We start from the raw sequence: 45,403 nt of genomic DNA on the forward strand, positions 1-45,403 counted from the left end.
GTAATAAAATATATAAATTTATCAAAAAATAAGCATGCTTTTCTATTTTTTCCACTTCTTTTTTTATAAATATAAACTCATAAAGAATATTCGACAAAAATCAACCGTATTTGTTGACATTTGTTCAAGTGTTTATGTATATTTTTCCAAGATGAGAGAAATAGATGTTTTTATATACCATCAAAATCATATAAAATATATAATAAGCGATAATTGCTCTCGTCTTTGGACGAGGGTTTTTGCATATCGAGGAGGGTATAAAATGGAGAAGAAAACCTTTTATCTGACGACACCGATTTACTATCCAAGCGGCAAGTTACATATTGGCCATGCTTATACGACGGTGGCTGGAGATGCGATGGCTCGATATAAGCGGCTTCGCGGATACGATGTGATGTATTTGACAGGAACGGACGAACACGGACAAAAAATTCAGCGAAAAGCGGAAGAAAAAGGAGTTACACCTCAAGCATATGTAGATGAAATCGTTGCTGGGATTCAAGAGCTATGGAAAAAGCTCGATATTTCTTATGATGATTTCATTCGTACGACAGAGGATCGCCACAAAGAGGTGGTTGAAAAGATTTTTGCCCGCCTAGTAGAACAAGGAGATATTTATTTAGATCAATATGAAGGCTGGTATTGTACACCTTGTGAATCATTTTATACCGAAAGACAGTTGGTAGATGGTAATTGTCCAGATTGCGGGCGTCCGGTTGAAAAGGTAAAAGAAGAATCGTATTTCTTTAATATGAGCAAATATGTCGATCGTCTTCTTCAATATTACGAAGAAAATCCGGAATTTATCCAGCCAGAATCTCGCAAAAATGAAATGATTAACAACTTTATTAAGCCTGGCTTGGAAGATTTAGCTGTGTCGCGAACAACCTTTGACTGGGGCATTAAAGTGCCGGGAGATCCGAAGCATGTGATTTATGTATGGATTGATGCGTTATCTAATTATATTACAGCATTGGGCTATGGTACGGAAAATGATGGGAAGTTTTTGAAATATTGGCCGGCAGATGTTCATCTGGTAGGGAAAGAAATTGTTCGCTTCCATACGATTTACTGGCCGATTATGCTAATGGCACTGGATTTACCGTTGCCGAAGAAGGTATTTGCCCATGGCTGGCTGCTAATGAAAGATGGGAAAATGTCGAAATCTAAAGGAAATGTTGTCGATCCTGTGACATTAATTGACCGTTATGGTTTAGATGCGCTTCGCTATTATTTACTCCGCGAAGTTCCATTTGGTTCAGATGGGGTATTTACTCCGGAAGGGTTTGTCGAACGAATTAATTATGATTTGGCCAATGATTTAGGAAATTTACTAAATCGTACGATTGCGATGATTCAAAAGTATTTTGATGGTGTGATTCCGGTTTATGATGGACCGAAAACCGCGTTCGATAATCAGCTTGTTGAAGCGTCAAAGGAAACGGTAAAGCATTATGAAGAGGCAATGGAAAAAATGGAGTTTTCTGTTGCTCTGACAGCGTTATGGCAATTCATCAGCCGAGCTAATAAATATATTGACGAGACACAACCGTGGATATTAGCGAAAGAGGAAGCAAATAAGGAAAAATTGGCGTCCGTCATGACGCACTTGGCAGAATCGCTCCGTCACATGGCGATTTTGCTTCAGCCATTTTTAACTCGCACTCCAGACAAAATCTTTCAGCAGCTCGGCATCAAACAACAAGAATTAAAAGAATGGGAAAGCTTATATCAATTTGGCCTTTTAAAAGAAGGAACAAAGGTTGAAAAAGGAGAGCCTTTATTTCCGAGATTGGAGATGGAAACGGAAGTGGCGTATATTAAATCGCACATGCAAGGAGATCAAGCGGCACAAAATCCTTCAGCAAACGATCCATCCAAAGAAACGGCGGCGGAAATTACAATTGATGATTTTATGAAAGTGGATTTGCGAGTGGCGCAAATTCTCCATGCTGAACCGGTAAAAAAAGCCAACAAGCTTCTTAAACTACAGCTCGACCTTGGCTATGAAAAGCGTCAAGTCGTGTCAGGAATTGCTGAATTTTATCAACCTGAACAATTAATTGGCAAAAAAGTGATTTGTGTAACGAATTTGAAGCCAGTTAAGTTGCGAGGAGAACTATCTCAAGGAATGATTTTGGCTGGCGAGACAAATGGAATGCTTTCTTTGGCAACTGTTGATGAGAATCTGCCGAACGGAACCAAAATTAAGTAGCATCAATCAGAGAGGTGGACGTGAATGAAACACACGACACCTCTTTGTTGTCATTTTGTAATATAAATGTTAAGGATATGTGATATATGTAATCGCTTTGTATGCTACACTTAACAACAGGTTAGAAAAGGGGTCATTGCTTATGTTATTTGATACGCATGCACATCTAAATGCGATGCAATATAGCGAGGATGTGACAGAGGTCATTCAGCGAGCCCGGGATGAAGGAGTATCTCATATTGTAGTCGTGGGATTTGATCGTCCGACGATTGCCGGTGCGATGGAACTGGCAGAGCAATATGAGTTTATTTATGCTGCGGTTGGCTGGCATCCTGTCGATGCGATTGATATGACGGACAAAGATTTGCAAATGATTGAAGAACTAGCATCGCATCCTAAAGTAGTGGCATTAGGAGAGATGGGACTAGATTATTACTGGGATAAATCACCGAAGGAAATACAAAAAGAAGTATTTCGGCAGCAAATTGAACTGGCGAAAAAGGTGAAGCTGCCGATTATTATACATAATCGCGAGGCGACAGCGGATATTTTGGAAGTTTTACAATCGGAAAACGCACAAGAAGTCGGCGGGGTCATGCATTGTTTTACCGGCAGTGTTGAGGTGGCAAAGCAGTGCATCCATATGAATTTTTACCTTTCGTTTGGCGGACCTGTGACATTCAAAAATGCGAAGAAGCCTAAAGAAGTTGCGAAAGAAATCCCTCTTGAACATTTGCTTATAGAAACGGACTGTCCTTATTTAACCCCGCATCCTTTTCGAGGCAAGCGCAATGAACCGAGCTATGTGAAGTATGTTGCCGAAGCGATTGCTGAGCTGAAAGGGGTTTCTTTTGAGGAAGTAGCGATGAAAACAACTGAAAATGCGAAAAAATTATTCGGCATTAATCGCTAACAAAATGTGTCGTTTTTTGAGAAGGCTTGTCTAATCATCGAGAAATAAAAAAGAGTTCTACAAATTTAGAACGATGCATAGTATAGACATGTCGACAAGTCTTCCTTCCCTTTTACCTTTATTTTTTGCATAATAGAGTGTGCTTATGCGTAAAGGTTAGGGAAAGGGGAAATATAGGCAAATGAAGGAGGCGGTTTAGACCGTGTTGACTAGCATGAGGAGTCTGCTTTCTGATTCATTAAGGAAAAACTTTACAGTAACAGCTAGTAGTTTAATAGCTTTTTCAGCGACGACTGGATTTGCAGGATATGAAGCAACAAAGGATCATGTGGTTCTTACTAAAAATGGAGAGAGGCAAGAGATTCGCACACACGCTAACACAGTGAAAGAAGTGTTAAAGGAGCAGCATATTGACCTTCGTCCAGAGGATCATGTGTACCCTTCTCTTGATACGGTTGTTACAGACGATTTGAATATTGTCTGGGAAGCGAGCAAACAAGTTACCGTCAAAATAGATGGAAAGCAAAAGGAACTATGGACGACTGCTGAAAGTGTAAGAGAGTTATTAGCGAGCCAGCATATTACCGTCGGACCATATGATCGAGTATCTCCATCACTGGATGCACCGATCCAAAAAGGGATGAGCATTTCGCTGCAAAAAGCGTTTCCTGTTCAGTTGAATGTCGGCGGTAAGCAACAGCAAGTTTGGGCAACTTCGACTACTGTCGCTGACTTTTTAAAGCAGCACCATATCACGTTAAATGAACTCGACCGTGTAGAGCCAGCATTACAAGATCAAATAAAAGCGAATATGGTTGTGAAGGTTACGAAAGTTCAAAAAGTCACCGATGTAGTGGAAGAACCGGTAAATTTCGCAGTCGTTACTCAGAAGGATGCTAGCTTGCCTAAAGGTGAGCAACGAGTCATTAATCCAGGTCAAAAAGGGCTTTTATCAAAGCATTATGAGGTTGTGCTAGAAAACGGAAAGGAAATATCTAGGAAGCTATTAAAAACTGAAACCGTGAAGCAAAGCCAAAATCGAGTGATCGCTGTGGGTACGAAAGAAAGGCCAGCGATGACATCGCGCGGCTCGTCAGCATCATCTAGAGAACTTTATGTTAATGCGACAGCGTATACAGCCTATTGCGGCGGCTGTTCGGGAAGAACGAGTACAGGAATCAACCTGCGGGCGAATCCGCATATGAAAGTCATTGCTGTGGATCCTCGCGTTATTCCTCTCGGCTCTAAAGTATACGTAGAAGGCTATGGCTATGCAATTGCTGCTGATACAGGAGGCAGCATTAATGGGTATAAAATTGATGTTTTCTTTCCAAATAAGTCCGCTGCATTTCGTTGGGGAACGAAACGCGTAAAGGTAAGAATTATACAATAGGCAAAACGCAAGAGAGGGGTTTTTCTCCCCTCTTTTTTTTCGTTATAATGGGAAGTGATTTTCTACATTATTAGACGAAGAAATGGGCAAAAAGTTTCGCGTTTTTTATGTAGTAATGATAAAAAATATTAAACAAAGTCTGGGACACAATTGTTCATTCGGTTTTATAGGATCATCATGGAACATTTTTTGTGAAAGAAAGGGGGAAGCGCGGAACCATATTTCTGCGCAGAAGGATTGAAAATTAAAGAAATTATTGTTGTTGAAGGACGAGATGATACAGTAGCCATTCAGCGCGCGGTTACAGCAGATACGATTGAAACGAATGGTTCGGCCATTACAGAAGAAACGATTGAACGGATCAAGCTGGCAAATGAAAAGCGTGGCGTTATTATTTTTACTGATCCAGACTTCCCTGGTGAAAAGATTCGAAAAACAATTGCTGAACGCGTACCTGGTTGTAAACATGCTTTTTTACCAAAGCAGGAGGCGCTTTCTAAAAAAGGAAGGGGAGTTGGCGTTGAATATGCTTCTGTTGAAGCGATTCAGCAAGCACTAAGGCACGTATATGAGGAAGCGGCAGAATGGCGAGAAGATATTACGCTGGATGACCTCATAGCTGCTGGATTGATTGGCGGAGCATTAGCCAAAGCTCGGCGGCAGCGTTTAGGGCAAATATTAAAAATTGGCTATACAAATGGAAAGCAGCTCTATAAACGGCTGCTCATGTTTCAAATTTCTAAAGAAGCGTTTTATCATGCGCTTGAGCAAGTGCTTCAGGAGGAAAAAAACAATGAATAAGGATATTGCTACACCGGCACGTACACGTGAAATTTTAAATAAATATGGTTTTTCATTTAAGAAAAGTTTAGGACAAAATTTTCTCATTGACACGAACATTTTGCGTCGCATTGTCGATTTTGCAGAATTGTCTAACGAAACAGGCGTAATTGAAATTGGCCCAGGGATTGGGGCCCTTACTGAGCAGCTGGCGCGCCAGGCCAAAAAAGTGATTTCCTTTGAAATCGATCAGCGCCTTTTGCCTATTTTAGCGGATACCCTCTCCTTATATTCCAATATTCGTATTATTCATCAAGATGTACTTAAGGCTAATATTCAGCACATTATTGATGAAGAATTGGCAGAAATTCATGATATTATGGTTGTGGCCAATTTGCCTTATTATGTAACGACACCTATTATTATGAAGCTGCTTACAGATCGTTTGCCGATCCGTGGCATTGTGGTCATGTTGCAAAAAGAAGTGGCAGACCGCATTTCTGCTTCTCCTGGTACTAAAGATTATGGCTCTTTATCCATTGCTATCCAATACTATACAAAAGCTGAAACCGTGATGAATGTGCCTAGAACGGTTTTTATGCCTCAGCCAAATGTTGATTCTGCTGTGATTCGTTTAACAAAAAGAGAAAAGCCGGCGGTTGAAGTCGTTGATGAATCATTTTTCTTTCAGGTGGTTCGGGCTAGCTTCGGACAAAGGCGCAAAACGATTTTAAATAATCTAATAAGCCATCTGCCCAACGGAAAACAGCAAAAAGAAAATATTGAGCGCGGGTTAGCGGATAGTGGCATTGATTCAAAAAGAAGAGGTGAGACGCTGACCATTCAAGAATTTGCTGCTCTTAGTAATCGCTTAGTGGATATTTTTGGAAAAAAGGTCTAGCTCTAGACCTTTTTTTCTTTTCGCTTCACCTCTTGAAAATCTATGCATATTGTACTTAATAAATCGTATATTTTTGGAGTGAAGAGGCAATGGATATCAAAATCGGCGATATTGTCGCTAGGAAGTCATATGAATGCGATTTGCTATTCCGAGTCATTGACATTAAGGTGAGGAATGACGGAGAAAAAGAAGTCATTTTGCATGGAGAAGATGTGCGATTAATAGCTGATGCTCCATTCGATGATTTAATCATTATTGATGAGCAAGAGCAGCAAATGAGACAGAAAAAAGAAAGTGAATTAATCGAGCAGTCGTATAAATTGTTAAGGCAAGATTATCACTTATTAAAGCAAAAATCAGAGTACCGAGCAACAGGAGGATATCAAACAGAGGAAGATTTTTTTCAAATCCCGGGGCGCGTTCTGCACATGGACGGTGACCCTGTGTATTTACGAAAATGCTTAAGCATGTATGAGCGAATTGGCGTCCCGGTACATGGAATATATTGCGAAGAAAAGGAAATGCCAGAAAGGGTTGGGGAGCTTATCGACCGAATTCGTCCTGATATTTTAGTGATCACAGGACATGACTCTTATTCGAAATCGAAAGGAAAAGCGACGGATTTAAAGGCATATCGTCACTCGCGATATTTTGTGCAGACTGTGAAAGAAGCGCGCAAAAGAATACCTCATCTCGACCAGCTCGTCATTTTCGCAGGAGCTTGTCAATCGTATTTTGAATCGCTTATTCGCGCAGGCGCCAACTTCGCTAGTTCTCCAGCTCGGGTCAATATTCATGCCCTTGACCCTGTCTATATTGTTTCTAGGATTAGCTTTACTCCTTTTATTGAAACGGTTCATGTTTGGGATGTATTACGAAATACATTGACTGGTGAAAAAGGGCTCGGAGGCATAGAAACGAAAGGAGTCCTGCGCACAGGAATGCCATTTCGTCTAATTGAAAAAGAAAATCAGGAAGGTCGCTACGACGGGAGATAGTCGGGCGATCTTTTCTATGTTTGATACATAATTTTTCATAAACAGTATATAATATGCACAGAAATGAGAAAAATGTAGAAAAATACACATTGACATAAATAAAAAATGGTTGGTATAATTTTTATTTTTGATTTTTGAGTAATAATTTGTTATAATTAAATCAGTGAGGTGGAGGGCGAATGATGGCAAAAACTTTATCCGATATTAAGAAGGCGTTAGACTCTAACATCGGTAAACGCCTAACATTAAAAGCGAACGGTGGGCGAAGAAAAACCATTGAACGCTGCGGGATTCTTGCAGAAACGTATCCATCTGTCTTTGTCATTGAGCTTGATCAAGCGGAAAACGCATTCGAGCGTGTATCTTATAGCTATGCTGACGTGTTAACAGAAACAGTAAAATTAACCTTTTTAGATGACGATCATATGGTAATGGGCGGGCAGTAGACATTTGTTTGCTGCTTTTTGTTTTGTACTTTTCTTTATAAAGGAAACATAAAGATGCGTCTGTTTTTAAATAATAAAATTGTCGCGGTTTTTGAAAGGAGCTGCTTGCAATTGAGCAGACGTCGAGGAATGATGTCACAGCAGTTTAAGGAAGAGCTGGCCAAAGAGTTGGGATTTTACGATGTCGTTCAAAAAGAAGGCTGGGGAGCTATTCGCGCGAAAGATGCGGGAAATATGGTGAAATTAGCGATACAAATGGCGGAACGTCATTTGGCTGAGAGGACAAAGTAATCAAAATCACTAAAAATTATAACCGCGGCAGCCGAAGCTTAATGGCTTCGGTTTTTCTTTGACAAGGCTCTTGAAAGATTGCATAATGGAGTTCGTTGGTTTGTGGTAAAATGTTCGTATAAGTTTGAAGTGGATAAAGTAGGTGGAAAGTTTGAGACTATTGGTAAAAGCTCCGGCTAAAATCAATTTATCGTTAGATGTGCTACATAAACGGCCAGACGGATATCACGAAGTCAAAATGGTGATGACGACGATTGATCTTGCTGACCGAATCGAACTAGTCCCATTAGCCAGCGATACAATTAAAATTGTCTCACATAATCGATTTGTTCCTGACGATCATCGGAATTTAGCTTACCAAGCAGCAAAATTGCTGAAAGAAACGTTTGGAATTCGCAAGGGGGTCGCTATTTCAATTGCGAAAGCGATTCCGGTCGCTGCTGGTTTGGCTGGAGGAAGCAGTGATGCAGCAGCTACACTGCGAGGACTAAATAAACTTTGGAGACTGGGACTTACTCTCGATGAATTAGCCGAGCTTGGTGCAAAAATAGGTTCTGACGTATCGTTTTGCGTCTATGGCGGAACAGCCATTGCCACCGGACGAGGAGAAAAAATTGAACATATTCCTGCTCCTCCACCGTGCTGGGTCATTCTAGCAAAACCAGCCATCGGGGTTTCAACAGCCGAAGTGTATCGAAGTTTAAATGTCAACACGATTGAGCACCCTGATGTCGATGGAATGGTACAAGCCATTAAACACCAAGATTACGAAGGAATTTGTTCTCTTGTTGGAAATGTATTGGAAGATGTGACGTTAAAAAAATATCCAGAGGTAGCCCATATTAAAGAGCAAATGAAGCGTTTCGGGGCTGATGCGGTATTAATGAGCGGAAGCGGCCCGACGGTTTTTGGACTCGTCCAGTATGATTCACGATTGCAGCGCATTTATAACGGTTTAAGAGGTTTTTGTGACCAAGTCTTTACAGTGAGGTTATTAGGAGAGCGGAATACGCTTGATTAAATACGTACATTAATGTTATATTTACCATATAACATTCGGTTTTTTAGGGGGGTCGTTTATGAAATTAAGGCGCAGCAGCCGCTTAGTCGATATGACGCACTATCTCCTAGAACATCCCCATCAGCTGGTCCCGCTCACTTTTTTTGCTGAACGCTATCAGTCGGCCAAATCTTCCATTAGTGAGGATTTAGCGATTATTAAGCAAACATTTGAACAGCAAGGGATCGGAACATTGAAAACACTTTCAGGCGCGGCAGGCGGAGTTCAATATATTCCTAAAATCTCTGTTGATGAAGCCAAAGAGACGGTTCATTACTTATGTGAGCAGCTGGCAAATCCGGATCGATTGCTGCCCGGTGGGTATCTTTATATGACGGATATTCTTGGAGATCCGCGAATTGTCAATAAAATCGGCCAATTATATGCGTCTCTTTTTGCCGAACGGACCATTGATGTCGTTATGACCATTGCGACAAAGGGAATTCCGTTAGCTTATGCTGTAGCCCATTTTTTGAATGTGCCTGTGGTGATCGTGCGTCATGATAATAAAGTGACAGAAGGATCGATGGTTAGCATTAATTACGTATCTGGCTCGTCTAAACGCATTCAAACAATGGTATTGGCAAAACGCAGTTTAGCAGAGGGAACGAACGTATTAATTATCGATGATTTTATGAAAGCGGGCGGCACGATACATGGTATGACCAGTTTATTAAATGAGTTTAACGCTCGTTTGGCTGGAATCGGAGTGCTTGTCGAGTCAGAAGATATAAGTGAACGGCTTGTGGATGAATACGTTTCCTTAGTGAAGCTTTCTTCTGTTAATATAAAAGAGAAGCACATTGCTGTAAAAGAAGGAAACTATTTAAATTTTCTTGAATAAAAGAAAGGAGTCATACAAAGATGGAAAAAGTACAAACATCGAAAGCGCCTCAGGCGATTGGCCCATACTCCCAAGGAATCATTGTTAATAATATGTTCTACAGCTCAGGTCAAATTGCCTTGACACCAGAAGGAGAAATGGTGCAGGGAGATGTCAAAGAGCAAACTCATCAAGTGTTCAAAAATTTGAAGGCCGTTCTGGAAGCAGCAGGAGCATCACTTGAAACAGTTGTAAAAACAACCGTTTTCTTAAAAAGCATGGACGATTTTGCAGCTGTGAATGAAGTATATGGCCAGTATTTTAATGAGCATAAACCAGCGCGTTCTTGCGTAGCAGTGGCTCAGCTGCCAAAAGACGCACTTGTTGAAATTGAAGTGATTGCTTTAGTGAAATAAGTTTAGCGATATCCCAACTATAAGATACTTGTTGGTGGGTGCCCGGTCACGCCAAAGCGTGACCGGGCACCCACTTGCCTTCCGTTCGAGGCTTTTTACAGATATAGATACGGTCCGTTCATCATTTATGAGGCGCAAGAATAACAAGCAAATCCATTTTATCAGGCCCCACGAGTGAATAATAGCTTTTCTATTCCCCTTTTTCCTTATTAGATTTTCCCGCATATCTTCATTCGACAGCATCGGCTAGAATAAATACTTATTTTGACAAAAACAGGTCATTTTATCTATTTTTTATGAAATTTTTTAAATTAAAAGAAGGAAATGCGAGATGAATGTGGAATAAATTAACCAAGTTCTTATATAGGGAAAAGGTGGTGAGCAGAATGGAAGTAACCGACGTTAGATTACGCCGCGTGAATACCGAAGGACGTATGAGAGCGATTGCTTCTATTACGCTGGATAACGAATTTGTGGTGCATGATATTCGCGTAATTGATGGCAATAACGGCTTGTTTGTGGCTATGCCAAGCAAGCGTACTCCTGACGGGGAGTTTCGCGACATCGCACATCCAATTAATTCCACAACTCGTGGAAAAATTCAAGAAGCAGTATTAGCTGAGTATCACCGTTTAGGGGAACTTGAAGAAGAGTTAGAAGAAGCCGGTGCTTCTTAAATAAAAAAAGCCTGTTCTGTGCAACAGGCTTTTTTTATTTTCTGGTAAAATGGAATGTTTCCTTGAAATACATAGCTAATTAGGATATATTCAATTATGGATAAAAAGGTAATTGGAGGCCCTGTTTATGGTAAAACGATACGCGATAATATTGGCGGCGGGACAGGGAACAAGAATGAAATCAAACCTATATAAAGTCTTACATCCTGTCTGCGGCAAGCCAATGGTTCAGCATGTAGTCGATCAAGTATCGCGGCTTGATCTTGAGAAGTTAATTACCGTAGTTGGATTTGGTGCGGAACAAGTAAAAAAACAAATCAGTGATAAAAGCGAATTTGCTCTCCAAGAAAAGCAGCTAGGGACTGCTCATGCTGTTATGCAAGCTTCTCCTTACTTGAAAGGACTGGAAGGTGTAACACTTGTTGTGTGCGGTGATACCCCACTCATCACGGCTGAAACGATGAAAGCGCTATTAGAGCATCATCTTTCAACCAAGGCTAAAGCGACGATTTTAACGGCAATTGCAGAAAATCCTAGCGGATATGGCCGGATTGTCCGAAATGATGAAGGAAGCGTAGAAAAAATTGTAGAGCATAAAGATGCTACAGAAGAGGAACGGTCTATTCAAGAGATTAATACAGGAACGTATTGTTTCGATAACAAAGCATTGTTTGAAGCGCTTACAAATGTATCGAATCAGAATGTTCAAGGCGAGTATTATTTAACTGATGTGATTGAAATTTTAAGAAAAAAAGGCGAAATCATTTCTGCTTATCAGTCCCCTTCGTTTGAGGAAACAATAGGGATCAACGACCGCATTGCCCTTTCTCAAGCTGAGGCGATTATGCGCAAACGGATTAACTATGCGCATATGACCAATGGCGTGACAATTATTGATCCAGAGCATACCTATATATCACCAGAAGCGGAAATTGGACGTGACACCATCATTTATCCTGGTACGATCATTGAAGGAAAAACAACGATTGGAAAAGAGTGTATCATTGGCCCTCATTCTGAAATTAAAGATTGTTCGATTGGCGATGGCACGACGGTTCGTCACTCTGTTGCCCATGACAGTGAAATTGGACATCAAGTAACGATTGGTCCCTTTGCTCATATTCGTCCATCGTCTCAAATCGGCGATGATGTTCGGATTGGCAATTTTGTTGAAATTAAAAAATCCACCTTTGGCAAAGGCAGCAAAGCTTCGCATTTAAGCTACATTGGCGACGCTGAGGTCGGGGAAGATGTCAATTTAGGCTGCGGTTCTATCACAGTGAACTATGATGGAAAGCATAAATATTTAACCAAAATTGAAGATGGCGCATTTATCGGCTGTAATGCTAACTTGATTGCTCCAGTGACCATTGGCAAAGGCGCTTATGTAGCTGCTGGCTCTACCATTACAGATGATGTCCCGGGAAATGCTTTATCGATTGCTCGCGCCCGCCAGGTTAATAAAGAAAATTATGTGGATCGCCTTAACTTCAAGAAAAATTCCTGATGGAGGTTTATCATGTCTCAATATCTTGATTCCAGTCTAAAATTATTTTCGTTAAATTCGAATATGAAGCTGGCAGAGGAAATTGCTCAAGTGATTGGGGTACAATTGGGAAAATGCTCTGTATCCCGATTCAGTGATGGAGAAATTCAAATCAACATTGAGGAGAGCATTCGCGGCGGAGATGTATTTGTTATCCAATCGACCAGCGCCCCTGTCAATGAACATTTAATGGAGCTTTTAATTATGATTGATGCACTGAAGCGGGCGTCAGCCAAAACGATTAATATCGTTATGCCTTACTATGGATATGCTAGACAAGATCGTAAAGCGCGTTCTCGCGAGCCGATTACAGCTAAGCTGGTTGCGAATCTGCTAGAAACGGCGGGGGCTTCTCGCGTGATTACGCTTGATCTCCATGCTCCACAAATTCAAGGATTTTTCGATGTTCCAATCGACCATTTAATGGGTGTGCCAATTTTAGCGGACTATTTTAAAAACAAAAATCTTCAAGACATCGTGATCGTATCCCCAGACCATGGAGGAGTAACACGGGCCCGTCGGTTAGCTGATCGGTTAAAAGCTCCGATTGCGATTATTGATAAACGCCGCCCTAAACCAAACGTTGCTGAAGTTATGAATATCGTCGGACAAGTGGAAGGCAAAACGGCCATTCTCATTGACGATATTATTGATACCGCTGGAACGATAACATTGGCGGCCAATGCACTTGTAGAAAATGGAGCTAGTGAAGTATATGCGTGTTGTACGCATCCGGTACTTTCAGGTCCAGCGATTGAGAGAATTCAAAATTCAAAAATTAAAGAGCTTGTTGTGACAAATTCGATTGTTCTTCCAGAAGAAAAGAAAATTGATAAAATTGTAGAACTATCAGTAGCCCCGTTGATTGCCGAAGCGATTATTCGTATTTATGAAATGCAATCGATTAGTGCCTTGTTTGATTGAGAAAACTAGATGTTTAAATCTTCCTGTTTTAGGACAAAGTAATTCGTAGAGTCTTTAAACAGGAGGAGGATGACGCATGGCTGTGCTCGAAGCGAAAGAGCGTACAGAAGGGCAAGGCTTTGGATTGCGCAAAATCCGATTACAAGGAAATATTCCTGGAGTACTTTACGGAAAAAATGTGAAAAATCGTGTCGTTTATATGAATGCGGCAGATTTTTTGAAAACCGTTCGCGAAGCAGGACGAAATGGCTTAATCACGTTAAAGGTAAATGGTGAAAGTCATTCTGCGTTGTTACGTGATATTCAAAAAGATCCGATTCGCAATGAGATTATTCACGTCGATTTTCAAGTCGTTGATATGTCAACAGAGGTTGATGTGGCTGTTAATGTACATTTAGTTGGTAATGCAGCTGGCGTGAAAGATGGCGGTGTATTACAGCAGTCTTTACATCAGCTGTCGATTCGGGCGTTGCCAGCCAACATCCCTTCCTCAATTGATATTGACATTTCCTCATTACAGGTTGGTGAAACCATTACAGTGGGCGATGTGCAAACAGGTGGGATGTACGAAATCAATCATGAGTCGGAAGAAGTGATTGCCTCGATTTTACCGCCTAAGCAGGAAGAGGAAATTCATAGCGGCGAACAACAGGAACCAGGTCACCCGGAAGCTGAAGAGGGAAGAGAAACTACGCCTGAATCATGATGACAGACGTAACCGTATTTCGGTTACGTCTTTTGTGATAATATTTGACGTAGGGTTGTGTGTCTGTTTTGCGGCCGAATGTTGATCTGCACTTTTGGCTGTTGGTTTTCCTGTTATGATATCCGCAGCAAAAAGTGAAAATTTTACGTTCGCCATCCCGATGACAGCCGTCACGGGCTTTGTGTTCGTGTGTCCAGATGCTGGGGTAGCGTTGACACATTCCATGAGAACGATATCGTGACAAGGGATTACACCAAGAAAATGAAAAGATCGAAAGAACGTGTCATATAGAGAGGAGATAAAGGCATTGAAGTTACTGGTCGGTCTAGGAAATCCGGGGAGAGAATATGAACAGACAAGACATAATGTCGGATTTATGGTCATCGATGAGCTTGCGAAAAGATGGAATCTTTCATACAATCAAACTAAATTTAATGGGCTGTTTTCATCACACATGGTAGGAACAGAAAAAGTCATATTATGTAAGCCGCTAACATATATGAATTTATCAGGTGAGTGTGTTCGCCCGTTGATGGATTATTTTAAAATGGATATAGATGATTTATTGGTTATCTATGATGATTTAGATCTGCCAGTAGGAAAAATTCGTTTACGGGTAAAAGGAAGCGCCGGAGGTCATAACGGGATTAAATCGTTAATCCATCATTTAGGCACAGATCAATTTAAACGGATCCGCATTGGTATTGGCCGTCCACAAAACGGTCAAAAAGTAACCGATTACGTATTAGGACGGTTTATAAGCGAGGAACAACCGGATATTCAGCATGCTATCATGCGTGCGGCTGACGCTTGCGAAAAATTTATGACCGAACCTTTTTTGCAAGTGATGAATGAATTTAATGCATGAATAAAATCCTCCTAAATGGTAAAAAATGAATGTGAGCAAGAGACCGTTAGGAGGTTATCCATATGGCATTACACTATTATTGTCGGCATTGTGGAGTAAAAATAGGAACGATCAGTCAAGTGCCGATATATAGTGAACAACTGGGCTTTCACCATTTAACAGAAGAAGAGCGATTAGATATGATCTCCTATCTTCCAAACGGGGAAATTCATGTAAAAACGATTTGTGAAGATTGCTATGAGGCGCTTGAGAGAAATCCGGAACTGCATCAATGCGAAAAATTTATTCAGTAGATCGCTTTGGGTGACCAAAGCATTTTTGCATTTATTGCTTTGCGAGAGGAGGGAGAGCAAGGTGCGTTCGTTGCATCATTATTTTATCGAAAACCAAGATATTCAATCGATCATGAAAGGAATTGAGGCGGGGTTAAAAGAGCAGCTTATAACAGGATTATCTGGCTCTGCTCGATCCGTATTTTTATCTGCTCTTTATAAAGAAACAGCAAGACCGCTTCTTATTGTTGCTCATAACCTATTTCAAGCGCAAAAAATATATGATGATCTTGTTCAAATTTTAGGATCAGAGGAAGTGTTTCTGTATCCAGTTAATGAAATGATTGCCGCAGAAATGGCCATTGCTAGCCCGGAACTAAAGGCTCAGCGTTTAGAGGTCATGAATTATTGGTCAGAGCAAAAAAGAGGAATTGTGATTGCTCCTGTTGCTGGGGTGCGGCGTTTATTGCCGCCAAAGTCGTTATGGAAAGAAAATTTACTGAAAATTACTGTGGAGCAAGAATTCGATATTGAAGCTTATAAACATCGTTTTGTTCAAATGGGATATAAGCGTGTATCCGTTGTATCAACCCCGGGAGAATTTAGCATCCGCGGTGGTATTATTGATATTTATCCGTTAACAGCTGAATTGCCATACCGAATGGAATTATTTGATACAGAGGTAGAATCGATTCGAACATTTACGGTTGACGATCAACGCTCTCATGAGGAAGTGCAGCAAGTTTTAATCGGACCTGTAAATGAGACACTTGTATATGGGGATGCACTGCAGCAAGGAATCAAGCGCATTGAGATGGGATTAAAAGAAAGTATTCAAAAGGTCAAAGATGAAAAAACGAAGCAGCTGCTATTGGAGCATATTTCATATGAGCTCGAGCGTTTGAAGCAAGGGCAAGAAATTGAGCAGCCATATAAATATTCGGCACTTTTTTATGAGCAGCCTGCTAGTTTGCTAGATTATCTGCCAGAAAACGGTTTGTTGTTGCTTGATGAGGTGAGCCGGCTGCAAGAAACGTCAGAAAATTTAGATGAAGAGGAAGCAGAGTGGCAGACAAGTTTACTTGCAGAGGGTAAAACGATTCATACTGCTTTTGTTTCTCACTCATTTTCTGATCTATTGCAGAAAAACAAAAGGCCGATTTTATATTTATCGCTCTTTTTACGGCATGTTCCGCACACCCATCCGCAAAATATCGTCAATATTTCCTGCAAGCAAATGCAAAATTTTCATGGACAAATGCCGTTGCTAAAGGCGGAGCTAGAAAGATGGAAAAAGGCGAAATACGCCATCGTTTTTTTAGCTGCGAATGCAGAACGAATGCGAAAATTACAATCTGTTTTGGAAGATTATGAGATGGATGCTTCTCCTTTGCCTGGAGGAGCGTTGCCGATGCATGGCAAGATCCAGATTATTCAAGGAGACTTGGGCACTGGTTTTGAGTTGCCGATGCAAAAACTGGCGGTCATTACTGAAGAAGAACTATTTAAAAAGCGGGTAAAAAAACCAGCTCGCCGACAGAAATTATCAAATGCAGAGCGAATTAAAAGCTATTCAGAGCTGCAAGTAGGAGATTATGTAGTCCATGTCAATCATGGGATTGGTAAATACTTAGGCATCGAGACGTTAGAAATCAATGGGATTCATAAAGACTATATTCATATTCAATATCAAGGGAGCGATACGCTCTATGTTCCTGTTGATCAAATCGATCAGGTGCAAAAATATGTAGGCTCAGAGGGAAAAGAACCGAAAATTTATAAATTGGGCGGTTCGGAATGGAAAAAGGTAAAGAAAAAGGTTGAGTCGTCTGTTCAAGATATTGCGGAAGACTTAATTAAACTTTATGCAGAGCGGGAAGCAAGCAAGGGATACGCGTTTTCTCCAGATACGGAAATGCAGCGCGAATTTGAAGCAGCCTTTCCTTATCAAGAAACAGATGATCAGCTGCGTTCTATTGAGGAAATTAAACGGGATATGGAAAGCGAAAAGCCGATGGATCGTTTATTATGCGGCGATGTCGGCTACGGAAAAACAGAAGTGGCCCTTCGCGCAGCCTTTAAAGCGATTATGGATGGAAAGCAAGTAGCTTTTTTAGTTCCAACCACTATTTTGGCCCAGCAGCATTATGAAACGATTCGAGAGCGGTTTCAAGGATATCCGATTGAAATTGGCCTGCTTAATCGTTTTCGGACAAGGAAGCAGCAATCAGAGACGATCCAAGGATTGAAAAATGGCACAGTTGACATTGTGATTGGCACCCATCGATTATTATCGAGGGATGTAGCCTTTAAAGACTTAGGGCTGCTCATTATTGATGAAGAGCAGCGGTTTGGTGTAAGCCATAAAGAGAAAATTAAACAGCTAAAAGCGAATATTGATGTGCTAACATTGACTGCAACGCCGATTCCTAGAACATTGCATATGTCCATGATTGGCGTGCGTGATTTATCCATTATTGAGACTCCGCCGGAAAATCGTTTTCCTGTACAGACGTATGTGATGGAACATACGCCAGAGCTAATTCGCGAGGCCATTGAGCGAGAGCTTGCCAGAGATGGGCAAGTATTTGTCTTGTACAACCGCATTGAAGATATTGATATAAGAGCGGAAGAGATCTCGATGCTTGTACCCGACGCTCGTGTCACATATGCGCACGGGAGAATGAGCGAGAACGAACTGGAATCTGTGCTTCTTGCATTTTTAGAGGGACAATACGATGTGCTAGTGACGACGACAATTATTGAAACAGGCGTTGATATACCAAGCGTTAATACATTGATTGTATATGAGGCAGATAAAATGGGGCTATCCCAGCTTTATCAGTTAAGAGGACGCGTTGGCCGTTCAAATCGGGTAGCGTATGCCTATTTTACGTATCGAAAGGATAAAGTATTAAATGAGGTTGCTGAGAAACGGCTGCAGGCAATTAAAGAATTTACAGAGCTCGGATCGGGATTTAAAATTGCCATGCGTGATTTATCCATTCGTGGAGCCGGAAATATACTGGGAGCTGAGCAGCATGGATTTATTGACTCGGTTGGTTTTGACTTGTATTCACAAATGCTGAAAGAAGCGATTGAAAAACGAAGAGGAGTGGAGCAAGAAGAAAAGCCAGCTGATGTGGAAATCGATATCGAAATTGATGCTTATATTCCTGATACGTATATTTCTGATGGCTTGCAAAAAATTGATATGTATAAACGCTTTAAAGCGATCAGCACCCTAGAAGAGTTGGAGGAGCTTCGCGAAGAAATGTTGGATCGTTTTGGAGAATATCCAGATGAGGTAGATTATTTATTCCAAATTGCTGAAATGAAGGTATATGCAAAACAAAATGGAGTCGAGTCCATTAAACAGCATAAGCAACAAATTGATTTACTATTTAATGATCAGGCTTCTAAGGATGTACAAATCCAACGTTTATCGAAAATAGGAAACAGATATGGACGAATATTTGGATTTGGCATGGAAGGTCCAAAGCTAAAAATTGTGCTGTATGTAAAGGGGCTAAAGCCTCAGGAATGGCTTGTCATCTTATATGAAACCTTAAAAGAGTTAGTATATGAGAAAGACGGAAAATCGGTGACAGCTTAAGCATCCCATGTTTACCCGTGGTGTCAGATACAATTGGTTTATTTGTTGTCCTTGTGCTGTATAAATATCAACGAACGTTATCTACAAAAATCCGAAGCCGGAAGAAAAGTCACCGACCTGTCTCGGGGACGCCAAAACCAACCAACAAGCCGCTTCCAGATAAATTCATTTATCTGGAAGCGGTTTTATTGGGTTGTCCGATCATTCCAATCGGATCATCCCTTGTTCGCATGGGACAAATGTTGATGTATCAAGATGTATCTATAATAGTAGTTGAGCATAATGCTTACCTAGCATCATGGGGATCTCATGTTTATTTTTTAGGAATGTTGTCGATCATGGAGGTTGGGGAATTTTATCTAAAATTGAAAAAATCACTTTCATCGTGTATAGAAGTTGGGTTGTGAAGGATACTAATCACAACAATGGTGAATTCTTCAACGAAGGATTCATCGATGTAATTTTTAAATTTAGATGAAAGTGAGGCATCAATAGATGAAAGCAACTGGTATTGTTCGTCGAATTGATGATTTAGGACGCGTTGTCATTCCAAAAGAAATTCGCAGAACGTTGCGTATTCGAGAAGGAGATCCGCTCGAAATATTCGTTGATCGTGATGGTGAGGTTATATTAAAAAAATATTCGCCTATTAGCGAGCTTGGTGATTTTGCGAAAGAATATGCAGAGGCATTGTTTGACAGCTTAGGTCATCCGGTTTTAATTTGTGACCGAGATACCTTTATCGCCGTAGCTGGTGTGTCGAAAAAAGAATTTCTCAATAAAGGTGTAAGCTCTCTTATTGAGAAAGCAATGGAGGAGCGCCAGTCTGTGATCCATACAGAAGAGAGTGAAGTGGAGCTTGTCGATGGCCATGAGGAACGATTGAAATCATATACAATCGGACCGATTGTGGCGAACGGGGATCCAATTGGAGCTGTTGTCATTTTATCAAAAGACAAAACGATTGGCGAAGTAGAGCACAAATCAGCGGAAACTGCTGCAAGCTTTTTAGCGCGGCAAATGGAGCAATAATGAAATAAAGTGGATTACTTAACAAACGATATCGCTATATTTTGAGCGGTAACACGTGAATGGCCTCCGCTCGCATGTCTAAAGCAGGCAAATGTTATAACGGCTATCAATGTCGACCTGCTTGCTATTGGGTTATCGTTTACGGGGTATGCTAAAAAGAGCGCCTGAGATTTTAAAACAGAATGGACGCCTAATAAAATGTTATCCCCTTAAGGAATGTTTGTACTTTATGCAACGAGCTTTGAGGCGAGCGGGCTGTTTTGAATAAACAGCATTCTATTCCTTCAGAAAGGCAGCTGCTATGCTGTCTTTTTCTTTTTGCGTTATAATGGCAAGGGCTAGCTTTTAGAGTGTTGGAAGGTGAAGCGAAATGGCTATAAATGGTGAATCGCGAAATGCAAGCATATGGCGCGGAGCTACTGTTTTGGCTATTGCAGCCGTTGTAACGAAAATATTGAGCGCTTTTTACCGTATCCCTTATCAAAATATTGTAGGCGATATCGGTTTCTACATTTATCAGCAGGTTTATCCGATTTATGCAATGGTTATAGCTTTAGCTACATACGGCTATCCCGTTGTCATCTCTAAACTTGTAGCGGAGCAAGCAGAAGAAAAAAATGAAGCGGGAATTCGCTATGTTTTGCAAGTCTCATTCTGGTTTTTAGCTGTTATGGGCCTGCTTTGCTTCGGTGTGTTGTACGTAGGGGGAGGGTGGATTGCGCAATGGATGGGAGATGAAAAGTTGACACCGCTGATTCGTACCATTTCTTTCTCATTTTTACTCCTGCCCTTTCTTTCCGTATTACGCGGTTATTTCCAAGGAAAAAATGAGATGATGCCAACGGCTCTGTCACAAGTAGCAGAGCAATCCGTGCGAGTAGCCACGATTATCATCTGTTCATATCTTTTAGTGAAAACGGGACATACCATGTATGAAGCTGGAACAGGTGCTATTTTTGGATCGTTGACGGGAGGGTTTGCAGCGCTTTTGCTTTTAAGTGCGTATTGGCTGCGCAGCGCACGTTCACTGTATTTCTACGAAGCTTCGAGGCTGTCTGCTCAAAGTGTTATTCGGTATTTATTTGTACAAGGATTGACGATCTGTATAGCCAATATGGCACTAACGCTTACTCAACTTGCTGATGCGATGTCGTTATTATCATTGTTAATGGAAAAAGGAATAGAGGAGCAGGCTGCGAAAGCATTTAAAGGAGTATATGATCGCGGTCAGCCGCTTGTGCAGCTAGGAACCGTTGTTGCGACATCGTTCTCATTAACGCTTGTGCCGCTCATTGCAGGAGCGAAAAAACGCGGGGACGAGACATTTATTTTAGAAAAAATAGACGTCACCTTGCGGGTTGCTCTTGTTGTCGGTATCGGTGCGGCTTTTGGCTTGGCTGCGTTAATCCGCCCGGTCAACATCATGCTGTTCAAAAATGATGCCGGCTCTTGGCCATTAGCTATTTTATCGCTATCTATTTTTTTTACCACGATGTCTCTTACAGCTTCCGCCCTTTTACAAGGGATTGGATATGAGCAATTTGCCGTCATTGGCGTACTCATTGCGTTTATTAGTAAGTGGTTGGGCAATCTTTGGTTTGTCCCTATGTTTGGAATTGCCGGAGCGTCATGGGCTACCTGGCTTTCATACATCGTGATGTTTTTGTTTCTGTATCAAGTATTACGAAAGAAGATAGGTGTTTGGTTTATTAAGAAGAAAGATGTATATGCTGTAATGAAAGCGGCGCTTATAATGGTGGTATCATTAAAACTATATATGTGGGGAACGCAGCTGTGGGGAGGAAGCCGGCTGGAAGCGACAGGTCAAGCATTGCTTGGCGTGCTGCTTGGAGGAAGCGTTTATATTATAATGATTTTAAGAGGAAAGCTTTTCTCTCCAAAAGAGATTGCTTTATTTCCTTTTGGAGAAAAATTACGCATATTTCTTGGCAAAATAGGTGATGAAAAGTGAATACGATTTTTATTTTTGGCTTGGGTGCGGGAGATATAGATCAATTGCCGCTTGGCATTTACCGTCAATTAAAAACGGCTTCTCCACTTTTTTTGCGCACAAAAGAGCATCCGGTTGTACAAGCACTTATTGATGAAGGGGTCTCGGCCACCTCTTTTGATGAGTTATATCAAACATATGAAACGTTTGAAGAAGTATATGAAGCGATTGTTCGTGTACTGTTGGACAAAGCGCAAACGAGCGATGTATATTATGCGGTACCTGGACACCCTCTCGTAGCAGAAAAAACGGTACAGCTTTTATTAGAGGCTGAACAAAAGCAGCAATGCCGGGTGGTGGTTTCAGGGGGCCAAAGCTTTTTGGATCCGCTGTTTGCCGCTGTGAAAATCGATCCAATTGAAGGCTTTCAGCTTCTGGATGCAACATCGTTTCAGCAAGAGGAGTGGCAGTTAACGAATCACGTTGTTTTTTGTCAAGTATATGATTCATTCATTGCTTCTGAAGTGAAACTCACATTAATGGAACAACTGCCAGATGATTATCCTGTTTATGTGGTGACAGCGGCAGGGACGGCAGCAGAAAAAGTGATTCAAATTCCTTTATATGAGCTGGATCGTGTTACGGAGCTGAACAATTTAACGAGCGTCTACGTTCCGCCTGTGAGGGAAGAAAAGTGGCTGTATCATCGTTTTGAGAAATTGCGTCATGTCATTGCTACACTCCGCGGACCAAATGGCTGTCCATGGGATCGTAAGCAGACGCACGAATCATTAAAAAAATATTTGCTAGAAGAAGCATATGAACTGTTTGATGCTATTGATATGCAGGACGATGACGGCATCATTGAAGAATTGGGAGATGTTTTATTGCAAGTGATGCTGCATGCGCAAATTGGTGAGGATGAGGGTCTTTTTTCCATATTTGATGTCATCAAAGGAATTACGGAGAAAATGATTCGCCGCCATCCTCATGTATTTGGAGACATAGAGGTACAAAATGCAGAGGAAGTTTTGCAAAATTGGCAGCTGATTAAGGAAAAAGAAAAACAAGACCGTTCTGTATCGTTGCTTGACCAAGTGCCGAAAAGTTTATCAAGCCTTCTAAAGGCTTATGAATTTCAAGCAAAAGCAGCAAAAGTCGGCTTTGATTGGGATGACGTAAAACCGATGTGGGAGAAAGTAGAAGAAGAAATGCAAGAATTTAAACAGGAGCTTTTGCAAGGACACCAAGATGTGAAAAAGCAAATGAATGAGTTCGGAGATCTATTGTTTGCTCTTGTCAACATCGCTCGTTATTATAAGATCAATCCGGAAGAGGCGTTACAGGCAACAAATATGAAATTTTACCGTCGTTTTTCTTATATTGAAGAGCAGGTGAAGACGCGCGGCTTGCGCATGGAGGCACTATCTCTACAAGAGCTTGATCAATGGTGGGAGGAAGCAAAGGAGAAAGGTCTATAAAAGGAGGAAGGCTAATGCGGCTTGATAAGTTTTTGAAGGTATCACGCCTTATTAAAAGGCGGACATTAGCGAAAGAAGTGGCAGAGCAAGGGCGTATCGCGATCAACGATACCATTGCAAAGGCTAGCTCAACAGTGAAAATAGGGGATGAAGTGACGATTCAATTTGGACAGAAAAAATTGACTGTTAAAATTACTGATTTAAAAGAAACGACAAAAAAAGAAGAAGCGTCGCAGCTTTATGAAATTATAAAGGAAGAGCGTATCGAAGAGGAACTCCCACAAAATGAATGATGACAGCTTGTTCTAAAATGTCCCTCGCATTCATACATATGGTACAAATGTGAGATGATTGCGGGGGATGAATATGAGCCAACATTACGAAGGAATGAACAATAAAGGAGCTGTGCAAGAGCATGATGTGGTGATGCGGGGGCGCCGGCTTTTAGATATTACGGGTGTCAAGCAGGTAGAAAGCTTTGACAGCGAAGAGTTTTTGTTGGAAACAGTGATGGGATTTTTGTCTATTCGGGGACAAAACTTGCAAATGAAAAACTTAGATGTTGATAAAGGAATTGTTTCCATCAAGGGGAAAATTTTCGATTTGATTTATTTAGATGAACATCATCAGGAGAAAGCTAAAGGATTCTTTAGCAAGTTGTTCAAATGAGTGTAACCACTCAACTCGAAACGATGCTTGCTATGATTGGAATGGGCGGCTGGCTCGGCCTGTCGATCGACACATATAGCCGCTTTTTACAACGCCGGAAGCGGGCTCGTTTCATCGTTTTTATTAATGATGTTTTATTCTGGCTCCTCCAGGGTCTCATTATTTTTTATGTATTGCTGCTTGTCAATGAAGGGGAACTGCGAGTTTATATTTTTTTAGCTATTTTATGTGGTTATGCCGCTTATCAAAGCTTGTTGCGCAGCCTATATTTGCGGCTATTAGAAATGTTAATTCGCTTTTTTACAGCATTGTTCCGCTTTTTTGTCAGGACATGCTATTATATAGTGGTTCGCCCTATACAAGGGCTTCTGCATCTATTACTGCTGCTTTTGCTTGTGATATGGAAATTGATTCTTTCGACATGTAAACTGCTCTATCGTTGTGTTATTTTTTTGCTAATGCCTGTTTTTTGGCTGATAAAATGGCTTTGGATGATGGTTCCGCTTAAACAAAGAGAGACAATAGCTAAATTTTTTGATTGGGCGGCAGGAGTTGTGCAAAGAGTCAAGAATATCATCATAAAAAGGAGCTCTAAATTCCGAAAATAGGAGTGGAGGTATAAAATGTGAGTGCTTTACATAAAAACAATGTGACAAAGCTTCATTCTTCATATGCTCTAGCACACGAAGAAAAAGAAAGGAAAACGGCAAAAAGACGGCGTATGGTTGTTATTCGTTTTGCTTTTTTATGTGCGGTGCTCATGGCGCTGTCCACTGTATTTTTATATTCTCTCCACTCTCAGTCCGCCGATATTGAGGCGAAGGTAAAAGAGCAGCAGAAGCTCGAGAAACAATTAAAAGCGTTGGAGAAGCAGCAAAAGCAATTGGAGGACGAAATTAAAAAGCTGCATGACGATGACTATATTGCGGAACTGGCCAGAAAAAAGTATTATTTATCAAAAGAAGGGGAAATCATATTTGCTGTTCCGAAAAAATAATCAGCGAATCCCTCAAGACATGGGCATTGAGCTTATTGACACCTGTTTTTCGCATTCGTTATAATAAAGAAAATAATTTTTACTTTTTTAATGATTAAGGAGGAGCACTTTTTTTATGTCAATTGAAGTAGGCAGCAAGTTACAAGGCAAAGTAACGGGAATTACAAAATTCGGAGCGTTTGTGGAGCTGCCAGACGGCGTAACAGGCTTGGTGCATATTAGCGAAGTAGCCGATAATTATGTAAAAGATATTAATGATCATCTTAAAGTCGGCGATGTGGTAGATGTCAGAGTCATTAATGTTGAAAAAGACGGAAAAATCGGCTTGTCGATTAAAAAGGCAAAAGAATCGCAGTCTTCACAGCGCCCGCGTACGAAAGTGAATGATCGTGCCACAAAAGAGAGTTTCGAACAAAAAATCAGCCGCTTTTTAAAAGAAAGCGAAGATCGTTTAGCCTCTCTAAAACGTCATACTGAATCAAAACGAGGAGGTCGTGGCGCGAGACGCGGTTGACTTGCTGCTGAATTACCATAATAATCGGGCAGATAAGTAAATGGTGAACGTATAGAAGCATCCAGCTGATGGATGCTTTTTCTATGTCGCATCTGATGATGGTCATACAAACTCAAGCGGCTGACGTGTGTAAATGTCGCTCGTTTTGTCAAAGAATACAGGGATCGTCATGCGATAGACAGCGATGCTTGTTATGTAAGTACAGGCAAGGCAGAACGGTGGCCATATTCCTTTTTACATTCAAAAATAGATAAAAAAATGTTGACAAAAGAAAAATAGAAAATTAAAATTATAATTGTCGTTATATGGCGGCGTAGCTCAGCTGGCTAGAGCGTACGGTTCATACCCGTGAGGTCGGGGGTTCGATTCCCTCCGCCGCTATCATAAAAATAAGGCCCGTTGGTCAAGTGGTTAAGACACCGCCCTTTCACGGCGGTAACACGGGTTCGAATCCCGTACGGGTCACTACAGGAGGATGCTTCCTAGCAATAGGAAGCATCCTTTTTTATTTTTTTCAAACAAGGCAGAGCCTGTATCATTATGGCAAGTGAGCATGAAATTCGTCGAACAGTTTTTTATACAGCGTTCCTTTTTTGACAAATTTTTGATAATTCAGGAGATATAATAGGGCTAATAGAAAAAACAAAGGAGTGGTTCGGAAGTGGAAAGAATTGAAAGTCGTTTAATCAACCAAATTTCAGAGGTGCCGCTTAACAACACACCAGCTATTTTCTCACGTTGGACGAAGCATTTGAAATTAAGGTTAGGGCATTTGTTTATTCATAAAGGATTTCTATTATTAGTCATTGGTTTTTTGCTTGGGCGCGCGCTCATTTTATCAAAGCTGATTCCATTTGCTTTGCCATTTTTTGTGTCTGTTTATATGATGCGCCGTGAAAAAGCAGGGTTAGCATTTATTGCTTTAGTAGCAGGATCACTAACGGTATCGTTTGAAACGGCGCTGTTTGTTTTGGGAGGGATGGTTAGCTTTTTGCTGCTCTATCCATTCATTAAGAAATTTTTTGATGAATCACTGAAAACGCTCCCTGTTGTTGTATTTTGTCTCTCTTTTTCTACAAAATTGGCGGTTATTTACCTTTTATCGGGTACACCGACAATGTACGAAAATATCATGGCTTTGATTGAAGCTGGTCTTGGGTTTGTCCTTACTCTGATTTTTCTGCAAAGCATTCCTCTGTTAACAATGCAAAAATATAAGCAATCATTAAGGTCTGAGGAAATTATTTCTCTCGTTATTTTACTTGCTTCGATGCTAACAGGTACGATTGGCTGGCAGCTATCTGATTTATCTGCTGAGTATATTTTATCCCGTTATCTCGTATTACTATTTGCTTTTGTGGCAGGTACAACAGTTGGTTCGACAGTAGGAGTAGTAACAGGACTGATTTTAAGCTTAGCGAATGTGGACAATTTATATGAAATGGGATTGCTTGCATTTGCTGGGCTTTTAGGCGGCTTATTGAAAGAAGGCAAGAAAATTGGTGCGGCTTTTGGAATGCTTGTTGCTACTTTATTGATCGGATTGTATGGAAACGGAAAAATGGATGTCGTTCCAACCATATTGGAATCTTGCGTTGCGACATTGTTGTTTCTGCTTACTCCTAGCTCGTTAATAGAAAAGGTAGCCAAGTATGTACCTGGCACTGTCGAGTATATGAATGAACAACAGCAATATGTACGGAAAGTGCGCGATGTGACTGCTCAGAGAGTTTCGCAATTTTCCCGTGTGTTTCAGGCATTGGCTAACAGCTTTTCTAGCGATCGGCTTCTTTCAGATCATGAATATAGCGAAAAAGAGGTTGACTATTTCCTTAGCAATATTGCTGAGAAAACATGCCAAACATGCTTTAGGAAAGAACAATGCTGGTCTCAACAGTTTGATACAACATATGATTATATGAAACAGATTATGACAGAGGCTGAGACAGGAAATCTCATGCAAAACCATAAACTTTTGCGTGAATGGGATCGCTACTGCATGAAGGCCAAAAAAATGGTTGAAGTGATGGAAAAGGATGTTGCGATTTATCAAGCTAATCAAAAACTGCGAAAGCAAATTCAAGAGAGCCGCAAGCTTGTGGCTGAACAACTTATGGGAGTTTCGCAAGTTATGGAAGATTTCGCTAAAGAGATTCAACGGGAGCGCGAAAATCATTATTTACAGGAGGAACAAATTTTCCACGCGTTGCAGGAGTTTGGCATCGAGGTGGGGCATGTTGATATTTATAGTTTGGAAAAAGGAAATATTGATATTGAGATGAGCATTCCATATTGCGAGGGGCGAGGGGAATGTGAAAAATTAATCGCGCCGATGCTTTCTGATATTTTAGATGAAACCATTGTTGTCAAAAGAGAGGAGTGTGCCGCCTATCCAAATGGATATTGCCGTGTTGCATTCGGATCAACGAAAGCTTTTGTTGTCGAAACAGGGGTAGCGTTTGCAGCAAAAGGAGGGGGATTTGTTTCTGGTGATAGTTATTCCATGATTGAGCTTGGCGCAGGAAAATATGCGATTGCAATCAGCGATGGGATGGGGAATGGAGAAAGAGCGCATAATGAAAGCAATGAAACGCTTCGGTTATTGCAAAAAATTTTACAAACAGGTATTGATGAAACAGTAGCCATTAAGTCGATTAATTCGATTCTTTCACTGAGAACGACGGATGAAATTTTTTCAACACTTGATTTAGCGATTATTGATCTGCAAAATGCGGCCACGAAATTTTTGAAAATCGGCTCTATTCCTAGTTTTGTTAAAAGAGGAAATAAAGTGATGAAAATTGAATCAAGCAATTTACCAATAGGAATTATTAAAGAATTCGAATTTGAAATGGTTAGCGAGCAATTAAAAGCGGGCGATCTATTAATTATGATGAGCGATGGAGTATTTGAAGGGCCTTCCCATGTCGAGAATCATGAGCTATGGATGAAACGAAAAATTACCGAATTGCAAACCAATGATCCACAAGAAGTAGCGGATTTAATCATGGAAGAGGTGATTCGAACTCGTTCTGGAAAAATCGAGGATGATATGACCGTAATCGTAGCTAAGATTAAGCATAATACGCCAAAATGGGCAACGATTCCGGCTTATATGTATGCGAAAAAAGCTCAATAAGTATAAAATTCTTTCATTCCGTCGATGATGGTAATACATCATTTGAGGAGGGGAATGAAAGGTGCGAAAAGGAACATTACGGCAAATTTTATTAATTACGGATGGTTGCTCCAACCACGGAGAAGATCCGATCGCAATGGCTTCTCTAGCTAAGGAGCAGGGAATTACAGTCAATGTCATTGGTGTGCTTGATCAAGATACGATTGATGAAAACGGCTTGCGTGAAATAGAAGGAATTGCAATGGCGGGAGGTGGAGTTAGTCAGGTTGTTTATGCTAAACAGCTATCACAAACCGTGCAAATGGTCACACGAAAAGCGATGACACAAACATTGCAAGGAGTGGTTAATAAAGAGCTAAAGCAGATTTTAGGTTCCGATACATCGTTAGAGGATCTGCCTCCAGAAAAGCGCGGAGAAGTCATGGAAGTTGTCGATGAACTCGGCGAAACGATTGAATTGGAAGTTTTAATATTAATAGACACAAGCGGAAGCATGAAAACCAAGCTGCCAACAGTCAAAGAAGCATTATTTGATTTATCGTTGAGCTTAAATGCCCGTACCGGAGATAACCAATTCTCTGTTTTCGTATTTCCTGGGAAACAAGGAAATGTAGAAAAAGTGATGGACTGGACACCTAATCTGGAGGCACTATCGTCCGTATTTCCGAAATTAACGTCTGGAGGACTTACACCGACAGGTCCTGCATTACGTGAAGCGGTTTCCTACTACTTCAATAAAAAACGTTCCTTAAGGAGTTTGATCTCTGGTGATGAATCATACTTTGAAGAATCATCTATGTAAGCTGCCGACTGGAACGATTATTACGGGAAAATGGCATCGCAAAGCATACAAAATGATTAAGCTGCTCGGCAACGGAGCAAATGGGGTTGTTTATTTGGCGGAAAGCCAAAAGGGGCTTGTGGCGATTAAATTAAGTGATAATAACACCACCATTTTATCTGAAGTAAATGTATTAAAACGTTTTTCCAAGGTCCAAGGAGCCGCCCTTGGGCCTTCTTTGCTAGACGTGGATGACTGGCTTGATCCCTCTACCAATCGCCTGACTCCTTTTTATGTAATGGAATATATTAAAGGAGAGGAGTTCTTTTCCTTTATTAAAAAAAGAGGAAAAGAATGGATGATCATTTTAATTTTGCAATTGCTATCTGCATTAGATAAGCTGCATAAAGAAGGCTGGGTATTTGGAGATTTAAAACCAGAGAATTTGCTAGTGGCAGGAATGCCACCAACTATTCGGCTACTTGATGTTGGCGGTACGACTTTGCAAGGAAGAGCAATTAAAGAATTTACTGAATTTTATGATCGGGGATATTGGGGATTTGGTTCACGAAAAGCAGACCCTGCTTATGATCTATTCGCAGTCGCAATGATGATGATTCATGTTTGCTATCCTACACAATTTACCAAAAAGGAAAATGCGCGTCAGCAGTTACTATCTATGATTGAAGCGGATGCGACATTGCGAAAATATCGCAAAGCCCTTATGAAAGCGATTGATGGAACCTATAAGCAAGCGATTGAAATGAAACGAGATCTGGTAGCAGCTATTCATCATTCTGATCTCCCGCCAAAAGAAAAGCATGTTCCTCCCCAAACAATTCCTTCATCAAGAAGCAGGAAAAAACGGCGGAAAGCAAAAAAGCGGCGAGGAGGAGTGATTGAAACGGCATTTATTGCTGCCATTTTATTATTCGTATACGTACTATACTTATATGGACAAGTTCTTTAAATTGACAAACCTTCTTTTTTGAGAAAATATTTCATTAATGATACGATAAATAATGAAGAAAATTGATAGAAGAGGGTTTTTGCTATATGCTTTCGACCGTCCGTTCCTTTATTCAGACGCATCAGCTGCTTGAGCCGAATTCGACTGTTGTAGTTGGTGTATCAGGTGGACCTGATTCTCTTGCTTTGCTACATTTTTTTTATACTATTCGACATGAATGGAAAATCAAGCTTGTTGCTGCTCATGTAGATCATATGTTTCGCGGTCTACAATCAGAAGAAGATATGAATTTTGTGAAACATTTTTGCGCTCAGTTCGGTATTATATGTGAGGCAACACAAATTGACGTTCCTTCTTTCCAACGTCAGACCAAGATAGGTGTACAGGAGGCAGCTCGCATATGCCGTTACCGTTTTTTTCAGGAAATCATGGAGAAGCATTCTGCTTCTTATGTAGCGTTGGCGCATCATGGTGACGACCAAATTGAAACAATTTTAATGAGGCTTGTTCGTGGAAGTAGCCAGAAGGGATATGCCGGGATTCCGGTTAAGCGGCCATTTCACGATGGTTATATCATCCGTCCATTTTTATGCATCAGTCGGGATGATATTGAAGCATACTGTTATGATCATGGCCTTCAGCCTCGCTACGATGAAAGCAATACGAAAGATAGCTATACAAGAAACCGATTTCGCCACGTGCTCCTTCCTTTTTTGAAAAAAGAAAATCCGCGTGTCCATGAACGGTTTCAATATTATAGTGAAACGATGATGGAGGATGAAGCCTTTTTAGAGGAATTAACGGAGCAAGCGATGAATAAGGTAATGGAAAAGCAATCTGACGAAATTACTTTGCGGATTCAGCCGTTTCAAGCGATGCCTAAGCCTTTACAAAGAAGAGGGATTCAACTAATATTGAACTGTCTTTATGATGGAAAGCCTTCCTCTTTGTCCTCGTTACATATAAAAAATGTGTTAGCCATTTTAAACAATAACCATCCTTCAGGCAGGCTGGATTTTCCAAATGGTCTAAAAATCATTCGTTCTTATGATAGCTGTACCTTCACGTTCCAAGAAAAGAAAACAGGGGCTTATATGGTCGAATTTGATGCAGCCATACCAACAACGTTGTATTTGCCAAATGGATGTGCAATCATAAGCGAATTTTGGGAACACTATCCGAGGGAGCGAAAAGGAAATGCCATACTGGTTCTAGATCCAGAAACGCTTGAACTTCCTCTGCGTGTGCGAACAAGGCGCAAGGGTGATCGCATGACATTAAAAGGGATGAAGGGAACAAAAAAAATCAAGGATATTTTTATTGAAAAAAAAATCCCTTTGCATGAACGAGATAGCTGGCCTGTACTTGAAGATGGACAAGGGAGAATTTTGTGGCTTCCAAAGCTAAAAAAATCCGCTTTTGAAGCAACTGATGTTACAAAAATGCGATATCTTGTATTACACTATAAAGAGCAATGAACATCTAGGAGGAAAAAAGAAAATGGGGATGAATCAAGATATTCAAAAAGTTTTAGTGACACAGGAACAAATACAGGAAAAGGTAAAGGAGCTAGGTAAACTGCTTACAGAGGAATATGACGGACGGTTTCCGCTGGCTGTGGGCGTGTTAAAGGGGGCAATGCCTTTCATGTCGGATTTGCTAAAGCATATTGATACATACTTAGAAATGGATTTTATGGATGTGTCTAGCTATGGAAATGCGACGGTGTCATCTGGAGAAGTCAAAATCTTAAAAGATTTGAATACGTCTGTTGAAGGACGTGACATCTTAATTATCGAGGACATTATTGACAGCGGTCTGACCCTGAGTTACTTGGTAGAGCTGTTCCGCTACCGCAAAGCAAAATCGATCAAGATTGTGACGCTTTTAGATAAACCAGCTGGACGAAAAGCAGATATTGAAGCAGATTATGTTGGCTTTGTCGTTCCGGATGAGTTTGTGGTGGGGTATGGGCTAGACTATTGTGAAAAATATCGCAACCTTCCTTATATCGGTGTGTTAAAGCCTGAAGTATACAGCAAATAAAGCGGCAGTCCATACGGTGAATTGGTTGTGTTGGAATGATTTTCTATGGTACTATTGAATATAGCGTGTTTCATATGGGAGGAGGCAAGAAATGAATCGGATCTTCCGTAATACGATATTTTATTTACTAATTTTTCTCGTGGTCATTGGCGTTGTCAGCTTCTTTAATGGGAGCAACCAGCGGACTGAACCGATGACATACGATGCTTTTATTACCCATCTAGAAAACGGTGATGTCAAAACGTTTTCCATGAAGCCGGAACGTGGCGTATACGAGATTAGAGGTCAGTTAAAAGACTATCGTGAAGGCCAGTATTTTTCTACGTATGTAATGAACAGTGATCCTGTTTTAAACCGTATTGACGCGGCGGCTAAACGGACGAGAGTAGAAGTGATGCCGGCGGATGAAACAAGCGGTTGGGTGACGTTCTTTACGTCGATTATTCCGTTTGTTATCATTTTCATTTTATTTTTCTTCTTGCTGAATCAAGCGCAAGGCGGCGGCAGCCGAGTAATGAATTTCGGAAAAAGCCGCGCAAGACTTTATAACGAAGAAAAGAAAAAAGTGCGCTTCCGCGATGTGGCTGGCGCAGATGAAGAGAAGCAGGAACTTGTAGAGATTGTGGAATTTTTAAAAGACCCGAGAAAATTTGCCGAGTTGGGTGCTCGCATTCCAAAGGGAGTGCTGCTTGTTGGACCTCCTGGTACAGGGAAGACGTTGTTAGCTCGTGCGGTAGCTGGAGAAGCAGGAGTTCCGTTTTTCTCCATCAGCGGTTCGGACTTTGTAGAAATGTTTGTAGGTGTCGGTGCATCACGCGTGCGTGATTTGTTTGAAACTGCGAAAAAGAATGCGCCTTGTATTATTTTTATTGATGAAATCGATGCGGTCGGTCGTCAGCGTGGTGCGGGGCTTGGCGGTGGACATGATGAACGCGAGCAAACGCTGAACCAATTGCTTGTGGAAATGGATGGATTTAGCGGCAATGAAGGCATTATTATTATTGCGGCAACGAACCGTCCAGACATTCTTGATCCAGCATTGCTGCGCCCGGGCCGCTTTGACCGTCAAATCACGGTAGATCGCCCGGATGTGAAAGGGCGTGAAGCGGTGTTGCGAGTCCATGCCCGCAACAAACCATTGGATGAATCTGTTGATTTAAAAGCCATTGCTATGCGCACTCCAGGATTTTCTGGCGCTGATTTAGAGAATTTGCTCAATGAAGCAGCTCTCGTAGCTGCGCGGCAAAACAAAAAGAAAATTGATATGAGCGATATTGACGAAGCTACCGATCGCGTCATCGCCGGACCGGCGAAAAAGAGCCGCGTGATTTCTGAGAAAGAGCGTCGCATTGTTGCTTACCATGAAGCGGGACATACGGTTATCGGCATGGTATTAGCTGATGCGGAAATGGTTCATAAAGTCACCATTGTGCCACGCGGGCAAGCAGGTGGCTATGCGGTAATGTTGCCAAAAGAAGATCGTTACTTTATGACCAAGCCAGAGTTGTTAGATAAAATTACTGGCTTGCTGGGCGGCCGTGTCGCTGAAGAAATCGTCTTTGATGAAGTGAGCACAGGAGCCCATAACGATTTTCAGCGTGCGACAAACATTGCTCGTCGGATGGTAACAGAGTTCGGAATGAGCGATAAGCTTGGCCCAATGCAGTTCGGCCAGTCTCATAGCCAAGTGTTTTTAGGCCGCGATTTGCATAGTGAGCAAAACTATAGCGATCAAATCGCATATGAAATTGACTTAGAAATCCAGCGAATTATTAAGGAATGCTATGATAAAGCCAAAAATATCTTAACAGAGCAACGGGATAAACTAGAGCTTATTGCCCAAACATTACTCCAAGTGGAAACGTTAGATGCAGAGCAAATTAAACATCTTTTTGAGCATGGAACGCTTCCGAATCGTACGGGAAATGGAGAGCAACAAGAAGACGTAAAAGTAAATATTCATACAAAGAAAGAAGAAGAATAAGATGTCTCTTTTTACAGAGGCATCTTTTTTCATCATATCAGAAATTACCGCTCGTTCTTTTTTTAGAAGTAAGGCGCTGTCTAGCTTCAAGCGCCATCGATGGACACTTTGCGTGCTTCTTACCTTGCAGGCAATTTTTCTATTCTTATGGTATGATGAAAAGGCAAGAATGTGTGAAAAGTGGGGATGAAGCGATGATTTTTGTGTTAGATGTCGGAAATACTAATACTGTATTAGGGGTATATGATGGAGATGAGCTAAAGCATCATTGGCGTATTGAAACAAGCAGGGGAAAAACAGAAGATGAATATGGAATGACGATTCAAGCACTCCTTAATCATGTCGATCTTAATTTTTCTGATATTGATGGAATTATTATTTCTTCTGTTGTGCCGCCGATCATGTTTGCGCTTGAACGAATGTGTCACAAATATTTTCATATTAAACCACTCATTGTTGGACCAGGAATTAAGACAGGACTCAATATTAAATATGATAATCCGAAAGAAGTAGGGGCAGACCGCATTGTCAATGCTGTTGCGGGTATCCACCTTTATGGGAGCCCGTTAATTATCGTTGACTTTGGAACTGCCACAACATATTGCTATATCAATGAACATAAACAATATATGGGAGGAGCGATTGCTCCGGGAATCACGATTTCAACAGAAGCTTTGTATTCTCGTGCAGCTAAATTGCCAAGGATTGAAATTGCGCGTCCAGATGATATTATTGGGAAAAATACCGTCAGTGCGATGCAGGCTGGTATACTATATGGTTATGTTGGACAGGTCGAAGGCATTGTATCACGGATGAAAGAAAAAAGTGCCATTCCTCCGAAGGTGATTGCAACTGGAGGGTTGGCTTCTTTGATTGCCAACGAATCGAACGTAATTGATATCGTTGATCCATTTTTAACATTAAAAGGACTGCAACTCCTTTATATAAAAAATGCAGATAAAAAATAAGAAAAGGTGAATGAAATGTCAGACTACTTAGTAAAAGCTTTGGCTTATGATGGACAAGTAAGGGCGTATGCAGTACGAACCACAACGACCGTTGGAGAGGCACAGCGACGTCATCAGACATGGCCAACGGCTTCTGCCGCTCTTGGCCGCGCTATGACAGCCGGTGTTATGATGGGAGCGATGCTAAAAGGAAATAGCAAGCTCACCATTAAAATCGAGGGAGGGGGCCCGCTTGGCGCCATTATGGTTGACAGCAATGCCCAGGGAGAAGTCAGAGGGTATGTGACCAATCCGCAAGTCCATTTTGACTTAAATCAGTACGGCAAATTAGATGTAGCCAGAGCAGTAGGGACAAACGGAACGTTGACGATTGTGAAAGATTTAGGGCTGCGTGATTTTTTCACAGGTCAAGTTCCTCTTGTGTCTGGAGAGCTTGGAGAGGATTTCACATACTATTTTGTTTCGTCTGAGCAGGTGCCTTCCTCTGTTGGAGTTGGGGTGCTTGTAAACCCTGATCATACAATCCTAGCAGCCGGCGGATTTATTATTCAGCTGATGCCTAATACAGAAGAACAAACGATTCATGAAATTGAACGAAGGCTTCAAGCCATTCCTCCGGTTTCAAAAATGATTGAAAAAGGAGCGACTCCTGAAGAGATTTTAGAAGAATTGTTAGGCAAAGGAAATGTAAAAATTCTTGAAACTCTTCCTGTTGCTTTTGTATGCAGCTGTTCACGAGAAAGAATTGCAAATGTCCTTATCAGCTTAGGCCCCGAAGAAATTCAAGCGATTATTGATGAAGAAGGGCAGGCTGAGGCAATGTGCCATTTTTGCAATGAGGCGTATCATTTTACAACACAGGAGCTATATGAATTAAAGAAAATGGCTGAATCGTCGACCGAGTAAAAAATTAAATAATTGACAATTGAGAAAATAGTTGATAAATTTTAAACAAATTCTATAAAATTACTCGGGATTAGGGGTGGATAAAAAATGGCACGTGCAGTAAACTCTATTACAGAATTAATCGGAGACACACCAGCAGTAAAATTAAATCGCATCGTGGACGAAGACAGCGCAGATGTATACGTAAAGCTGGAATTTATGAATCCAGGCAGCAGCGTGAAAGACCGTATTGCTTTAGCAATGATTGAAGCCGCTGAAAAAGAAGGAAAGCTAAAGCCAGGAGATACACTTATTGAGCCGACAAGCGGCAATACTGGAATTGGCTTAGCGATGGTAGCGGCTGCGAAAGGATATAAAGCCATTCTGGTCATGCCTGATACAATGAGCTTGGAACGCCGTAATCTATTGCGGGCATATGGTGCGGAGCTTATATTGACACCAGGCAGTGAAGGAATGCGAGGAGCGATCAACAAAGCGGAAGAGTTGGCTAAAGAACACGGCTATTTTATGCCACAGCAATTTAAAAACGAAGCGAACCCGGAAATCCATCGAATTACGACAGGAAAAGAAATTGTAGAACAAATGGGCGATCAGCTGGATGCGTTTATTGCTGGAATCGGTACTGGTGGAACGATTACAGGAGCTGGCGAGGTACTGCGTGAAGCCTACCCAAATATTAAAATTTATGCAGTAGAGCCTGCAGATTCTCCTGTGTTATCAGGAGGAAAACCGGGACCGCATAAAATCCAAGGCATTGGCGCTGGATTTGTCCCAGATATTTTAAATACAGATATTTACGACGAAGTCATTGCTGTAAAGACAGAGGAAGCATTTGAGACTGCTCGCCGCGCTGCCCGCGAAGAAGGAATTTTAGGAGGCATTTCATCAGGGGCAGCTATCCATGCAGCTCTAAAGGTAGCCAAGCAGCTCGGAAAAGGAAAAAAAGTATTGGCAATTGTTCCAAGTAATGGAGAGCGTTACTTAAGTACAGCGCTATATCAATTCGAAGAATAAGGAAAAGTCGCATATCTCGGCAGGGAATACTCCCTGTCGAAATTTTTTTATAGTACAATAAGTATGGTGCAACAAAGGAAGGGAGGTATGGACCTTTTATGAGACTGAGGCGAATACTCAAAAAAAAGATTGCTTATCAGCATAAGGAGTGGTTCAAACAATATCAATGGCTCGCACAAGATGAGCCTTATCATATTTTGCTAGAAAGTGGACGTTCAGGGCGTTACAGCATTATCGGCTTGCGCCCAGCCGGAATGGTACAAGGAAGCGGACAGGAGCTTTTGCTTCGCTATCGAGGAGAAGAACTGAAGCTACAAGGAAATCCGTTACATTTGCTAAAGCGATGGTTTTCGCAATGGAAGACGGATTTTGATGATGATGGTCCCGATTTTCAAGGGGGATTGATGGGCTATTTTAGCTATGATTGTGTCCGCTATATCGAACGCCTTCCTTCCCAAGCAGAGGATGATCTTAAAGTTCCAGATCTTTATTTTTTAATTTTTGACGATATTGTTGTTTATGATCATGAGGAACAAGCTCTGCATCTCATTGTTCATTATGTAGAGGAAGAACACGAAGATGCACAAAAGCGTCTTTCGCTTTATGAATTCTTATGGTTACAGGAGAGCAAGCAGCCGAATGGGTGGTTTTTTACTCCAAAGGCGCAAAGCGAATCTGTTTCCATGACAGAAACGGAGTTTATGGAGGCGGTTGAAAAAGTTCGGCAATATATCGGGCAAGGAGATGTGTTTCAAGTCAACCTGTCAGTGCGGCAATCCAAGCCTTTGTTCACACATCCATTTCACATTTATGAAAAGCTGCGTCTGTTAAATCCTTCTCCATATATGGGGTATCTTCATTTTCCGGAATTTCAGGTGGTGAGCGGCTCACCAGAATTGCTCATAAAAAAGCAAAAATCTCGTCTGAGTACAAGACCGATTGCGGGGACACGTTCGCGAGGCAGTACAGCGGAGGAGGATCAACAAATCGCTAATAAGTTGTTAGAAAACGAGAAAGAGCGAGCAGAGCATCTCATGCTTGTTGATTTAGAGCGCAATGATTTAGGCAGAGTATGCAAATATGGTACAGTAAAAGTAGATGAATGGATGACCATTGAAGCATATTCTCATGTCATGCATATTGTATCGCATGTATCAGGAGAAATGAAAAAGGAAAAAGATGTTTTTGATGTGATAAAGGCCGTATTTCCAGGCGGGACGATTACCGGGGCTCCAAAAGTGCGCACGATGGAAATCATTGAGGAATTAGAGCCAGTGCGACGCGGAATCTATACCGGATCAATTGGTTGGATCGGCTTTAATGGAGATATGGAGTTTAATATTGCGATTCGAACCATGATCGCCAAAGACGGGATGGCGCACGTACAAGCTGGCGCCGGGATTGTTATTGATTCTCGTCCACCGCATGAATACAAAGAATGTTTGAAAAAAGCAAGAGCCCTGTGGCAAGCAAAAGAGATGAGCGAAGCAGAGCGATTATTTATGACGAGGTGAGAAAAGATGATTTTAATGATCGATAACTATGATTCATTTACGTACAATTTAGTTCAATATTTAGGAGAATTAGGTGAGGAGTTAATTGTCAAACGAAATGATGAGATCGATGTGCAGGGCATACAACAATTGAATCCTGATTTTTTAATGATCTCGCCTGGGCCGTGCAGTCCGAATGAAGCGGGGGTCAGCTTGGCAGCCATTGAGCACTTCGCTGGCAAAATTCCTATTTTCGGAGTGTGCCTCGGCCATCAATCCATTGCACAAGTATTTGGCGGGGAAGTGGTTCGCGCGGAAAAGCTGATGCATGGAAAAACATCACAAATCTTACATGATGGAAAAACGATTTTTTCGGAGGTTCCAAATCCATTTACAGCTACCCGCTACCATTCATTAATTGTAAAAAAAGAAACATTGCCTGAATGCTTTGACATTTCAGCGTGGACAGAAGACGACGAGATTATGGCAATCCGTCATAAAACGCTGCCTATAGAGGGGGTTCAGTTTCATCCAGAGTCGATCATGACTGTATATGGGATGGAGCTTTTGAACAATTTTATTCAAACATATAAAAGGAATCGATAATCCATGTATGTATATATAAATGGTAAAGTTATTCCGAATGAACAGGCCCGTATTTCGCCATTTGATCACGGCTTTATGTATGGATTGGGAGTCTTTGAAACCTTTCGTACTTATAATCGTCATCCGTTTTTACTGGATGACCATCTTGCACGCCTTCATAAAAGTTTAGTGGATATGCAAATCCGTTTTTCAGTTAGCCGGGAAGAGACAATCGCAATCATTCAGCAGCTATTAGCAGTTAATCGCTTAGAAGATGCTTATATTCGCTTAAATATCTCAGCGGGAATTGGCGATATTGGTTTGCAAATCGATGCATATACTGAGCCGACTGTTATTGTATATATGAAATCATTGCCGGAAATAGCTGTAAAAGAAAAAATGTGTACCATTTTAAAAACAAGGAGAAATAGTCCTGAGGGAGAAACGCGTCTTAAATCGCATCATTATTTTAATAATGTGCTTGGTAAGCGCGAGATGAGAAGCCATCCTCACATGGAAGGGATTTTTCTGAATCATTATGGCTTTCTTGCTGAAGGAATTGTCTCCAATCTGTTTTGGGTGAAAGACGGAATTGTATATACTCCAGCGCTAGAAACAGGAATTTTAAATGGAGTTACACGACAGTTTGTCATGGCTATGCTCGGCGTTTCAGGAATTCGCTGTGAAGAAGGACTTTACACCTTAAAGGATTTAGAACAAGCAGAAGAGGTATTTTTAACGAACTCAATTCAAGAAATTGTTCCCGTTTCGCGAATCGATCATTTCGTTTATCCGGGTGAACGCGGCGTCTTTGTTCAATCTTTGAAGGCCCATTATGCTTGCTTCACACATTCTTTATGGACAAGATATCAATTAACAGAAAGGATCAGTATGGAACAATGAATGTGATTCAGTGTGGACCGTATACACTTGATATAAAGCAAAAAACAATCATCATGGGAATTTTAAATGTAACACCTGATTCATTTTCGGATGGAGGAAAATTTAATGCAATCGATCGCGCTGTTGAGCATGCCAAGCAATTGGTAGATGCTGGAGCAGATATTATTGATATTGGAGGGGAATCGACGCGCCCGGGAGCTGAGAAAGTAGCGCTAGAAGAAGAATTAAAACGAGTGATACCTGTAGTAAAAGCGTTAGCCAATGAAATAAAGGTTCCTATTTCTGTAGACACTTACAAGGCAGAAGTAGCGAAACAAGCTATTGAGGCGGGAGCGCATATAATTAACGATATATGGGGGGCTAAAGCCGATACGAAAATGGCAGAAGTAGCTGCCCATTATCAAGTGCCGATTATTTTAATGCATAATCGCTATCAAGTAGATTATAAAGACTTCATTAACGATATGATTTCTGATCTGTTGGAAAGTGTGGAGTTAGCCAAAAAAGCTGGGGTGAAGGACGAAAATATTATCTTAGACCCGGGCATCGGATTTGCAAAAACAGCTGAGCATAATCTGCAAGTCATGAGACATTTGGACAAGTTTGTACAATTAGGCTATCCATTGTTATTAGGAACATCGCGAAAATCATTTATCGGCCATGTTCTTGATTTGCCAGTCCATGAGCGTATGGAAGGGACGGGAGCCACGATTTGTTTAGGGATTGCGAAAGGGGTTCACATCGTTCGTGTCCACGATGTTCAGCCGATCGCTAGAATGGCAAAAATGATGGATGCCATGATAGGGAAAGGGGGCGATGGCCATCGATAAAATTTATCTAAACGCAATGGAGTTTTATGGATATCACGGGGCCATCCCAGAAGAAAATAGATTGGGGCAGCGATTTATAGTTGATTTAGTGATTGAGACTGACTTGAAAAAAGCAGGAGAAAGCGATTGTTTAGATGATACGATTAATTATGCCGCTCTATATGAAATATGCCGTGAAATCGTGGAGGAGCAGCGCTTTAAACTGATTGAGGCGGTGGCGGAACAAATTGCTTGCCATGTTTTATCTGCGTTTTCTTCGATTCTGCAATGCACGGTCAAAGTGGTGAAGCCGAATCCGCCTATTAAAGGCCATTACCAATCTGTAGCGGTAGAAATAGTAAGGAGACGTTAAATGGAAAACTGCGCATATATTGCCTTGGGATCTAATATTGGACAACGTATTCTTTATTTATACAAAGCTGTTCAAAAACTAGCGGAACATCCGCAAATCTCTGTTATTCAAACTTCCTCTATTTATGAAACGGATCCGGTTGGCTACATCCAACAGAACAAGTTTTTAAATATGGTTGTGCAAATTCAAACATCGCTATCTCCTTTTGAACTATTGGAAGAAACGCAAAAAATTGAGCAGGAGCTTGGGCGAAAACGAGAGATTCGTTGGGGACCGCGTACGATAGACCTTGACATTTTATTATATAATCGTGAAAATATTGAAACAGAACAACTTACCATTCCGCATCCGCGAATGGCAGAAAGAGCGTTTGTATTAGTTCCGTTGTTTGAGCTTAATGAGAAAATATACATTCCAAATTTGAATGGTGATTTATCGTTATGTATAGATCAATTATTAAATAAAGAAGGGGTATATTTATGGAAGCAGAAAAGTGGGGGAGACGTATTCGCGCTTTTCGAAAGCTAAAAGGCTACACACAAGAGAGATTTGCCAAACAGTTGGGCATTTCTGTATCGGTTTTAGGGGAAATTGAACGAGGCAATCGCCTGCCGACAGAACAGTTTTTACAAATGGTAGCTCAATGCTTAAACATTACGGTTGAGGAGCTCTCGCCACCAGAGATCGTAGCGGGAGAAGAAAGGAGGGCAAGAAATGTTTAAAATTGGTGATGTTCAGATCAATAACCGTGTTGTTCTAGCGCCAATGGCAGGAGTGTGTAATTCTGCGTTCCGCCTGACGGTGAAGGAATTTGGTGCGGGGTTGGTCTGTGCAGAAATGGTCAGTGATAAAGGAATTTTGTTCAATAATGAAAAAACATTAAATATGCTTTATATTGATGAACGTGAAAAGCCGCTAAGTTTGCAAATTTTTGGCGGAGAGAAGGAAACGCTTGTCGAGGCAGCGAAATTTGTCGATAAAAATACAAATGCTGATATTATTGATATTAATATGGGATGTCCTGTTCCAAAAATCACAAAATGCGACGCTGGAGCTAAATGGTTGCTAGATCCGAATAAAATTTATGATGTCGTAAGTGCTGTCGTCGATGCGGTTGAAAAACCTGTAACAGTAAAAATGCGTATCGGCTGGGACGAAGATCATATTTATGCAGTGGAAAATGCCCAAGCAGTAGAGCGCGCAGGCGGCAAGGCTGTTGCTGTTCACGGGAGAACAAGAGTGCAAATGTACGAAGGAAAAGCAGATTGGAATATCATTAAACAGGTAAAAGAAGCTGTTAATATTCCGGTGATTGGAAATGGAGACGTACAAACTCCTCAAGATGCCAAAAGAATGCTTGATGAAATAGGCGTTGACGGCGTTATGATCGGTCGTGCTGCTTTGGGAAATCCATGGATGATTTATCGAACAGTTCGCTATTTAGAAACTGGAGAATTGATACCAGAGCCATCTGTCCGAGAAAAAATAGATGTGTGCATTTTGCATTTAGATCGTCTCATTGCTTTAAAAAATGAGCATATTGCGGTCAAAGAAATGCGCAAACACGCCGCTTGGTATTTAAAAGGCGTACGTGGAAATGCAAGGGTAAGAAATGCCATTAACGAATGCAATACTCGGGAAGAGCTGGTCAATCTTTTAAGACAGTTCGTTGAAGAAGTAGAAGCAAAACAACAGAGTGATGCGCAGGCTGTGTAAGTGAAGGAATATATGTCATGACTATTTACTGTCAGCCTTTGCTGACAGTATTTTTAATAAATTAAAAAATGGAGTGAATGGAATATGAGTCACGAAGAATTGAATGACCAATTACGAGTACGTCGAGAAAAACTAAGCAAACTAAGACAGAAGGGTATTGACCCATTTGGAAAACGATTTGAACGCACGCATAAAGCCGAAGAGCTTTTTGAATTATATGGAGGTTTATCAAAAGAAGAATTGGAAGAAAAGAATATCCAAGTAGCCATTGCAGGCCGCATTATGACAAAAAGGGGAAAAGGAAAAGCTGGATTTGCCCATATTCAAGATTTGACAGGTCAAATTCAAATTTATGTGCGAAAAGATGATGTTGGTGAAGAACAATATGAAATATTTGATACTTCCGATCTAGGAGATATCGTTGGTGTTCAAGGAACCGTTTTTAAAACTAAAGTAGGCGAATTGTCGATTAAAGTATCCGCTTATGAGTTGCTAACAAAGTCTTTGCGGCCTCTTCCAGAAAAATATCATGGCTTGAAGGATATTGAACAGCGTTATCGTCAGCGTTATCTGGATTTAATTGTAAATCCAGAAAGCAAAAATACATTTATTACTCGTAGTTTAATTATTCAATCGATGCGTCGTTATTTAGATACTCATGGATATTTGGAAGTAGAGACACCGATGATGCATTCCATCGCTGGAGGAGCAGCGGCGCGTCCGTTTATTACGCATCATAATGCTCTAGATATTCCGCTATATATGCGGATTGCCATTGAATTGCATTTGAAACGGCTTATTGTAGGTGGATTAGAAAAAGTATATGAAATTGGCCGTGTATTCCGCAATGAAGGAGTTTCTACACGACATAATCCAGAATTCACGATGCTTGAGTTATATGAAGCGTATGCGGATTATCAAGATATTATGAACCTGACGGAAAATATGATTGCCCATATCGCTCAAGAAGTACTAGGTACAACAAAAATTCAATACGGAGAGCACGAAGTAGACTTAACCCCACAATGGAAACGGCTTCACATGGTGGATGCTATTAAAGAATATGTGGGAGTAGATTTTTGGCGGCAAATGACGGATGAGCAAGCTCGCGAATTGGCAAAACAACATGGCGTGGAGGTAGCGCCACATATGACATTTGGTCATATTGTCAATGAGTTTTTCGAGCAAAAGGTAGAAGATAAACTCATTCAGCCGACTTTTATTTATGGTCATCCAGTGGAGATTTCTCCGCTAGCGAAGAAAAATCCAGAAGATCCTCGATTCACTGATCGTTTTGAGCTGTTTATTGTAGGGCGTGAGCATGCTAATGCATTCACAGAATTAAACGATCCAATCGATCAAAGAGAGAGATTCGAGGCACAGCTTAAAGAGCGTGAGCAAGGCAACGATGAAGCACACGAGATGGATGAAGATTTTATTGAGGCTCTAGAATATGGGATGCCACCAACAGGTGGATTAGGAATAGGAATCGACAGATTAGTTATGTTGTTGACTAATTCACCATCGATTCGTGATGTATTACTATTTCCACAAATGCGTAATAGATAAAAGTTATACTAAAAAATCCCCTGTGAAAGGAATTCATGGGGGATTTTAATTTATTTTTTTAATAAAAACTATTGATTTATTTTCGTGCAAGTGATATATTAAAAAACGTCGCTTTTAGTCGATCAAAAACAGTAATGAATAGTTAAAAAAGTAGTTGACAAGCTAAAAGACAAATGTTATATTGATAAAGTCGCCTGTGAGCGATAAGATAAATGTTCTTTGAAAACTGAACAAAACGAAGCGTTAATCGAAAAGTTTCGGTATGGTCAACCGAAATTTAAATAATAGCCAATCAACTTTCTTTTGGAGAGTTTGATCCTGGCTCAGGACGAACGCTGGCGGCGTGCCTAATACATGCAAGTCGAGCGGACCGAATAGAAGCTTGCTTCTGTTTGGTTAGCGGCGGACGGGTGAGTAACACGTGGGTAACCTGCCCGTAAGACGGGGATAACTTCGGGAAACCGGAGCTAATACCCGATAAGTCTAAAGACCGCATGGTCTTTAGTTGAAAGGCGGCTTCGGCTGTCACTTACGGATGGGCCCGCGGCGCATTAGCTAGTTGGTGAGGTAACGGCTCACCAAGGCGACGATGCGTAGCCGACCTGAGAGGGTGATCGGCCACACTGGGACTGAGACACGGCCCAGACTCCTACGGGAG

General features: G+C 41.1%; 44 protein-coding genes, 2 tRNA genes and 1 rRNA gene. All 47 read left to right on the forward strand.

Features of this window, described 5'->3' with window-relative positions:
• The first annotated feature begins 151 nt into the window (after positions 1-151).
• Positions 152-2,215 (forward strand): methionine--tRNA ligase, encoded by a 2,064-nt coding sequence (metG, locus tag B6A27_RS02385; RefSeq protein WP_080859998.1) that lies wholly within the window; start codon positions 152-154, stop codon positions 2,213-2,215.
• Between the two features lie 142 nt (positions 2,216-2,357).
• On the forward strand, positions 2,358-3,128 hold the full coding sequence (locus B6A27_RS02390) for a TatD family hydrolase (protein ID WP_066151237.1): 771 nt from the start codon (positions 2,358-2,360) through the stop codon (positions 3,126-3,128).
• Positions 3,129-3,330: 202 nt separating this feature from the next.
• The gene (locus tag B6A27_RS02395) at positions 3,331-4,521 is read left to right on the forward strand and encodes a G5 and 3D domain-containing protein (RefSeq protein ID WP_066151234.1); all 1,191 of its coding nucleotides are present in this window, start codon (positions 3,331-3,333) and stop codon (positions 4,519-4,521) included.
• A gap of 237 nt (positions 4,522-4,758) precedes the next feature.
• Positions 4,759-5,322, forward strand: a complete 564-nt coding sequence (rnmV, locus tag B6A27_RS02400; protein ID WP_044742035.1) for a ribonuclease M5 — start codon at positions 4,759-4,761, stop codon at positions 5,320-5,322.
• Positions 5,315-6,202, forward strand: coding sequence for a 16S rRNA (adenine(1518)-N(6)/adenine(1519)-N(6))-dimethyltransferase RsmA (gene rsmA / locus B6A27_RS02405; RefSeq protein WP_080859962.1), 888 nt, complete (start codon positions 5,315-5,317; stop codon positions 6,200-6,202). Before rnmV ends, rsmA begins: the two co-directional genes overlap by 8 nt.
• 89 nt (positions 6,203-6,291) lie before the next feature.
• A complete protein-coding gene (gene yabG / locus B6A27_RS02410; protein WP_066151227.1) occupies positions 6,292-7,200 on the forward strand; it encodes a sporulation peptidase YabG in 909 nt (302 codons plus the stop codon).
• 182 nt (positions 7,201-7,382) lie between these two features.
• Entirely contained in the window at positions 7,383-7,646 is a 264-nt protein-coding gene (gene veg, locus B6A27_RS02415) for a biofilm formation stimulator Veg (RefSeq protein ID WP_044742047.1), read from the forward strand.
• A 111-nt stretch (positions 7,647-7,757) separates the two neighbouring features.
• Positions 7,758-7,937, forward strand: coding sequence for a small, acid-soluble spore protein, alpha/beta type (locus B6A27_RS02420; RefSeq protein WP_066151258.1), 180 nt, complete (start codon positions 7,758-7,760; stop codon positions 7,935-7,937).
• Between the two features lie 151 nt (positions 7,938-8,088).
• Positions 8,089-8,958, forward strand: a complete 870-nt coding sequence (gene ispE, locus B6A27_RS02425) for a 4-(cytidine 5'-diphospho)-2-C-methyl-D-erythritol kinase (RefSeq protein ID WP_066151223.1) — start codon at positions 8,089-8,091, stop codon at positions 8,956-8,958.
• Positions 8,959-9,016: 58 nt separating this feature from the next.
• Positions 9,017-9,841 carry a pur operon repressor gene (gene purR / locus B6A27_RS02430; protein ID WP_044742031.1) on the forward strand — a complete coding sequence of 275 codons (825 nt, stop codon included), beginning with the start codon at positions 9,017-9,019 and terminating at the stop codon, positions 9,839-9,841.
• Positions 9,842-9,861: 20 nt separating this feature from the next.
• Positions 9,862-10,236 carry a 2-iminobutanoate/2-iminopropanoate deaminase gene (gene ridA / locus B6A27_RS02435; protein ID WP_066151220.1) on the forward strand — a complete coding sequence of 125 codons (375 nt, stop codon included), beginning with the start codon at positions 9,862-9,864 and terminating at the stop codon, positions 10,234-10,236.
• A 386-nt stretch (positions 10,237-10,622) separates the two neighbouring features.
• Positions 10,623-10,913, forward strand: coding sequence for a septation regulator SpoVG (spoVG, locus tag B6A27_RS02440; protein ID WP_044742029.1), 291 nt, complete (start codon positions 10,623-10,625; stop codon positions 10,911-10,913).
• A gap of 127 nt (positions 10,914-11,040) precedes the next feature.
• Positions 11,041-12,420: a bifunctional UDP-N-acetylglucosamine diphosphorylase/glucosamine-1-phosphate N-acetyltransferase GlmU gene (glmU, locus tag B6A27_RS02445; RefSeq protein WP_066151217.1), complete on the forward strand. Its 1,380-nt coding sequence runs from the start codon at positions 11,041-11,043 to the stop codon at positions 12,418-12,420.
• A gap of 9 nt (positions 12,421-12,429) precedes the next feature.
• Positions 12,430-13,383, forward strand: coding sequence for a ribose-phosphate diphosphokinase (locus tag B6A27_RS02450; RefSeq protein ID WP_139788050.1), 954 nt, complete (start codon positions 12,430-12,432; stop codon positions 13,381-13,383).
• A gap of 76 nt (positions 13,384-13,459) precedes the next feature.
• Entirely contained in the window at positions 13,460-14,089 is a 630-nt protein-coding gene (locus B6A27_RS02455; protein ID WP_066151215.1) for a 50S ribosomal protein L25/general stress protein Ctc, read from the forward strand.
• A 307-nt stretch (positions 14,090-14,396) separates the two neighbouring features.
• Positions 14,397-14,957 (forward strand): aminoacyl-tRNA hydrolase, encoded by a 561-nt coding sequence (gene pth / locus B6A27_RS02460; RefSeq protein WP_066151212.1) that lies wholly within the window; start codon positions 14,397-14,399, stop codon positions 14,955-14,957.
• Positions 14,958-15,019: 62 nt separating this feature from the next.
• A complete protein-coding gene (gene fin, locus B6A27_RS02465) occupies positions 15,020-15,250 on the forward strand; it encodes an anti-sigma-F factor Fin (RefSeq protein WP_044742024.1) in 231 nt (76 codons plus the stop codon).
• Between the two features lie 61 nt (positions 15,251-15,311).
• The gene (gene mfd, locus B6A27_RS02470; RefSeq protein ID WP_080859968.1) at positions 15,312-18,845 is read left to right on the forward strand and encodes a transcription-repair coupling factor; all 3,534 of its coding nucleotides are present in this window, start codon (positions 15,312-15,314) and stop codon (positions 18,843-18,845) included.
• Between the two features lie 495 nt (positions 18,846-19,340).
• Positions 19,341-19,877 carry a stage V sporulation protein T gene (spoVT, locus tag B6A27_RS02480; RefSeq protein ID WP_044742022.1) on the forward strand — a complete coding sequence of 179 codons (537 nt, stop codon included), beginning with the start codon at positions 19,341-19,343 and terminating at the stop codon, positions 19,875-19,877.
• Between the two features lie 370 nt (positions 19,878-20,247).
• Complete coding sequence (locus B6A27_RS02485; RefSeq protein WP_080859974.1) at positions 20,248-21,849, forward strand: putative polysaccharide biosynthesis protein; 1,602 nt, start codon at positions 20,248-20,250, stop codon at positions 21,847-21,849.
• Positions 21,846-23,309: a bifunctional methyltransferase/pyrophosphohydrolase YabN gene (gene yabN / locus B6A27_RS02490; RefSeq protein ID WP_080859977.1), complete on the forward strand. Its 1,464-nt coding sequence runs from the start codon at positions 21,846-21,848 to the stop codon at positions 23,307-23,309. Before B6A27_RS02485 ends, yabN begins: the two co-directional genes overlap by 4 nt.
• 14 nt (positions 23,310-23,323) lie before the next feature.
• Positions 23,324-23,602, forward strand: coding sequence for an RNA-binding S4 domain-containing protein (locus B6A27_RS02495; protein WP_066151198.1), 279 nt, complete (start codon positions 23,324-23,326; stop codon positions 23,600-23,602).
• A 73-nt stretch (positions 23,603-23,675) separates the two neighbouring features.
• A complete protein-coding gene (gene yabP, locus B6A27_RS02500; RefSeq protein WP_044742018.1) occupies positions 23,676-23,978 on the forward strand; it encodes a sporulation protein YabP in 303 nt (100 codons plus the stop codon).
• Positions 23,975-24,586, forward strand: a complete 612-nt coding sequence (gene yabQ / locus B6A27_RS02505) for a spore cortex biosynthesis protein YabQ (RefSeq protein WP_080859979.1) — start codon at positions 23,975-23,977, stop codon at positions 24,584-24,586. The genes yabP and yabQ overlap by 4 nt, the downstream gene beginning before the upstream one ends.
• Before the next feature lie 17 nt (positions 24,587-24,603).
• Positions 24,604-24,975: an FtsB family cell division protein gene (locus tag B6A27_RS02510; RefSeq protein ID WP_080859981.1), complete on the forward strand. Its 372-nt coding sequence runs from the start codon at positions 24,604-24,606 to the stop codon at positions 24,973-24,975.
• A 115-nt stretch (positions 24,976-25,090) separates the two neighbouring features.
• Positions 25,091-25,489 (forward strand): S1 domain-containing RNA-binding protein, encoded by a 399-nt coding sequence (locus tag B6A27_RS02515; protein ID WP_066151188.1) that lies wholly within the window; start codon positions 25,091-25,093, stop codon positions 25,487-25,489.
• Between the two features lie 307 nt (positions 25,490-25,796).
• Positions 25,797-25,870: transfer RNA gene (locus tag B6A27_RS02520), tRNA-Met, on the forward strand.
• A 12-nt stretch (positions 25,871-25,882) separates the two neighbouring features.
• Positions 25,883-25,954 (forward strand) — tRNA-Glu (locus B6A27_RS02525).
• Positions 25,955-26,150: 196 nt separating this feature from the next.
• Complete coding sequence (gene spoIIE, locus B6A27_RS02530) at positions 26,151-28,628, forward strand: stage II sporulation protein E (protein ID WP_080859983.1); 2,478 nt, start codon at positions 26,151-26,153, stop codon at positions 28,626-28,628.
• A 61-nt stretch (positions 28,629-28,689) separates the two neighbouring features.
• Positions 28,690-29,430 (forward strand): VWA domain-containing protein, encoded by a 741-nt coding sequence (locus B6A27_RS02535; RefSeq protein ID WP_044743279.1) that lies wholly within the window; start codon positions 28,690-28,692, stop codon positions 29,428-29,430.
• Positions 29,396-30,379, forward strand: a complete 984-nt coding sequence (locus tag B6A27_RS02540; protein WP_080859984.1) for a protein kinase domain-containing protein — start codon at positions 29,396-29,398, stop codon at positions 30,377-30,379. The genes B6A27_RS02535 and B6A27_RS02540 overlap by 35 nt, the downstream gene beginning before the upstream one ends.
• 86 nt (positions 30,380-30,465) lie before the next feature.
• Positions 30,466-31,857 (forward strand): tRNA lysidine(34) synthetase TilS, encoded by a 1,392-nt coding sequence (gene tilS / locus B6A27_RS02545; RefSeq protein ID WP_066151185.1) that lies wholly within the window; start codon positions 30,466-30,468, stop codon positions 31,855-31,857.
• Positions 31,858-31,879: 22 nt separating this feature from the next.
• A complete protein-coding gene (hpt, locus tag B6A27_RS02550; RefSeq protein WP_044743282.1) occupies positions 31,880-32,425 on the forward strand; it encodes a hypoxanthine phosphoribosyltransferase in 546 nt (181 codons plus the stop codon).
• 91 nt (positions 32,426-32,516) lie between these two features.
• A complete protein-coding gene (ftsH, locus tag B6A27_RS02555) occupies positions 32,517-34,409 on the forward strand; it encodes an ATP-dependent zinc metalloprotease FtsH (protein WP_044743283.1) in 1,893 nt (630 codons plus the stop codon).
• 194 nt (positions 34,410-34,603) lie between these two features.
• Positions 34,604-35,377 (forward strand): type III pantothenate kinase, encoded by a 774-nt coding sequence (locus tag B6A27_RS02560; RefSeq protein ID WP_080859985.1) that lies wholly within the window; start codon positions 34,604-34,606, stop codon positions 35,375-35,377.
• A gap of 15 nt (positions 35,378-35,392) precedes the next feature.
• Positions 35,393-36,283 carry an Hsp33 family molecular chaperone HslO gene (hslO, locus tag B6A27_RS02565; protein ID WP_080859987.1) on the forward strand — a complete coding sequence of 297 codons (891 nt, stop codon included), beginning with the start codon at positions 35,393-35,395 and terminating at the stop codon, positions 36,281-36,283.
• A gap of 87 nt (positions 36,284-36,370) precedes the next feature.
• The gene (cysK, locus tag B6A27_RS02570) at positions 36,371-37,297 is read left to right on the forward strand and encodes a cysteine synthase A (protein WP_066151178.1); all 927 of its coding nucleotides are present in this window, start codon (positions 36,371-36,373) and stop codon (positions 37,295-37,297) included.
• Between the two features lie 98 nt (positions 37,298-37,395).
• Entirely contained in the window at positions 37,396-38,811 is a 1,416-nt protein-coding gene (gene trpE, locus B6A27_RS02575; protein WP_080859989.1) for an anthranilate synthase component I, read from the forward strand.
• Positions 38,812-38,817: 6 nt separating this feature from the next.
• On the forward strand, positions 38,818-39,396 hold the full coding sequence (gene pabA, locus B6A27_RS02580) for an aminodeoxychorismate/anthranilate synthase component II (protein ID WP_044743287.1): 579 nt from the start codon (positions 38,818-38,820) through the stop codon (positions 39,394-39,396).
• Positions 39,397-39,399: 3 nt separating this feature from the next.
• Positions 39,400-40,278 carry an aminodeoxychorismate lyase gene (gene pabC / locus B6A27_RS02585; RefSeq protein WP_080859991.1) on the forward strand — a complete coding sequence of 293 codons (879 nt, stop codon included), beginning with the start codon at positions 39,400-39,402 and terminating at the stop codon, positions 40,276-40,278.
• Positions 40,275-41,108: a dihydropteroate synthase gene (gene folP / locus B6A27_RS02590; RefSeq protein WP_080859993.1), complete on the forward strand. Its 834-nt coding sequence runs from the start codon at positions 40,275-40,277 to the stop codon at positions 41,106-41,108. The genes pabC and folP overlap by 4 nt, the downstream gene beginning before the upstream one ends.
• Positions 41,101-41,460: a dihydroneopterin aldolase gene (gene folB / locus B6A27_RS02595; protein WP_066151252.1), complete on the forward strand. Its 360-nt coding sequence runs from the start codon at positions 41,101-41,103 to the stop codon at positions 41,458-41,460. Before folP ends, folB begins: the two co-directional genes overlap by 8 nt.
• Positions 41,461-41,988, forward strand: coding sequence for a 2-amino-4-hydroxy-6-hydroxymethyldihydropteridine diphosphokinase (folK, locus tag B6A27_RS02600; RefSeq protein WP_066151165.1), 528 nt, complete (start codon positions 41,461-41,463; stop codon positions 41,986-41,988).
• Entirely contained in the window at positions 41,940-42,182 is a 243-nt protein-coding gene (locus B6A27_RS02605; RefSeq protein WP_080859995.1) for a helix-turn-helix domain-containing protein, read from the forward strand. Before folK ends, B6A27_RS02605 begins: the two co-directional genes overlap by 49 nt.
• Entirely contained in the window at positions 42,175-43,176 is a 1,002-nt protein-coding gene (gene dusB, locus B6A27_RS02610; protein WP_066151161.1) for a tRNA dihydrouridine synthase DusB, read from the forward strand. Before B6A27_RS02605 ends, dusB begins: the two co-directional genes overlap by 8 nt.
• 84 nt (positions 43,177-43,260) lie before the next feature.
• Positions 43,261-44,745 carry a lysine--tRNA ligase gene (gene lysS / locus B6A27_RS02615; protein ID WP_080859996.1) on the forward strand — a complete coding sequence of 495 codons (1,485 nt, stop codon included), beginning with the start codon at positions 43,261-43,263 and terminating at the stop codon, positions 44,743-44,745.
• Positions 44,746-45,045: 300 nt separating this feature from the next.
• Positions 45,046-45,403, forward strand: a 16S ribosomal RNA gene (locus B6A27_RS02620); the annotation flags it as partial.

The sequence above is a fragment of the Anoxybacillus sp. UARK-01 genome, from assembly GCF_002075365.1.
GTDB lineage: Bacteria > Bacillota > Bacilli > Bacillales > Anoxybacillaceae > Anoxybacteroides > Anoxybacteroides rupiense.

Excerpts from the sequence above, each read along its gene's own strand:
- metG (WP_080859998.1), top strand. The coding sequence starts at position 152 with ATGAGAGAAATAGATGTTTTTATATACCATCAAAATCATATAAAATAT.
- B6A27_RS02390 (WP_066151237.1), top strand. The coding sequence starts at position 2,358 with ATGTTATTTGATACGCATGCACATCTAAATGCGATGCAATATAGCGAG.
- rsmA (WP_080859962.1), top strand. The coding sequence starts at position 5,315 with ATGAATAAGGATATTGCTACACCGGCACGTACACGTGAAATTTTAAAT.
- yabG (WP_066151227.1), top strand. The coding sequence starts at position 6,292 with ATGGATATCAAAATCGGCGATATTGTCGCTAGGAAGTCATATGAATGC.
- veg (WP_044742047.1), top strand. The coding sequence starts at position 7,383 with ATGGCAAAAACTTTATCCGATATTAAGAAGGCGTTAGACTCTAACATC.
- purR (WP_044742031.1), top strand. The coding sequence starts at position 9,017 with ATGAAATTAAGGCGCAGCAGCCGCTTAGTCGATATGACGCACTATCTC.
- ridA (WP_066151220.1), top strand. The coding sequence starts at position 9,862 with ATGGAAAAAGTACAAACATCGAAAGCGCCTCAGGCGATTGGCCCATAC.
- spoVG (WP_044742029.1), top strand. The coding sequence starts at position 10,623 with ATGGAAGTAACCGACGTTAGATTACGCCGCGTGAATACCGAAGGACGT.
- glmU (WP_066151217.1), top strand. The coding sequence starts at position 11,041 with ATGGTAAAACGATACGCGATAATATTGGCGGCGGGACAGGGAACAAGA.
- B6A27_RS02455 (WP_066151215.1), top strand. The coding sequence starts at position 13,460 with ATGGCTGTGCTCGAAGCGAAAGAGCGTACAGAAGGGCAAGGCTTTGGA.
- fin (WP_044742024.1), top strand. The coding sequence starts at position 15,020 with ATGGCATTACACTATTATTGTCGGCATTGTGGAGTAAAAATAGGAACG.
- spoVT (WP_044742022.1), top strand. The coding sequence starts at position 19,341 with ATGAAAGCAACTGGTATTGTTCGTCGAATTGATGATTTAGGACGCGTT.
- B6A27_RS02485 (WP_080859974.1), top strand. The coding sequence starts at position 20,248 with ATGGCTATAAATGGTGAATCGCGAAATGCAAGCATATGGCGCGGAGCT.
- B6A27_RS02495 (WP_066151198.1), top strand. The coding sequence starts at position 23,324 with ATGCGGCTTGATAAGTTTTTGAAGGTATCACGCCTTATTAAAAGGCGG.
- yabP (WP_044742018.1), top strand. The coding sequence starts at position 23,676 with ATGAGCCAACATTACGAAGGAATGAACAATAAAGGAGCTGTGCAAGAG.
- yabQ (WP_080859979.1), top strand. The coding sequence starts at position 23,975 with ATGAGTGTAACCACTCAACTCGAAACGATGCTTGCTATGATTGGAATG.
- B6A27_RS02515 (WP_066151188.1), top strand. The coding sequence starts at position 25,091 with ATGTCAATTGAAGTAGGCAGCAAGTTACAAGGCAAAGTAACGGGAATT.
- tilS (WP_066151185.1), top strand. The coding sequence starts at position 30,466 with ATGCTTTCGACCGTCCGTTCCTTTATTCAGACGCATCAGCTGCTTGAG.
- hpt (WP_044743282.1), top strand. The coding sequence starts at position 31,880 with ATGGGGATGAATCAAGATATTCAAAAAGTTTTAGTGACACAGGAACAA.
- ftsH (WP_044743283.1), top strand. The coding sequence starts at position 32,517 with ATGAATCGGATCTTCCGTAATACGATATTTTATTTACTAATTTTTCTC.
- B6A27_RS02560 (WP_080859985.1), top strand. The coding sequence starts at position 34,604 with ATGATTTTTGTGTTAGATGTCGGAAATACTAATACTGTATTAGGGGTA.
- hslO (WP_080859987.1), top strand. The coding sequence starts at position 35,393 with ATGTCAGACTACTTAGTAAAAGCTTTGGCTTATGATGGACAAGTAAGG.
- cysK (WP_066151178.1), top strand. The coding sequence starts at position 36,371 with ATGGCACGTGCAGTAAACTCTATTACAGAATTAATCGGAGACACACCA.
- trpE (WP_080859989.1), top strand. The coding sequence starts at position 37,396 with ATGAGACTGAGGCGAATACTCAAAAAAAAGATTGCTTATCAGCATAAG.
- pabA (WP_044743287.1), top strand. The coding sequence starts at position 38,818 with ATGATTTTAATGATCGATAACTATGATTCATTTACGTACAATTTAGTT.
- pabC (WP_080859991.1), top strand. The coding sequence starts at position 39,400 with ATGTATGTATATATAAATGGTAAAGTTATTCCGAATGAACAGGCCCGT.
- folP (WP_080859993.1), top strand. The coding sequence starts at position 40,275 with ATGAATGTGATTCAGTGTGGACCGTATACACTTGATATAAAGCAAAAA.
- folK (WP_066151165.1), top strand. The coding sequence starts at position 41,461 with ATGGAAAACTGCGCATATATTGCCTTGGGATCTAATATTGGACAACGT.
- B6A27_RS02605 (WP_080859995.1), top strand. The coding sequence starts at position 41,940 with ATGGAAGCAGAAAAGTGGGGGAGACGTATTCGCGCTTTTCGAAAGCTA.
- dusB (WP_066151161.1), top strand. The coding sequence starts at position 42,175 with ATGTTTAAAATTGGTGATGTTCAGATCAATAACCGTGTTGTTCTAGCG.
- lysS (WP_080859996.1), top strand. The coding sequence starts at position 43,261 with ATGAGTCACGAAGAATTGAATGACCAATTACGAGTACGTCGAGAAAAA.